The sequence below is a fragment of the Pseudomonas sp. 05N433 genome (assembly GCF_056396925.1).
The window spans coordinates 1-48,238 of record NZ_JBFTML010000040.1 but is presented as its reverse complement, the minus strand read 5'-3'; the positions used below and the strand labels follow the sequence as shown (position 1 = coordinate 48,238).

Below are 48,238 nucleotides of genomic sequence, written 5' to 3'. Positions count from 1 at the left end.
TGGGCGAGCGAATGGCTCCAGCCAAAGCCGAGGCCGCAGTCGATCTCGGCGGCGCTGGTGCGATAGAGTCGGGTGAAGTCGAACGGCAGGATGCCGTCCAGCGCACCGTCGGTGAGGGTCAGCAGTTCTTCGCCGGTGACCATCGACACCGGGCATTGGTTGGTCGCGGTTTTGTCGACTGAGTCGGCGCTGTCGCCGTTGGGGTTTTTCGCCTGATCCGGGGAGTCGTCGTGGTGTTCGTTTTGCTTGAGCGTGGTGTTGCGTTTGGCATCCCAGCGCAGTTGCATCCGGCCTTTTTTCAGGCCCGCCGCAACACCGCGCGCGGCGACCTTTTTGTAGCGATCAACGTACTCCATGAAGTTGTTGATGATCGCAACCATCGACTTCACGAAGCCCATGGCGGCCTGAAAAATCTGTGCGCTGTACTTGGCCAGGCGCACGGTCAGCCAGGCAATGYCAACCCCGACCACACTCAGTACCAAACCAATCAACAGGTCGATGACCAAGCCAACCACGACCTTGGAAATCGCTTCAGCCGAAGACCCGGCCAGTTGCGAAGGTGGCAATGCTTCCAGCCACAAGGTCGCGGTGCGCATCAGCAAGCACAGCGCCGCCTCGTCGCTGGTCAGCAACATGGCCTTTTCCATCTTGTCTGGAGCGGTTACGGCCAGATCGGCAAGTCTGCCGGCGCTTTCACCCAGCTTCTCGGCATAGGCGTTGGGGTCTTTCAGGATATCGGCGAGTTCACCCATGCCATCCCAAACCGCCTGAATCGCCGCCCAACCTCCCGCGAGCACTCCGTTGCCCACCGCCGCCAACGAAGCGGATGCCGATTGCTGCGACCACTGCGGCTTGAACCCTTCCCATTCCTTGCGCAGCCAGCTTTCCAGCTCCTGGGTCAGGCCGTCGTAGGAGGAGAAAAGATCATCGATTTGAGTCGGGGTGACTTCACTATGGACATGAACGCGGTAGAACTTGCCGGGCGTGCCTTTGAACTGCCCCTGACCGTTTTCATCGAGTGTGACAGGTGTACTTTCGCCGCCATCATTGGCAATCACATCGACCTGAATGCTCCCCAACGGAATGTCGTAGACCGATTCGAACTTGCTCTCGATCTGCAGAATTCCACTAGCCGGACACTGCGCAAGACCCGAGATAAAATCATCGTCGCCACTGCTCACCGCAGTCGTGGTATCGCCGAGTTTTATCACCCGCTCCATGTCCAACAGCGAAGGCATGTCCATCGCCCGGCTGACCCTATCCGCGTTCCGGTTCAAGAAGTTGCCAAGCTGCTGGCGATACAAAACCAGTGTGCCTTTGAAACCGTCGAGCTCCTGCTCGATCCGTACGATCTGATCCATCAGTCCAGCTCCGTCATCAGGTAATCCACCAACGCTGATTTCGGCGCTTGAGGCAGGTCTGGCATCTCAAGAAAGCTCGCGACTTTGTGCCGCAACACGCTTTCGGAGAACGCCTCATAAAGATCAGGGCGGTCCTCGCTCAACCACTTCAGCAGGTTGTTGATATTCGTTGTCGCGGACTTGGTGGCGAGGTGGTTGAGCAGCGATTCAGATACTTCCCACCAGGGGAAAACCCTGGCGGTTTTCAGCGCACTACCACCGATATCCAGCGGTTGGCCATTGATCAGGCAACGCCCGATCACCGGCATCAGTTGCGCAGCGTTAACCTCGGCAGATTGCAGAATCGGCAGCACATAGCGCCCATCCCAATAGCGGAAAAACACCGCGTTGCCGTTGGGCATCAGAACGTGTGTGAGGCTGCGCAAATGCTCGACCAACGCCTCTTGAGTGGCGCAAGACACCGCCAGCCAACCCCAATCGCGGGACTCAGTGACGGCGACCCAATCCAGAAACTCACTGTCAGCGGTAACGATTCCGACATAGGGCATCACCGCTTCCCACTCGGCGTAGGCAGTGCCGGCCCAGATCGGGCTCGGCGCTTGTGCAGTGATCGAGCGTTGCCAGGTTTTGAACGGTTCAGCGGCACTGGCGCTGCTGAAAATCGCGAACAGTTGCTCCGACGGTTGCAGTGGCTGGCGCTCCAGCCAGGCGCGAGGCGACAAAACATCAGGCAGCACAGACACCGCCCTTGCAGCGCTCACACTCTTCGCAGAACGGCGCGTCGCTTTGCAGGCTGAGAATCTGCGCGGCACTGAGCAGCGCCGCCGGGGCCGCCGCAAGCTTCAACGGCACATCCGGCAAGTTCGGCGCAGAAGCCATGGCCGCCATCAGAGCACCACCGACCTGCATCGGCACGCTGCTGAAAATCCCGCCGGGGCCGATGTTGATCCACTGCCCGCCCGCCTGAATGGTCGCGCTGGCGCCGCCGTCGATGACCACTTGTTGGCCGGCGCTGACGTGGAATTGCTGACTGGCATTGAGGGCTTGATTGCTCACACGAATGTGCCGGTCGCCGACCACCACCAGGTGATCGTCCAACCGCACTTCGGTCTGGCGCTGGCCATGGGTGATGCGTTTTTCGTCGGCCTTCAACTCATGGCGGGCGGTGCCGGTGACGACGATGCTGCGCTGGTTATCAACCTGCACCTGTTGATCGTTGAGGACGTGCTGAGTCCAGTTGCGCTGGGCGCGTAGGTAGATTTCCTCGGCCCCTTTGCGATCCTCGATGCGCAATTCGTTGTAACCGCCGCCACCGGGACTGCTTTGGCTGCGGAAAATACTGCGGGTCTTGTCCGCCGGCAGATCGAGGGGCACAGGCGTCGCGGCGTTGGGCAGGCAGCCCATCACCAGTGGCTTGTCGGCATCGGCATCGATAAACCCCACCAGCACTTCCATGCCGACGCGCGGAATCATCACGCTGCCGTAACGGTCATGAGCCCAGCCAGTGGCGACGCGAAGCCAACAACTGGAGTGTTCGTTGAGCTGACCGTCACGGTCCCAGGCGAGCTGAACCTTGACCCGACCGTACTCGTCGCAATGGATTTCGCTGTCCGTCGGGCCGGTGATTACGCCGGGTTGATAGCCGAGCATCCGTGGCTTTTCCGGGCCCAGCGGTGGGCGAAAAGAAACGTCCCACGGCGTCGCCAGAAACGTATTGCGATAGCCCTGGAAATCATCCGGGCTGTCGCTGGTGGCTGACTCCTCCAGTACCTGCGGTTGACGGCCGCGGTGTTCTATTTCGGTGATCAACCACAGGTCATTCCACGCCTGACGCGGGTGTTCGGCCAGGTATAGGAAATGCCCGCTGACCAATGCGGATTCGTCGCCACGACCTTCGGCCTGACGGTAATCCGCGTTGTGCCGTTCCAGCGCTCGTTGAGCCAGATGCTTGCCGTGTTCACGATCAGTGAATTGGCCGGGGAAGTGGTAGTCCTCCAGCACCGGTCGCTGCTCGCTGTCGAGGCGGCTCTCGAGTTGCAAACGCGGTTTCTGGAAGTCGTAGTCGCGACGGGTGACTGCGGTGGTCCGGGTTTCCAGCCGTACATTGAAACGCTTGATCGCCGGCGCATCCGCAGCCATCCCGCTGCCCGGCAGGTACAGCGTCGGTTCGGGCAGACGGGGGAAAACCGTCTGATCATCGCCGAACACCAACAGGTGCCCGTCGGGGCTGTGCTGGAAGTGATAGTGAATGCCGACCTCGGCACACAGGCGCTGGATGAACGCCAGATCGCTTTCAGCGTATTGCACGCAGTACTCGCGATCGGGGTAGTCACTGCCGAGCCGGAACTCGAAGGCGTCGCGTTGGATGCCGTGGTCTTTGAGGATTTGCGTGATGATCGTCGGCACACTTTTGTGCTGGAAGATCCGCTGATTGATACGCCGGTCGAGATACGCCAGACGCGGTACGAGACTGATCTGGTAACCCGTCAGACGGTGCCCGGAATCGCTTTGGCCGACGCGAAAGATCTGACCATGAATACCGGAACCTTGCGCATCGAAACTCAGAAACGCCTGACGATGCAGCAGGCTTTCGAGCTCTATGTCGGGTCGCTCGCTGACCAGTTCCAGGTCAAAACGGTAGGGTTGGCTGATGGCTTCCTTGCCCGTGAACTCAAGCACCTTGAGCTCATTCTGGACGCCGTCGAGGGTCAACGTGAAACGCGGTTGATTGGCAGGCGCGAACATCCGATGTGTCTCTGCAGAATGAAGGCGGGCGATTCTGCATGAGCGACAAGGGGTGTTGATGGAGGGATAAGGAAATCAGATTTACCCTGCTTTTTTAGGGATTTTTCCTTCAAAAAACTGGATAAAGCACTACAGACATTCCTGTCAGAAGCACCACCAAACAAATGTGGGAGCGCAAAAAAAACGGCCCGCCTCCAAAAGGAAGCGGGCCGTTTTCATGTTCGGCGAAAGGTCAGAGCATCAGCTCATCCCCCTCACTGGTTCAGGCGGAAATCCTTTTCGGCTGCAGCGAAGCGCGAAAGCATGCCGCTGGTCGGTGCGCCCATTTTGCTGACGATGTAGATCGCCAGGCTGGCGAAGATGAAACCAGGGATGATTTCGTACAGGCCCAGCAGTTCGAAGTGTTTCCAGACGATCACAGTGGTCGCGCCGACCAGGATGCCGGCCAGTGCGCCGTTGCGGGTCATGTTTTTCCAGATCACGGAGATCAGGACAACTGGACCGAACGCAGCACCGAAACCTGCCCAGGCGTAGCTGACCAGGCCCAGTACACGGTTTTGCGGGTTAGCCGCCAGAGCGATAGCGATCAGCGCAACCAGCAGCACCATGGCACGGCCGACCCAGACCAGCTCAACCTGGGAAGCACTTTTACGCAGGAAGGTTTTGTAGAAATCTTCGGTCAGGGCGCTCGAGCACACCAGCAGTTGGCAGCTCAGGGTACTCATCACCGCCGCCAGAATGGCCGACAGCAACACACCGGCAACCCATGGATTGAACAGGATTTTTGCCAGTTCGATGAACACACGCTCGTGGTTTTCGCTCACCGGCAAGGCCAGGGCTGGGTTTGCCGAGAAGTAAGCAATGCCGAAGAAACCTACGGCGACGGTGCCGCCCAGGCACAGGATCATCCAGGTCATGGAGATGCGACGAGCGTTGGCGATCGACTTGACCGAATCCGCCGCCATGAAACGCGCCAGGATGTGCGGCTGGCCGAAGTAGCCAAGACCCCAGCCCATCAGCGAAATCACGCCGATGAAGGTGGTGTTTTTCAGCATGTCGAAGTTGCTTGGGTCTTGCGCTTCAATGGCCAGGAACGTGGTGTCGATGCCGCCAGTGGCCAGCAGCACGATGATCGGCGTCAGCAACAGGGCGAAGATCATCAACGTGGCTTGTACGGTGTCGGTCCAGCTCACTGCCAGGAAACCACCAACGAAGGTGTAGGCAATCGTCGCCGCAGCACCGGCCCACAGCGCGGTCTCGTAGGACATGCCGAAGGTGCTTTCGAACAGACGGGCACCGGCCACGATGCCGGAAGCGCAGTAGATGGTGAAGAACACCAGGATCACGACCGCGGAGATGATCCGCAGCAGGCCGCTTTTATCTTCAAAACGGCTGGAGAAGTAGTCCGGCAGGGTCAGCGCATCGCCGTTGTGCTCGGTCTGCACACGCAGACGGCCGGCGACGAACAGCCAGTTCAGGTAAGCACCGACGATCAGGCCGATGGCGATCCAGCTTTCGGAAAGACCGGACATGTAGATAGCGCCCGGCAGGCCCATCAACAACCAGCCGCTCATGTCGGAAGCACCGGCAGAGAGTGCGGTCACGACGCTGCCCAGGCTACGGCCGCCCAGAATGTAGTCAGAAAGGTTGTTGGTGGAGCGATAGGCCATGAAGCCGATCAGCACCATTGCTGCGATGTAGATCACGAACGTGATCAGGGTTGGATTGCTTACGCTCATTGAGTTACGCCCTGGCATTGTTTTTATGTAGCGGCGGCTGGTGAACCGCTCGCAAACGATGACGTTTGACAGACGATTCGGGGGCCCGCGCATTTATGACTGATGTTTCCCCAGGAAAGCCATCAGCCGGTGCTCCGATTTTTTGACCGGTTGCACCTTGGCCGCGAATGCTATTCAACAATGCAAATAAGGTGCAACCAGTTTCGTTCGAATAAGTTGCACCTAATCGGATTTACCTGAAAACAGTCGGTTTTTGCTCCTTTTTAGGGCGTTTTCCGGATTGCGCTAGAAGTAAAAGCACCAAGCAGGAGCGGTCCGGGTGTACCAGAATTTATTTCCTGACGAGCTGCTTATTATTCCGGCAAAAAAAGGGTTGCACCCGGTTGCACCTCAACCAGCGCACAGCTAATCTTGCCGTCAGCTGATGCCACGCGGTCGTGGCAAACATGAGGATAAAAATATGGCTACCACCACCCTTGGGGTCAAACTTGACGACCCGACCCGCGAACGCCTCAAGGCCGCCGCGACCTCGATTGATCGCACACCGCACTGGCTGATCAAGCAGGCAATTTTCAATTACCTGGAAAAACTCGAGGGTGGTGCAACCCTGTCCGAGCTGAACGGTTTGAACGGCAAGGAAGTTGACGAGGTGGGCGAGGTCCACGTCGATCACGCGCACCAATGCTTCCTGGAATTCGCTGAAAGCATCCTGCCGCAATCGGTGCTGCGCGCCTCGATCACTGCCGCTTACCGTCGCCCGGAACCTGAAGTGGTGCCGATGCTGATCGAACAGGCTCGCCTGCCGGCACCGATGTGCGACGCCACCAACAAGCTCGCTGCCTCGATTGCCGAGAAACTGCGCAATCAGAAGAGCGCCAGCGGCCGTGCCGGGATTGTTCAGGGCCTGTTGCAGGAGTTTTCCCTGTCGTCCCAGGAAGGCGTAGCTTTGATGTGCCTCGCCGAAGCGCTGCTGCGCATCCCGGACAAAGGCACTCGCGATGCCTTGATCCGCGACAAGATCAGCACCGGCAACTGGCAGCCACATCTGGGCAACAGCCCGTCGCTGTTCGTCAACGCCGCCACTTGGGGCCTGTTGCTGACCGGCAAACTGGTCGCCACCCACAATGAAGCCGGACTGACCTCCTCCCTGAGCCGCATCATCGGCAAGAGCGGCGAGCCGATGATCCGCAAGGGCGTCGACATGGCCATGCGCCTGATGGGCGAGCAGTTCGTCACCGGCGAAACCATCGCCGAAGCCCTGGCCAACGCGAGCAAGTTCGAAGCCAAAGGCTTCCGCTATTCCTACGACATGCTGGGTGAAGCCGCCCTCACCGAACATGACGCCCAGAAGTACCTGGCCTCGTACGAACAAGCCATCCATGCGATCGGCAAAGCCTCCCACGGTCGCGGGATTTACGAAGGCCCGGGCATTTCGATCAAGCTGTCCGCCTTGCACCCGCGTTACAGCCGCGCCCAGTACGAGCGCGTGATGGACGAGCTGTACCCGCGCCTGCTGTCGCTGACCCTGCTGGCCAAGCAATACGATATCGGCCTGAACATCGACGCCGAAGAAGCCGACCGCCTCGAGTTGTCGCTGGATCTGCTGGAGCGCCTGTGCTTCGAGCCGCAACTGACCGGCTGGAACGGTATCGGCTTCGTGATCCAGGCTTACCAGAAGCGCTGCCCTTACGTGATCGACTACGTGATCGACCTGGCTCGCCGCAGCCGTCATCGCCTGATGATCCGCCTGGTGAAAGGCGCGTACTGGGACAGCGAAATCAAACGCGCCCAGGTCGAAGGCCTGGAAGGCTATCCGGTGTACACCCGCAAGGTGTACACCGACGTGTCCTACATCGCCTGCGCGCGCAAACTGCTGTCGGTGCCGGAAGTCATCTACCCGCAATTCGCCACGCACAACGCCCACACGCTGTCGGCCATTTACCACATCGCTGGCCAGAACTATTACCCCGGCCAGTACGAGTTCCAGTGCCTGCACGGCATGGGCGAACCACTGTACGAACAGGTTGTAGGCAAAGTGTCCGAAGGCAAGCTGAACCGTCCGTGCCGCGTGTACGCTCCGGTCGGCACCCACGAAACCCTGCTGGCGTATCTGGTGCGTCGTCTGCTGGAAAACGGCGCGAACACCTCGTTCGTTAACCGCATTGCCGACCAGTCGATCTCGATTCAGGAACTGGTGGCCGATCCAGTGGCCAGCATCGAGCAGATGGCGACGCTGGAAGGCGGTTTCGGCCTGCCGCACCCACGCATCCCGCTGCCGCGTGACCTGTACGGTGCCGAGCGCGCCAACTCCAGCGGCATCGACATGGCCAACGAACATCGTTTGGCATCCCTGTCGTGCGCCCTGCTGGCCACCGCGCACAACAACTGGAAAGCCGCGCCGATGCTCGGTTGCGCCTCCAGCACTGAAAGCCCTGCGCCAGTCCTGAACCCTTCCGATCTGCGTGACGTGGTGGGCCATGTGCAGGAAGCCACCGTCGAAGACGTCGACAACGCGATCCAGTGCGCCTTGAATGCTGCGCCGATCTGGCAGGCCACGCCGCCGGCCGAACGCGCCGCGATTCTGGAACGTGCCGCCGATTTGATGGAAGGCGAGATCCAGCCGCTGATGGGCCTGTTGGCTCGCGAAGCCGGCAAGACCTTCGCCAACGCCATCGCCGAAGTGCGTGAAGCGGTGGACTTCCTGCGTTATTACGCGGTGCAGGCGCGCAACGATTTCACCAACGACGCCCACCGCCCGTTGGGCCCAGTGGTGTGCATCAGCCCGTGGAACTTCCCGCTGGCAATCTTCAGCGGCCAAGTCGCTGCCGCACTGGCCGCTGGCAATCCGGTACTGGCCAAGCCTGCCGAACAAACCCCGCTGGTCGCCGCTCAAGCCGTGCGTCTGCTGCTCGAAGCCGGGATTCCGGAAGGCGTGCTGCAACTGCTGCCGGGCCGTGGCGAAACCGTCGGTGCCCGCCTGGTCGGCGACGATCGGGTCAAAGGCGTGATGTTCACCGGCTCCACCGAAGTCGCGCGCCTGCTGCAACGCAACATCGCCGGTCGCCTGGATGCCCAGGGCCGTCCGATCCCGCTGATCGCCGAAACCGGCGGCCAGAACGCGATGATCGTCGACTCCTCGGCACTGACCGAACAAGTCGTCATCGACGTGGTGTCGTCGGCGTTCGACAGCGCCGGTCAACGCTGCTCGGCGCTGCGGGTGCTGTGCTTGCAGGAAGATTCCGCTGATCGTGTCATCGAAATGCTCAAGGGCGCCATGGCGGAATGCCGTCTCGGTAACCCGGAGCGCCTTTCCGTGGACATTGGCCCGGTGATCGACGCCGAAGCCAAGGCCGGCATCGAGAAGCACATCCAGGCCATGCGCGACAAAGGTCGCAACGTGTACCAGGTGGCGATCGCCAACAGCGAAGAAGTCAAACGCGGCACCTTCGTCATGCCGACCCYGATCGAGCTGGAAAGCTTCGACGAGCTGCAACGGGAAATCTTTGGCCCGGTGCTGCACGTGGTGCGCTACAAGCGCAAAGACATCGACCAACTGATCGGCCAGATCAACGCATCCGGCTACGGTCTGACCCTCGGCGTGCACACTCGCATCGACGAAACCATCGCCAAGGTGATCGACAACGTCAACGCCGGTAACGTCTACGTCAACCGCAACATCGTTGGTGCCGTGGTCGGCGTGCAACCGTTCGGCGGCGAAGGCCTGTCGGGTACCGGTCCGAAGGCCGGTGGTCCGCTGTACCTGTACCGCCTGCTGTCGACGCGTCCTACCGATGCGATCGTACAATCCTTCGCTCGCGGCGACGCTATCGCAGCGCCGGACGTGCGTCTGCGTGATGCCATGAGCAAACCGCTGACCGCGCTGCAAGCCTGGGCCGACAGCAACAAGCTCACGGACCTGAGCGCCCTGTGCGTGCAGTTCGCGGCGCAATCGCAAAGCGGGATCACCCGCGTGCTGGCCGGCCCGACCGGCGAGCGCAACAGCTACGCCATCCTGCCGCGCGAACACGTGCTGTGCCTGGCGGACGTCGAAGGCGATCTGCTGACTCAACTGGCGGCGGTATTGGCCGTCGGCGGCTCGGCGGTGTGGCCGGACGCGGAACCGGGCAAGGCCTTGTTCGCACGTCTGCCGAAAGAAGTGCAGGCACGGATCAAGCGGGTGGCCGACTGGACCAAGGACGAAGTGGTGGTTGATGCCGTTCTGCATCATGGCCATTCCGATCAGCTGCGCGCGGTGTGCCAGCAAGTGGCCAAGCGGGCGGGGGCGATTGTCGGGGTTCATGGTTTGTCCCAGGGTGAAACCAACATTGCGCTGGAGCGCCTGGTGATCGAACGGGCGTTGAGCGTAAACACCGCCGCGGCGGGTGGTAATGCCAGCTTGATGACTATCGGTTAAACCGTAATAAAGCCGGGCGCCTGCAATGGGCGTCCGGTTTTTTTGAAGCAAGATCTTTTGCTTCTCCATCACCAAGATCAATCATCCTGTTCAGCCTCTATTCCCACGCCTAGACTCGGTCCATCCCAAATAAAGGTAGGCCGCCATGTCCGRGACGTTGCTCAGTTCCCGCAATCTGGCTTTCGAGCTGTATGAAGTCCTTGATGCCGAGGGCCTGACCCAACGTGAGCGTTTCGCCGAGCACAATCGCGAGACCTTCGATGCCGCCATCGGCACTGCCCGCAATATCGCCGAGAAGTTCTTCGCCCCGCACAACCGCAAGGGCGATGAGAACGAGCCGCGCTATGAGGACGGTCAGGCGATTCTGATTCCGGAAGTGAAACCGGCGGTGGATGCCTTCCTCGAAGCCGGTTTCCTCAACGCCGCGCGCAGTTTCGATGCCGGCGGCATGCAACTTCCTACGCTGCTGTCCCAGGCTTGCTTCGCGCACTTTCAATCGGCCAACTCGGCGTCGACCTCCTACCCGTTCCTGACCATGGGCGCGGCCAACCTGATTGAAAGCTTCGGCACCGATGAGCAGAAGCAGCGTTTTTTGCAACCGATGATCGACGGTCGCTTCTTCGGCACCATGGCGCTGACCGAGCCCCACGCCGGCTCATCACTGTCGGATATTCGTACCCGCGCCGAGCCGGCGTCCGACGGCACCTATCGACTCAAGGGCAACAAGATCTTCATTTCCGGTGGCGATCACCCGCTGTCGGAAAACATCGTGCACATGGTGTTGGCCAAGTTGCCGGACGCTCCGGCCGGGGTGAAGGGGATTTCGCTGTTTATCGTGCCCAAGTTTTTGGTCCACGATGACGGCAGTCTCGGCAAGCGCAACGATGTGCTGCTGGCCGGGCTGTTTCACAAGATGGGCTGGCGCGGCACCACCTCCACCGCATTGAACTTCGGCGATAACGGCGAGTGTGTCGGTTATCTGGTGGGCAAGCCACACCATGGCTTGAGCTACATGTTCCAGATGATGAACGAGGCGCGGATCGGCGTCGGCATGGGCGCGGTGATGCTGGGTTACGCCGGGTATCTGTATTCCCTGGAATACGCCCGCGAGCGTCCGCAAGGTCGGGTACCGGACAGCAAGGATCCGACCACCGCACCGGTTGCGATCATTCAGCACGCCGACGTCAAACGCATGCTGCTGACCCAGAAAGCCTACGTCGAAGGCGCATTCGACCTCGGTTTGTATGCGGCGCGGCTGTTCGACGACACCACGACGCTTGAAAGCGAAGCCGAGCGCAAACAGGCCCACGAGCTATTGGATCTGCTGACGCCGATCGTCAAATCCTGGCCGTCGGAGTTTTGCCTGAAGGCCAACGAACTGGCGATCCAGATTCTCGGCGGTCACGGCTACACCCGCGAGTATCCGGTGGAGCAGTATTACCGCGACAACCGCCTGAACCCGATCCATGAAGGCACCCACGGCATTCAGTCCCTGGACTTGCTGGGGCGCAAACTGGCGCAGAACGGTGGCGCGGGGCTCAAGCAACTGATCCGCCTGATCGCCGACACCGCTGAGCGGGCGCAGGCGCATGAGTCGCTGACTCCATTGCGTGAACCGCTGGAAAAACTGGTGGCTCGCCTGCAAACCGTGACCATCGGCCTGCTGACTGATCTGGCCCAGGGCAAGGTCAACAGCGGCCTGGCGAACTCGGCGCTGTACCTGAAAGTGTTCGGTCATACGGTGATCGGCTGGCGCTGGCTGGAACAGGCGATTCGTGCCGAGGAAGGGTTCGCCAAGGGTAATGCGGTGGATGTGAGCTTCTATAAAGGCAAGCTACAGGCGGCGCGGTATTTCCTGACGTGGGAAGTGCCGGGTTGCCACCATGAACTGGCGATTCTTGAGGCGCGGGATGATGTGTGTCTGAGCATGCAGGATGAGTGGTTCTGACCCGCTGACACCGATCGTTCCCACGCTCTGCGTCACGGCCGCGGAAGGGACGCGGAGCGTCCCGGGCTGCATTCCCACGCAGAGCGTGGGAATGATCAGTTAGCTCAACTTGAACCCACCCATCTGCCGCGCCAAATCATCGGCCAGACGCTGCAACGTCTGACAGTCTTCACGACAAGCCCTGACCTCCCCCGCCGTGGCCCGTGCCAAATCGGAAATCCCCTGCACGTTGCGGTTGATCTCTTCCGTCACCGCCGATTGCTCTTCAGTCGCTGTGGCCACCTGATGGTTCATGTCGCTGATGTGCTCGACCTGCCCGGTAATCGCCGTCAACGACGCCCCGGTGCGCTGGCTTGACTCAACCCCCGTGCCGGTCGCCGCTTGCCCGGCGTGCATTGAAGACACTGCATGCTCCGCACCCTGCTTGAGGCTGCCGATCATCTGCTGGATCTCGTCGGTGGACGACTGAGTCCTCCGCGCCAGGGTCCGCACTTCATCGGCCACCACCGCAAACCCGCGCCCCATATCCCCGGCCCGAGCCGCTTCAATGGCCGCGTTGAGTGCCAGCAAATTGGTCTGCTCGGAAATCCCGCGAATCACCGCCAACACTTGATCGATGGACGCCACCTGCTGGGCCAACTCACCCACCGCTGCGGCGGCGACGCCAATTTCGTCAGACATACTTTCGATGTGCCGGATCGACCCGCCCACCACTTCCCGCGCCTGCAGCGCTTCATCCCGCGCGGTTTGCGAAGCGACCGCCGCATTGCCGGCGTTCTGGGCGATTTCCTGCACGGTCAGCCCCATCTCATGAACGGCGGTGGCAACCATGTCGGTCATTTCCTGCTGACGTCCGGAACGTTCAGCGGTGTTGTCCACCACCCGCGCCACCTGGCCGACCGCCGTGCGTAAACGTTCACTGGTGGCCAGCACTTCGCCGATCATCTCGCGCTGACTTTCCAGGAACCGATTAAAGCCGCGAGCCAGGTCACCCAGCTCATCGGCGCGGCTGGAATCTAACCGGTGGGTCAAATCTCCACCAGCGCTACCGATGGCAACCAACGCCGCTGTTACCTGACGAATCGGTCGCACCAATCCACGAGCCAGCAACACCACCAATAAAAGACAAACCAACGCCACCGCCAGACCAATGCCGCCGCTCATCCACATCGCCCGGCGAGCCTCGGCGTAGATCTGCGACTGCGGCACTTCGGCCACCAGGGTCCAGCCCAGATCACGCAGCGGCAGGCTCAAGGCCAGAAACTCTTCGCCATCGCGGGCAAAACTGCTGCTGCCAGACGCGGTGGAGGTCATCACCGCTTGCGCCGCCGAGGCGCCGATCTGTTCGACCAGCGTACGTTTGCCGCTGAACTGCGCCTCGGGATGAACCTGGATCAAACCGTCGGAGCGCACGAGATAGACCTTGCCGCGCTCACCAAAGTTGAAGTTGTGGATCAGCTCCGACAGTTCTTTCATGCTCAGGCCCAGCCCGGCCACGCCCACGACTTTGCCGGCCTGCTCGACTTTGAGGTCGATGAACAGCGCCAACTCACCGGTGGCGGTGTCATGGTCGATATTGAGGGTGCGCGGTTGATTACTGTCGAGGAACGAATAGAACCAGGCGTCATTGGGATTGGAGCGGCTGAGCGTACGGTCCAGGCCCTTTTCGGTGAAGTAATGGTTTGAAGCGGTGCCGATGATCAACGCGGTAAAGGCTTTGTGCTCGGTCCGGATGCCTTCCAGGTAACTGACGAAGGCCGCGGTCTGGGCAGTGTTTTCGCCTCCGGCCAACCAGTCGCGCACCATGCTGTTACTGGCGATGTCCTTGGCGGCGGTGAGGGGTTGGACGAGGATGCGTTCAATGTCGTTGCGCATCGCTTCGATGCTCGACGGCAACGCCTGCTCGACCAGATAGCGCTGGGCGAGGCGGTTGACCACGAGGGTATAAATGCCAACCACGATCAGAATACTGACCAGCAGGGCAGTGCCCATGCTCAGGATCAACTGCCATTGAATACTGCGTCGCCAGAACTGCATGGAGCACCCCCAAAGAATAAAGGGCTGAAACACTGCAACAGCCATGCCGATTGTATACAACCAAATCGACAATTTATTCTTTGGTTGTGCGCAAAGCCGCTCAGGCCTGGTTGATCGTCTTGGCGATCACTTCAACCGTGGCGCTGACTTGCTCTTGGTAACGGTCGAGTTCCTGCTGGTGACGCTTTTGCATTTCGATCTGCTGCGAGCACAGATTCATCGCCGCCAGCACCAGCAAGCTGTCACCGATCAGTGCCGGGTATTTCTTTTTGGTCTCGGCCAGAGCGGCCTTCAACATTAAGGCGGCGTCCAGCAGGGTCTGCTCTTCCCCGGCCGGAGCCTTGATTGAATAGTCTTCACCCAGAATCGAGACGACTTTTACCCCTGCGGCGCCGTAACTCATGCGCTGACAGGGCCGGCGCTGACGCGCTCAACCAAGGCCTGAATGCGTGCAACGGTGGCGCCTTGTTTCTCTTCCTGTTCCATCAGGCTCAGTTGCAAGCTTTCGTTTTCATCCTTGACCTGGGCCAGCTCCGCACTCAGGGATTGATTGGTGCCGAGCAGCGCCTGGTTCTGTTGCACCAGGTCGCTGACCAGTTGTTCCAATTGGCTTAGGGTTGCTTCTAACATTTTGATTTCCGGGCATTTTCAAAGGGCGCGTACGATAAAGAAAAGTCACTGTGGAAGCCAGGGGTATGCAGGCGCAAGACCTTGATTTTCCTGGCGGTCGACCTTCCTCGCGAACTTTAAAGACTGTGATTGGCGGTTCTGGTTCCTGCACTTCGTCGTCGCGGCCCTTCTGCGACAAATACGCGCAGCGACTCAAGACTTTAGTCGTATGACCGATAAGTCATCCATACAACAGTCTCAGCCTCGCACGGAGGCGCTTTTTTCGGTGAACACCATGTCCCTAAGAAATATGAATATCGCACCGCGGGCGTTCCTCGGTTTCACCCTGATTGGCGCCATGATGCTGATCCTGGGTGTGTTCGCCCTGAACCAGATGAGCAAGATTCGCGGCGCCGCCGAGGAGATCACCTCAAACAGCGTACCGAGCATTAAAAGCCTCGACGAATTCACCCAGCTGACCCTGCGCCTGCGTGTGCTGGCCTATCGTCTGCTCGTGAATCGTGAGCCGGACGTCCAGCAGAAAACCATCGAGCTGCTGGAAACCCGAAACCAGCAGATCCGAGCGGCTCAGGTCGGCTACGAAAAACTGATCGCCAGCCCGCAGGAGCGTGCAGCCTATGATCAGTATGTGCAGTTGCTGGGGCAGTACCGCCAGATCGAAGACCGGATGAAAAGTCTGTCGCGCAACAATCAAGTCGACGAACAGCGCACGCTGGTCAACACCGATTTGCTGAACAACTCTGAAGCCATGAACACCGTGCTCAATCGCTTGCTGGAGATCAACACCCAGCAGACCATCGACACCAACCAGCAAGCCGCCGACCAGTACTCCTCGGCGTTCAACCTGGTGGTGACCCTGTTGGTCATCGCCACTGGCCTGACTCTGCTGTTCGCCTGGCTGCTGACCAACAGCATCACCAAGCCGATCGCCAATGCCCTGAGCGCCGCCGAAGAAATCGCCGAAGGCAACCTGACGCGCCCGATCACGGTTGACGGTGCAGACGAAGCCGGTCGTCTATTGGCCGCCATGGAGAAGATGCAGGACAAACTGCGCGACACCCTGCAACGGATTTCCGGTTCAGCCACGCAACTGGCATCCGCCGCGGAAGAGCTCAACAGTGTCACCGACGAAAGCGCCCGCGGCCTGACCCAGCAGAACAACGAAATCGAACAGGCCGCCACCGCCGTCAACGAAATGACCAGCGCCGTGGAAGAAGTCGCGCGCAATGCCGTGAGCACTTCCGAAGCCTCGAAAAACGCCACCACTTCGGCGGGCGACGGTCGTGACCTGGTACAGGAGACCGTCAGCGCCATCGAACGCATGAGCGCCGATGTGCAGAGCACCGCCACCCTGATCGGCGATCTGGCCAACGAGTCGCGAGACATCGGCAAAGTGCTGGACGTGATTCGCGGCCTGGCCGACCAGACCAACCTGCTGGCGTTGAACGCCGCCATCGAAGCGGCCCGTGCCGGTGAAGCCGGTCGTGGTTTTGCGGTGGTTGCCGACGAAGTACGTGCCCTGGCCCACCGCACCCAGCAGTCGACCAGCGAAATCGAACGCATGATCGGCAGCATCCAGAGCGGCACCGAACACGCCGTGGACTCGATGCGCAACAGCACCGAGCGCGCCGAGTCGACCTTGAACATCGCGCGCGGTGCCGGCCTGTCGCTGGACACCATCAACAGCGCCATCGTCGAAATCAACGAGCGCAACCTGGTGATCGCCAGCGCGGCCGAAGAGCAGGCGCAAGTGGCCCGTGAAGTGGACCGCAATCTGGTGAACATTCGTGACCTGTCGGTGCAATCGGCCACCGGTGCCAACCAGACGAGTGCGGCCAGCAACGAACTGTCGCGCCTGGCGCTGGACCTGAACAACATGGTTGGGCGGTTTAGCCTGTAACGGCTCCCCTCTGTGGCGAGGGGGCTTGCCCCCGTTCGGCTGCGAAGCAGTCGCAATTGACCCACGCGTTGAACCTGGCGCACCGCAGCGCCGGCTTTGGGGTCGCTGCGCGAACCAACGGGGGCAAGCCCCCTCGCCACAGGGGATGATCGCCGTCAAAAGCTTTTTGACAGCATCACATTTCAACAGGTTAGAATCGCTGGCACGCGGACTGCATGGTCAGTTTGCGCCCGCCTTTACGCTTCCGGAGTACTGCCCTTGAATGCGACGACCATCAACAGCCTGTTCTTGATCGGCGCGTTGCTGGTAGGTGTGAGCATTCTGGTGAGCTCACTTTCATCGCGCCTCGGGATCCCGATTCTGGTGATCATCCTCGCGGTGGGCATGTCGGCCGGTGTCGACGGCGCCGGCATTATTTTCGATAACTACCCCACGGCTTATCTGGTCGGTAACCTCGCCCTGGCAGTGATCCTGCTCGACGGCGGCTTGCGCACCCGGGTGGCGAGTTTTCGCGTGGCGTTATGGCCGGCGCTGTCGCTGGCCACAGTCGGGGTGTTGATCACCACCGGGCTGACCGGGATGGCGGCGGCGTGGTTGTTCGACCTGAACCTGATTCAAGGCCTGCTGATCGGCGCCATCGTCGGCTCCACCGATGCCGCGGCCGTGTTCTCGCTGCTCGGCGGCAAAGGCCTGAACGAACGGGTGACCGCGAGCCTGGAGATCGAATCCGGCAGCAACGACCCGATGGCAGTATTTCTCACCGTCACCCTGATCGACATGCTCGCCAGCGGCCAGACCGGCCTGCACTGGAGCCTGCTCGGGCATTTGCTGCGTGAGTTCGGTATTGGCGGCGTCATCGGCCTCGGCGGTGGCTGGCTGATGTTGCAACTGGTCAACCGCATCCACCTGGCCACCGGCCTTTATCCAATTCTGGTAATTGCCGGCGGCCTGGTGGTGTTCGCCCTGACCAACGCCCTGCACGGCAGCGGCTTTTTGGCGGTGTACCTGTGCGGCCTGGTGATCGGCAACCGCCCGGTACGCAGCCGTCACGGTATTTTGCATATGCTCGACGGCATGGCCTGGCTGGCCCAGATCGGCATGTTCCTGGTGCTGGGGCTGCTGGTCACGCCCCATGACCTGCTGCCGATCGCTTTGCCGGCGCTGGGCCTGGCGCTGTGGATGATTCTGTTTGCCCGTCCGCTGTCGGTGCTGGCTGGCCTGCTGCCTTTCAAGGCGTTCCATGGACGCGAGAAGGCATTCATTTCCTGGGTTGGCCTGCGCGGCGCCGTACCGATCATTCTGGCGGTGTTCCCGCTGATGGCGGGACTGCCCAATGCTCAACTGTATTTCAATCTGGCGTTCTTTATCGTGCTGGTGTCGCTGTTGGTGCAGGGCACAAGCCTGCCGTGGGTCGCCAAACTTTTGAAAGTGACCGTCCCGCCAGAGCCCCTGCCGATCTCCCGATCGGCGCTGGAAGTGCATGTCACCAGCGAGTGGGAACTGTTCGTGTATCGCCTCGGTGCCGAGAAATGGTGCATCGGCTCACCCCTTCGCGAGCTGAAAATGCCCGAAGGCACACGTATCGCAGCCCTGTTTCGTGGCCAGCAACTGCTCCATCCGTCGGGTAGTACGGTGCTCGAAGTCGATGATTTGCTCTGCGTGATCGGCCATGAACACAACCTTCCGGCCCTCGGAAAACTCTTCAGCCAGGCACCGCAACGGGGGCTGGATTTGCGCTTCTTCGGCGACTTCGTACTCGAAGGAGACGCCCAGCTGGGCGCGGTTGCGGCCCTGTACGGATTGAAAGTCGAGGGCATCGATCCGAACATGTCCCTGGGCCACTTCATTGCCCAGAAAGTGGGCGGCGCTCCAGTCGTCGGTGACCAGGTGGAGTGGAACAACACCCTCTGGACCGTCGCGGTCATGGAAGGGAACAAGATTGGGAAAGTGGGCGTCAGATTCCCCGAAGGAAGTCGCCCCGGCCCCGGCCTGTTCCTCTAAACTCCACACTTCGTCTCGTTTTCGATCGGTCTCTATGTCAACTCTGCGTACCTTTTTCATCATGGCCCTGCTGGGCTTGAGTCTTTCCATCAACACGCTGCAAGCCGCCGAGCCGCCGTCCAGCGAAGCCGTGCAAGCGAGCCTGGACAAGATCGCCGACCGCAAACTGCCGGAGGCCGATCAAAAAGCCCTGCAAGCGGTCCTGCAGAGCACGCTCACCCAGCTCAACAACCGGCGTGATTACGACCAGAAACTGATCGATCTCAAGCAGCAGTTGACCAACGCTCCCAGGCAGAACATCGAGAACCAGCGCGAGCTGACCCGCCTCAAGGCCACCAAAGTGGTGCCGGTGGGGCAACGCTATACCAAAGAGACGATCCAGCAGCTTGAGCAACTGCTGACCGAACGCTCCACTCAACAAAGCGACCTGCAGAAAGCCCTGGCCGAAGCGAACAGCCTGATCATTACCGCCCAGACCCGCCCCGAGCGCGCCCAGGCTGAGATCTCTGCCAGCCAGACGCGCATCCAGCAGATCAACAACATCCTCAAACTTGGCAAGGACAGCGGCAAGACCCTGACCGCCGAGCAACGCGATCAGCTCAACGCCGAACTCGCGGCACTGAACGCCTTGATCCCGTTGCGTCGCCAGGAACTGGCCGGCAACAGCCTGTTGCAGGACCTGGGCAACAGCCAGCACGACTTGCTGTCAGAAAAGTCCGATCGCCTGGATCAGGAGATCCAGGACCTGCAAACCCTGATCAACCAGAAACGCCTGGCCCAGTCACAAGAGACCGTGACCCAGCAGTCCATCGAGGCGCAGAAGGCCGGCGGCAGTAGCCTGCTGGCCACCGAAAGCGCGGCCAACCTGAAGCTCTCCGACTACCTGCTCAAAAGCACCGACCGCCTCAACGAAGTCACTCAACAGAACCTGCAGACCAAGCAGCAACTGGACAGCGTGACCCAGAGCGACTCGGCGCTGGACGAACAGATCAACGTGCTCAAGGGCAGCCTGCTGCTCTCCAAGATTCTCTACAAACAGAAACAGGCCCTGCCGCGTCTAAGGCTCGACCGCGACCTGGCCGACCAGATTGCCGACATTCGCCTGTATCAGTTCGAAGTCAGCCAGCAACGGGAACTGCTCAGCAACCCGATCACCTACGTCGATAACCTGCTGGCGACTCAACCACCCGAGCAAGTCACCCCGCAACTGCGCAAGAGCCTGCTGGACCTGGCCAACACCCGCGCGGACCTGTTGGAGCGCTTGAATCGCGAACTGAGCGCGGTGCTCAACGAATCCATCACGCTGCAACTCAATCAGAAACAACTGCTCAGCACCGCACAAAGTCTGCGGGCTACGCTGGACGAGCAGATGTTCTGGATTCCCAGCAACAAACCGCTGGATCTTGAGTGGATGCACAGCGTGCCGGAACGCCTGCAACGCCAGGTCACTACCCTGCCGTGGGCTTCGAGCCTGAGCGAATTGACCGATGGTCTGACGCAACGACCGCTGCTGTTCCTGCCACTGGCCCTGCTGATCGGCGCGCTGCTGTGGCGCCGTAAAAATCTCTATTCCCGCCTGAACAAAGTTCACCAGGACATCGGCCATTTCAAACGCGACAGCCAGTGGCACACCCCGCAAGCGATTCTGATCAACATCCTGCTGGCGATGCCGGTTTCCCTGGGCCTGGCCTTGTGCGGCCTGGCCTTGCAGATCGACGCCCGCGGCCAGAACGCCAACATGGGCGCAGCGCTGTTGCAGATGGCCCAGGCCTGGCTGGTGTTCTACACCGCCTACCGCATCCTCGCGCCGGGTGGCGTGGCCGAACTGCATTTCCGTTGGGAAAAGCCCCAGGTCGAATTCCTTCAAGGCTGGATTCGCCGGCTCGGGCTGGTGGTGATGGCTCTGGTGACCGTGGTGGCGGTCGCCGAACTGCAACCGGCGGCGCTGGCCGATGACGTGCTCGGCATGCCGGTGGTACTGACCTGCTACGCCTTGATGGCCTGGCTGCTCAGCCGGCTGTTGGTCAGCAGCCCGACCCACGAAAACGCCTCGCTGTTCCGCAAGGCCGTGGGAGTCATGTTCACCGTTCTGCCGATCGCGTTGTTCGTCGCCGTGTGCTTCGGCTACTACTACACCGCGCTGAAACTCAGCGACCGGTTGATCAACACCCTGTACCTGCTGATGTTCTGGCTGGTGATCGAAGCCACCTTCGTGCGCGGCCTCAGCGTTGCGGCACGCCGCCTGGCCTATCAGCGCGCCCTGGCCAAACGCCAGGCCGCGAAAGAGGCCGGCGACGGCGAAGCGGTGATCGAAGAGCCGACCCTGGACATCGAGAAGGTCAACGAGCAGTCCCTGCGACTGATCCGCCTGGCCCTGCTCGGCGGTTTCATCGCGGCGCTGTACTGGGTCTGGTCGGACCTGATCTCGGTGTTCTCGTACCTGGACAACATCACCCTCTACGAATACACCAGCGGCACCGGCGCCAACATGAGCATGGTGCCGATCAGCATCGGCGACATGCTTGGCGCGCTGATCATCATCGGCATCACCTTCGCGCTGGCGCGCAACTTGCCGGGTCTGCTGGAAGTGTTTGTGCTGTCCAAGCTCAACCTGGCCCAGGGCAGTTCCTACGCCACGACCACGTTGCTGTCCTATGTGATCGCCGGTGTCGGTTTCGTCTCTACCCTGTCCACGCTCGGCGTGAGCTGGGACAAGTTGCAATGGCTGGTGGCAGCGCTGTCGGTAGGTCTCGGTTTCGGGATGCAGGAAATCTTCGCCAACTTCATCTCCGGCATCATGATCCTGTTCGAACGCCCGGTGCGGATCRGCGACACCATCACCATCGGCAACCTGTCGGGCACGGTGAGCAAGATCCGCATCCGTGCCACGACCATCACCGACTTCGATCGCAAGGACATCATCGTCCCGAACAAGACGTTCATCACCGGGCAACTGATCAACTGGTCGCTGACCGACACCATCACCCGGGTGACCCTCAAGCTCGGCGTCGACTACGGCTCGGATCTGGACCTGGTGAAAGAACTGTTGCTCAAGGCAGCCCGCAATAACCCGCGCGTGCTGAAGGACCCGGAACCCCAGGTGTACTTCCTGAATTTCGGCGAAAGCACCCTCGACCACGAGTTGCGCATGCATGTGCGTGACCTCGGCGACCGTAACCCGGTGCTCGATGAGGTCAACCGCTTCATCAATCGCGAGTTCAAGAAGCAGCACATCAACATCTCGTTCCGGCAGATGGAGGTCTATCTCAAGAACCTTCAGGGCCAGGAATACAAAATGGTCCCGGTTGAGCCGGAAACCAAAACCGTTGTTCCGGAACCCACCAGCAAACCGCGGCAAGAGCCACCGCCTGTCGAACTCGACTAAGCGCGCTATCCCTAGCAGAATGCTCGGACATTCTGCTGGAGATGGCCGTTGAAAGCCCTCGACGAACTGACCTTCGACAATCGCTTCGCCCGCCTGGGCGATGCGTTCTCAACCCACGTACTGCCTGAGCCCATTGCGGCTCCGCGACTGGTGGTCGCCAGCCCCGCCGCCATGGCGCTGCTGGACCTGGACCCGGCCGAGGCCGAAACACCAGTATTCGCCGAGCTGTTCGGCGGCCACAAGCTGTGGGCTGAAGCCGAGCCGCGGGCGATGGTCTACTCCGGACATCAATTCGGCTCCTATAACCCGCAGTTGGGCGACGGTCGCGGCCTGTTGCTGGGCGAGGTCTATAACGAAGCCGGCGAGCATTGGGACCTGCACCTCAAGGGTGCCGGTCAGACGCCTTACTCACGCATGGGCGATGGACGGGCAGTGCTGCGCTCCTCGATCCGCGAGTTCCTTGCCTCCGAAGCCCTGCATGCCCTGAACATTCCCACCACGCGCGCACTCTGCGTGATCGGCTCCGACACGCCGGTCTGGCGCGAGAAACAGGAGCGCGCGGCCATGGTCCTGCGCCTGTCGCCGAGCCATGTGCGTTTCGGGCACTTCGAATTTTTCTACTACACCAAGCGCCCCGAGCAGCAGAAAGAACTCGGTGAGCACGTGCTGGCCATGCACTTCCCGCACTGCCTGGAGCAGCCGGAGCCGTACCTGGCGATGTTCCGCGAAATTGTCGAGCGTAATGCCGAACTGATCGCCAAATGGCAGGCCTATGGGTTCTGCCACGGCGTGATGAACACCGACAACATGTCGATCCTCGGCATCACCTTCGACTTCGGCCCGTTCGCCTTCCTCGACGACTTCGACGCCCACTTCATCTGCAACCACTCCGATGACCAGGGCCGCTACTCCTTCAGCAACCAGGTACCGATTGGCCAGTGGAACCTCAGCGCCCTCGCCCAGGCCCTGACACCGTTCATCAGCGTCGAAGCCCTGCGCGAAACCCTCGGCCTGTACCTGCCACTGTTCCAGGCCCACTACCTGGACCTGATGCGCCGCCGCCTCGGCCTTACCACCGCCGAAGACGACGACCAGAAACTGCTGGAGCAGCTGCTGCAACTGATGCAGAACAGCGGCGTCGATTACAGCCTGTTCTTCCGCCGCCTGGGCGATGAGGCACCGGAGCTGGCTGTCGCCCGGTTGCGCGATGACTTTGTCGACATCAAGGGTTTCGATGCGTGGGGCGAGCTCTACGCCGCCCGGGTTGCCCGTGAAGGCGTGACTGATCAGGAGCAGCGCCGCAAACGAATGCATGCGGTCAATCCGCTGTACATCCTGCGCAATTATCTGGCGCAAAAAGCCATCGATGCGGCGGAAAGCGGCGACTATTCAGAAGTTCGTCGCTTGCACGCGGTATTGAGCAATCCGTTCGAGGAGCAGCCTGGAATGGAGAGCTACGCCGAGCGGCCACCGGAATGGGGCAAACATCTGGAGATCAGTTGTTCGTCGTGAGGCTTGTCAGATAAAGGTCTCTACGGACACACCAAAGCGCTCGGCCAACCAGCGAACCTGCCGCAGGTTGAGCTGGCGCTTGCCGCTTAAGATCTCCGAGACTACCGATTGCGTGCCCACACCGGGCAGCTCGCTCTGGCTCAGGCCGTGTTCGCGCATCATATAGCCAAGAACCTCTGCACCAGAGGCTTCGCGCATGGGGTGATGGTTGCGATCCCACTCCGCAATCCAGTCACCGATGATGTCCACCAAGCTCATCAACGGATGCGACTCATCATCGCCGGTCATCTCAAGCAATTCATCGAGTGCCCGCGCCAACATGTCATAGTCGTCTTCGTTTTTCGGTTTTCGAAGCAATGGCGAGACGAACTCCCAATGCTCAGCAGCTTTTTTGATTAGGACACTCATACCCTTCCCTCCTTCCATTTACCGCGGTCATATTCGCTATGATCCAGCACATGCTTGATATAAAGCTTTTGAGACCGATACCTGACAAAAGCGATAAGCCGCAATTTGTTGCCACCGATGTCGAACACATGAAACTCGCCGACTTTGTCGGTTGCGGGAAAAATAGACTTCATCGCCGCGAAGTCTCCCGGGCTACTCCCTTTGGCGAGTCGATACCACTGCTCCAATGCATTGGCTGCCCGCGGCCACTTTTCCTTGGCCTCACGAATTGGTTTTTCAGTAAACACATGCATGCAACATCCTTATCGCATTCTGCTATGGGAGTTAAACACAGATCAAAAATATCGCAAGTTGCGATAGCTCTCGGCAGACCAACGGTCTCGCTCAGTACGATTCAGCCTAGTTTCATCGCCAGACGCTGCACGATTGAAAATATGAGCAAACGTCTCCACATAGGAGTGATCGGCTTCTTAACAGGACCTCCTTCATGACCGACCCACTCCTCATCCCCTGCCCCCACTGCAACGGCCTGAACCGCATCCCCGCCGAACGCCTCAACGATCATCCAAAGTGCGGCCGCTGCAAGGCCGAGGTCCTGCTGAGCAAGCCGTTCGAACTGAAACAAGGCGATTACGCCAGTCAGATCAAGGGTGACCTGCCGTTGCTGGTGGATGTGTGGGCTGATTGGTGCGGGCCGTGCAAATCGTTTGCGCCGGTGTTCGAGCAAGCGGCGGGGCAATTGGCGGGCAAGTGTCGGTTGGCCAAGCTGGACAGCGAGGCGAATCAACAGTTGTCGGCGCAGCTGGGGATTCGCTCGATCCCGAGCCTGATTCTGTTCAAGAACGGCCGGGAAGTGGCTCGCCAAAGCGGGGCCTTCCCGTTACCGCAGTTGATGAGCTGGTTGCGCAGTCAGGGGATCTGATTGCCTTTCAGGCATTTTCCAGCAGGTTGTGCAGTTCGACGAATTGCTGGGTCAGCTTGTGCCGCGGGTCGAGGTGGATCAGCGGCGTGTTGGCCTGATGGGATTCGCGCATGCGCACCGAACTTGCCAGGTACACCGGCAGTACCGGCAGCCCTTCGGCGATCAGTTCGTCGAGAATTTGCTGCGGCAGACTGGCGCGGGCCTGGAACTGGTTGACGACAATGCCTTCGACTTCCAGCCCTTCATTGTGGTCGTCCTTCAACTCTTCGATTTCCGCCAACAGCCCATACAGCGCCTGGCGCGAGAAGCTGTCGCAGTCAAAGGGAATCAGCACGCGATCAGCGGCGATCAACGCCGAGACGGCATAGAAATTCAGCGCTGGCGGGGTGTCGAGGTAGATCCGGTCGTAATCACCGTCCAGCTCCTCGAGCAATTTGCGCAGCTTGTTGATCTTGTGTTTGGCCTCGAGCTTGGGCTGCAAGTCTGCCAGCTCGGCGGTGGCAGTGATGACGTGAAGGTTGTCGAACGGAGTTTCGTAGATGTCGACCTGACCTTTCTTCGAGAACGGCCCGGAGGACAGGGTCTGCTTGAAGAAGTCGGCGATACCCATTGGGATATCCTCACCGGTGAGCCCCGTCAGGTATTGAGTGGAGTTGGCCTGGRCATCGAGATCCACCAATAACGTGCGATAGCCTTCGCTGGCGCTGACCGCCGCCAGATTGCAGGCAATGCTTGATTTGCCCACGCCACCTTTCTGATTGAACACCACGCGCCGCATGTCTAAACCTCCGTGTATCAAAGAATGACCGAGTGTAGTAGTCCACATCGCTGCTTAGCTACCTCGCCAGCATCTAGACTACACAGTCATAGGCAAATCTCTGGCCGGAACAGCTGCCAACTCGTCCATTGATAGCCGACAGTGCCGACAGACATGTCCGCCGCATTGTGGATAATGGCCAAACGACAGCTTTTCGCGAACCAGACGGTACATTTCGTTGCGCAAAATGTAACCAGCATTTGCTACACGCCCGCAGCACCGGGATAATGCGCGCCACTCGGCGTTAAGCGCCACGTCAGGTCAGCCGCGGTTCTTGCGACTCACCGCGTTAAAGGAAGCCCGCAGGGGCGGGATGAATGTCTGTGATCAACTTCAACATCGCCCAATGGCGCGCTTGGGCCCCTGGGCTTGAAAGCGTGGATGATTGGCAGGCCTGGAGCCGACAACCGGTCGTGCTCGAGCCCAGCGATGCCGCCCCGGATGTGTCGTTTCTGCCGGCCATGCAGCGTCGGCGACTCAGCCGTCTGGCGCGGATGGCGTTCAGTGTCGGCTGGCCCTTGGCCGAAGGTCATCCGGATTTACCGTTGGTCTTTATTTCTCGCCACGGCGAAACCCCGCGCACCTTCGAAATTCTCAGCGATCTGGCGACCGACCAACCGTTGTCGCCCACCCAGTTCAGCCTGTCGGTGCACAACGCGGTCATCGGCCTGTGGTCGATCATGCGTGGCGAAACCAGCGAAATGACCGCCCTCGCCGCCGCCGGCGATGGCCTTGAACACGGCATGCTAGAGGCCGCGGCGCTGCTTGAGGAAGGCGCGCCCGCGGTACTGCTGATCGTCACCGAAGAGCAACCTCCCGCCGCCTACTCGGCCTGGATCGATGATGTGCCTTTCCCTTATGCGGTCGGCCTGTTGATCACCCCCGGTAATCAGTGGCAACTGTCGCTGAACAGCGACCCGCACACGTTGTCCAAAGCCCGCTGGCCCCATGCTCTGAATCTGTTGCGTACGCTGCTCGGCCAGCAAACAACCTGCCAACATGCCTGGAAAAATCGTGTATGGACCTGGCAACGCAACCCGTAACCGATAAAAACCGCGACGCCTACTACTGGCGCCTGCTGGCCACCGCCGCAAGCTTTACCCTGTTCGGGTTGAGCAGCCTGTGCCTGCGACTGGTGGTGTTCCCGCTGTTGAACTGCCTGCCAGGAGACGCTCAGGTCCATCGTCAACGCGCGCGACATACGGTCAGCCGGTGTTTCTGGTTTTTCATTCGGTTCATGGCGCGCAGTGGCGTGCTGACCTATGACATTCAGGGGGCAGAAAAGCTCGGGCGCCCAGGCCAAATGATCGTGGCCAACCACCCCTCGCTGATCGATGTGGTGTTTTTGATCGGCCTGGTGCGCCACGCCAACTGCGTGGTCAAGAAAAGCCTCTGGGAAAACCCGTTCACTCGCGGTCCGCTACGCTGTACCGAATACATCAGCAACGATGGCAGCATGGACATGCTCGACGCCGCTGCCGACGCGCTGAAAAGCGGTCAGACCCTGATCATCTTTCCCGAGGGCACCCGGACCCGACCTGGCCAACCGCCGGCCTTTCATCGGGGGGGCGCGGCAATCGCGCTGCGCGGTGCGAGAATCCTCACCCCGGTGATTATCAAGGTCAACCCGACCACATTGACCAAGGCCGAACCCTGGTATCGGATCCCCAAACGCCGCGTGCACTTCAGTTTTCGCGTCGGGGCCGATATAGACCCACAGGCCTTCGCTACGCAAGGCCCTGCCCCCCAGGCCTCGCGCAAGCTCAACGACTATTTGCACTCTTACTTTATCAAGGAGCTCGCCGAAGATGAGCGATCAGAACACCGTTAGCCTGATGCAGGAAATCAAAGAGCTGATCATCGAAGCCCTGGGCCTCGAAGACATCAGCGTCGACGACATCGGCGACAACCAGACGCTGTTCGGCGAAGGCCTGGGCCTGGACTCGGTAGACGCGCTGGAACTCGGCCTGGCGATCCAGAAAAAGTACGGTATCAAAATCGATGCCGACGCCAAGGACACCCGTAATCACTTCAGCAACGTGGCGAGCCTTGCGGCGTTCGTCACTGCAAAACAGGCAGCTTGAGACCGGACCATGCAAACTCGTGACGATATTTTCAACACCCTGCGCGATGCTCTGGTCGAACTCTTCGAGCTGGACCCCGAGCGCATCAGCCTGGAATCCAACCTGTACCAGGATCTGGAAATCGACAGCATCGATGCGGTCGACCTGATCGATCACATCAAACGCCAGACCGGCAAGAAAATCGCCGCCGAAGAATTCAAATCGGTGCGTACCGTCAGCGACGTGGTCGAGGCGGTTTACCGTCTGGTTCAGCCCGCCGCATGAGCCGACTGATTGGCCTTGGCCTGCTGCTCGCAGGCCTGCTGTACCCCTTTGCGGTGTATTTCGGCATGGAGCATTTTGCCCCGTGGCAGTTCGGTCTGCTGCTGGGCAGCCTGTGGCTGGCGCGAGCGCTGACCGGCGAACGACGCCCCGGCAGCCTGTGGATGTCCACGGTCGCCATCGCCTTCTGCCTGCTGCTGGCAGCGTTCGACAGCCCGATGCTGCTGCGCTGGTACCCGGTGCTGATCAGCGCGTTCATGCTGGTGCTGTTCGGTCTTAGCCTGAAATACGGCCCGCCGATGGTCGAACGCCTGGCCCGCCTGCGAGAACCGGATTTACCGCCCAGGGCCATTCGCTACACCCGCCAGGTGACCATTGCCTGGAGCGTGTTTTTTCTCTGCAACGGTTTGTGCGCCGCCGCCCTGACCCTTTGGGCGCCGCTGAGCTGGTGGATGTTGTACACCGGCCTGATCTCCTATGGATTGATCGGCCTGATGTTTGCCATTGAATGGCTGATACGACAACGGGTACGAGGCCACCCATGAATTGGATAAAACTTGAGCAACTGCTGCTCAAGGCTCAGCCGGAGCGTGCCGTGACGGCCGAGCCGGCGTTGAATCACGCGCAATTGTGCGACCGGGCCCTGAGCCTGGCTGCCGGCCTGCAAGCCCAGGATGTGCAGCGCATCGCCGTGCACCTTGAAGACGCCGCCGACCTGGCCATTGCCCTGCTCGGTGCCTGGCGTGCCGGGATCAGCGTACTGCTGCCCGCCGACCTGCAAGCGCAGACGCGCCAGCGCTGGTCGACCGAGGTCGATCTGTGGCTGACCGATCAGACCGACGATGCGCACCTGAGCGATTATCGGCATCCGCCGCTACCAGCCCACCCGCTGGACCTGGATCGTTGTCAGCTGAGCCTGTGCACCTCAGGCTCCAGTGGCGAACCCAAGCGCATCGACAAAACCCTGCGCCAACTGGCCAATGAAGTCGAAGCGCTGGAGCACTTGTGGGGCGCAGATCTGGGCGAAGCCTGCATCATCGGCAGCGTCGCCACCCAGCACATCTACGGCTTGCTGTTTCGGGTACTGTGGCCGCTGTGCGCCGGGCGTTCGTTCGTGCGCAAGCAACTGGCTTTCCCGGAAGACTTGCAACGCGCCAGCCGCGAACACCCGGCCTTCGCCTGGGTCGCCAGCCCGGCATTGCTCAAGCGCATGGGCGACAACCTCGACTGGCCAGCGCTGAGCGCAGTGCGCCGAGTGTTCTCCTCCGGTGGCGCGTTACCCGCCGAAGCCTCGCAAAGCCTTTACGAACGCCTGCAACAATGGCCGACCGAGATCCTCGGCAGCTCGGAAACCGGCGGCATCGCCTGGCGTCAAGGCCAGGATCTCTGGCAGCCCTTCAACGGTGTGGAGCTGAGCCAGGACAGCGATGGCGCCCTGCTTATCGCATCGCCATACCTGCCGGCAGGTCATATCGAACACACCGCCGATGCCGCGCGCATCGCAGCCGACGGCCGTTTCGAGCTGTTGGGGCGGCTGGACCGGATCGTCAAACTGGAAGAAAAACGTATCTCGCTACCCATGCTCGAACACGCGCTGATGGCGCACGCCTGGGTCGCCGAAGCGCGCCTGGGAGTGGTTCAGGAAAACCGCGCCTCATTGGGGGCGCTGCTGGTGCTCAGCGAGCGAGGTATGCACGCGTTGCGCAATCAGGGACGACGCAGCCTCACACAAGCGTTGCGTCAGCATCTGAGCCAGCACTGTGAAACGCTGGCCCTGCCACGACGCTGGCGCCTGTTGCGGCAGTTGCCGCTGAACGCGCAGGGCAAACTGCCCCAGGCTGAGGTTGAAGCCTTGCTGCTGGCGTCCCGCCCAAAGGCGCCGCAAGTGCTGGAGCAGGTCGAAGCCGATGGTGAGTGGAGCCTGCAACTGGCCGTCCCACCGGACCTGGCGTATTTCAGCGGACACTTTCCCCGGGCCCCGGTATTGCCCGGCGTGGTGCAAGTGGAGTGGGCAATGAGCCTGGGCCAGCAATTGATGGACCTGCCGGCAAAATTCGCCGGCATGGAAGTGCTGAAATTCCAGCAACTGGTGCGCCCTGGCGATGAAATCCAGTTGCACCTGCGCTTCGACCCGGTGCGCGGCAAATTGTATTTCGCCTATCGCAACGAAACCGCCACCTGCTCCAGCGGGCGGATTTTGCTGGAGGCTGCCAGCGATGCATAACCCCTGCGCCATAATCCCGGTCTACAACCACGAAACCGCCATCACTGCCGTGGTCGATGCGCTGCTTGCCTGTGACCTGCCATGCATTCTGGTGGACGATGCCAGTAGCCCCGCCTGCGCCAAGGTACTCGACCAACTGGCGCAGCGCGACAGGGTTTATCTGATCCGGCTCACCATCAATCAGGGCAAGGGCGGCGCAGTGATGACCGGTCTGCGGGAGGCTTCGCGCCTGGGCTTCAGCCATGCCTTGCAGGTGGACGCCGACGGCCAGCACGACCTGCAAGATGTCAAAGTCTTCATCGAATACTCACGCAACCATCCCGAGGCGGTGATCTGCGGCTATCCGCAATACGACGCCAGCGTGCCGAAAGGTCGTTTGTACGCGCGCTACCTGACTCACGTCATGGTCTGGATCAACACCCTGTCACTGCAGATTCGCGACTCGATGTGCGGCTTCCGTGTCTATCCGTTACCGCCAACCCTGGCACTGATCGACTCGGCCAGGATCGGCAAGCGCATGGACTTCGACTCCGACATCCTGGTGCGCCTGGCCTGGCGCAATCTGCCGATGCAGTGGCTGAAAACCAGGGTCCATTACCCTCTGGATGGCGTTTCACATTTCCGGCTGTTCTACGACAACGTACTGATTACGAGCATGCACACCCGGCTGTTCTTCGGCATGTTGCTGCGAGCACCGGTGATCCTCTGGCGACGGTGGCGGGCATGAACGGCAACGCAGACAAACAGCACTGGGCCGACCGCCAGGAGCGTGGCAGTTTCTGGCTGATGAAGTTCACCGCATTCTGCGCAAAGGTCCTGGGCCGACGCCTGCTGAGCCCGCTGCTCTACGGCATCGTGCTGTACTTTTTCCTGTTCGGACGCAGCGCCCGCCAAAGCGCCTGGCAATACCAGCAGCGGCTCGCCGACTGGAGCGGGCGCAGCGAATTGCGTCCGACTCATTGGCGGGTGTTCGGCCAGTTCATGGCCTTCGCCGATTCCATGCTCGACAAACTCGACGTGTGGAACGGCAAGCTGAGCATCGAGCAGATCGAAATCATCGACCCGGCGCTGCTGCGCAATAAACTGCGCGGCACACGCGGGCAGATGCTGGTGGGCACACACCTGGGCAATCTCGAGGTTTGCCGGGCACTGGCCGAGATCGGCGAGAAAGTCACCATGAACGTGCTGGTGCACACCAAGCACGCCGAGCAGTTCAACCGCCTGCTGGGCGAAGCCGGGGCAACCAATCTGCGGCTGATCCAGGTCAGCGAGCTCGACCCGGTGATCATGCTGCAACTGCATGAGCGCCTGGAGCGCGGCGAGTGGCTGGCAATTGCCGGCGACCGTGTGCCGCTGCATGGCGGGCGCAGCGTGACGGTGGATTTTCTCGGTCACCAGGCAGCGTTCCCGCAAGGCCCGTGGCTGCTGGCCGGTTTGCTGAAATGCCCGGTCAATCTGCTGCTGTGCCTGAAGAAACCCACGGGCGACTATCGACTGACCCTCGAACCGTTCACCGAGGCGGTGGTGTGGAAACGCAGCGAGCGCGAACAGGTCATTCATCAGTGGGCTTCGCGCTATGCCGAACGCCTGGGTCACTATTGCCTCGAAGCGCCCCAACAATGGTTCAACTTTTACCCTTTCTGGAAGACCGATGACGACGCCAACGCTTGAGCCGGTAACCTTCGGCGAACTCCCTTTGTGCATCGAAGACGTGCTGGCCCTGGCCAACCGTCAGGTGCCGACGCAGTTGCAGGGCAACCCCGAGTTTCGCCAGCGCATTGCCAAGGGTCCGCAGTTCCTTGACTCCCTGCTGGACAAGGAAGGCGTGATCTATGGCGTGACCACCGGTTATGGCGATTCCTGTGTGGTGGCGGTGCCGCTGCACCACGTCGAAGCCCTGCCTCGTCATCTGTACACATTCCACGGCTGCGGCCTGGGCAAACTGCTCGATGCCCAGGCCACCCGTGCGGTGCTGGCGGCACGTTTACAGTCGCTGTGCCAGGGCGTGTCCGGAGTACGCGTGGAGTTGCTGGAGCGCCTGCAAGCGTTCCTCGAACACGACATCCTGCCGCTGATTCCGGAAGAAGGTTCCGTGGGCGCCAGCGGTGATCTGACGCCGCTGTCCTACGTCGCCGCGACCTTGTCCGGCGAGCGCGAAGTGATGTTCCGCGGCGAACGCCGGCAAGCGGCTGATGTGCACAAGGAACTGGGTTGGCAACCGCTGGTATTGCGCCCCAAGGAAGCCCTGGCGCTGATGAACGGCACCGCCGTGATGACCGGCCTTGCGTGCCTGGCTTACGCCCGTGCCGATTACCTGCTGCAACTGGCCACACGCATCACCGCGCTGAACGTGGTCGCTTTGCAGGGCAACCCGGAGCACTTCGACGAGCGCCTGTTCGCCGCCAAACCCCATCCAGGGCAGATGCAAGTTGCCGCGTGGCTGCGCAAGGATCTGGCGATCGACGCGCCGACCGCGCCGCTGCATCGCCTGCAAGACCGTTACTCCCTGCGTTGCGCGCCACACGTGCTCGGTGTACTGGCCGACAGCCTGAACTGGCTGCGCTCGTTCATCGAGATCGAACTCAACAGCGCCAACGACAACCCGATCATCGACGCCGAAGCCGAACGCGTGCTGCACGGCGGGCACTTCTACGGCGGCCACATTGCGTTCGCCATGGACAGCCTGAAAAACCTGGTGGCCAACGTCGCCGACTTGCTCGACCGTCAACTCGCGCTGCTGGTGGACGAACGCTACAACCATGGCTTGCCGAGCAACCTGTCCGGCGCCACCGCCGACCGTGCGATGCTCAATCACGGCTTCAAGGCCGTGCAGATCGGCACCAGCGCCTGGACCGCCGAAGCCCTGAAAAACACCATGCCGGCCAGCGTCTTCTCGCGCTCCACCGAGTGCCACAACCAGGACAAAGTCAGCATGGGCACCATCGCTGCCCGCGACGCCATCCGCGTGCTGGAGCTGACCGAACAGGTTGCCGCCGCCACGCTGCTGGCCGCCAATCAAGGCGTGTGGCTGCGCGGCCAGGCTGAAGACGCGCGTCCACTGCCACCGGCCCTGGCCGCGATGCACGAGGAATTGGCCAAGGACTTCCCGCCGGTCATCGAAGACCGTGCCCTGGAAGGCGAATTGCGCCTGTGCCTGCAACGCATCGCCGAGCAACACTGGAGGCTGCATGCGTAGCAAGGGAGTGCTTCACACCGATACGGAAATCCTCGTCCCGTTCTTTGACGTCGACACCATGAACGTGGTCTGGCACGGCCATTACGTCAAATACCTGGAAGTCGCCCGCTGTGCGCTGCTGGACAGGATCGGCCACAACTACGACGCCATGGTTGCGTCGGGTTACGCCTGGCCGGTGATCGACTTGCAGTTGCGCTATGTGCGCGGCGCCGTGTTCGGCCAGAAGCTGAATGTGCGCGCCAGCCTGGTGGAATGGGAGAACCGACTGAAGATCAATTACCTGATCAGCGATCTCGCAACCGGCGAACGTCTGACCCGCGCTGTTTCAGTGCAGGTTGCCGTCGACATGAGCAGCCGCGAAATGCAGTTGGCTTCGCCCAAGGTGTTTACCGACGCGGTTGAAAGGGTGCTGCCATGAATTTGCGATTCCTTTGTAGCAGCTGGCGAAGCCTGCGTTCGACTGCGCAGCAGTCGCCACCGGATATGCCTGAACGACGGCTTCGCCGCCGGACGCAGCCTCGCAGGCTCGGCAGCTGCTACGGGATTGGTGTGAGCTTGATATTTATGCTGGGCTTTTCTTCGTTGGCCCAGGCCTTCGATCTCCAGCAACTGAGCGATCAACTGGCCAAACCCGATGTGATCCACGGCAACTTCATCCAGGAAAAACACCTGCGCGCCCTGCCCCAGCCACTGACCAGCAAGGGCACCTTCGTTCTGGCGAAAAATCACGGCCTGCTCTGGCTGCTGAAAACGCCGCTGCAACAGGATTACCGCATCAGCGACAAGGGCATTGCCCGGCGGGATGCCAGCGGCTGGCAAATGCTGCCGAGCAAGAGTGCCGGCGCCGAACAGAACCGTTTGTTCCTCGCCGTGCTGCAAGGCGACAGCAGTGGCCTGCAACGGGATTTCGAGCTGTCGCTGAGTGGCGATGCGCAGAACTGGAAACTGACCCTGACCCCGCGTTCGATGCTGCTCAAACAGGTGTTCAATCAGATCAACATTGACGGCGGCGAACTGGTACACAACATCGAACTGCTCGAAACCCAGGGTGACCGAACCCTGTTGCGCATGCAGGACAGCACCAGCGCCCAACCTTTGAGCGATGCGGAGCAACATGACTTTGCCGAGTGAACGGATGCTGCCGCGGCTGTTCCTGGTCCTGCTGCTGGCGGTACTCGCACTCGCCGGTTGGCAGTGGCGCGACGGCACTCCGCTGTCGGCCAACCTGATGGAACTGGTGCCAGGCACCGCGCCGGACGCGCTGGAGCTGCGCGCCGAACAACGCATGCAAGAACCGTTGAACCGGGAAATGCTGGTACTGGTCGGCCATAAAGACCGTCAGCAAGCCATCGCCATGGCGCAAAAACTCGGTGAGCAGTGGCAGGCCAGCGGCGTGTTCGAAAAGGTCCAGTGGAACCTGCAAGCCGACTTGCCTGCGCTGCGCACGCAATTGCTGCAAGGCCGACTGGCGATGCTGTCCGCGGCCGACCGTCAGCAACTCATCGAGCATCCCGACGCCTTTATCCAGCAACGGGTACAAGCCCTGTTCGACCCCTTCACCGGGTTCAGCCTGGTGCCGAGCCAGGATGACTGGCTCGGCCTGACCGGGCGCATCCAGAACAGCCAGCCACAGCGCGGTTCGGTGCAGTTGGACATCGGCAGCGGCGTGCTGGTCGCCGATGCCGACGGCAAGAGCTGGGTGATGCTGCGGGCGCGAACCGTCGGCAACGCATTCGACATGAACCTGCCGCTGCAAGTGGCTGACCTGCTCCAGCACAGTCGCGAAGAAGCCGCCCAGGCGGATGTGCAACTGCTCGCTGCCAGCGGCCTGCTGTATGCCGCCAGCGGTCAACGGCAAGCCGCGCGCGAGATCACCTGGGTCGGTGGCGGCGCCACGATGGGGATTTTGTTGCTGCTGTTGCTGGCCTTCCGGCGTTGGCGGGTGGTGCTGGCGTTCGTCCCGGTGCTGGTGGGCATGCTGTTCGGCGCGGTGGCCTGCGTGGCACTGTTCGGTCAGATGCATGTGATGACGCTGGTGCTGGGCTCAAGCCTGATCGGCGTGGCGGTGGATTACCCACTGCATTACCTGTCGAAAAGCTGGAGCCTGAAACCCTGGCACAGTTGGCCTGCGTTGCGCCTGACCCTGCCAGGGCTGACGCTGAGCCTGATCACCAGTTGCATCGGCTACCTGGCCCTGGCCTGGACGCCGTTCCCGGCCCTGACCCAGATTGCCGTGTTCTCCGCCGCTGGCCTGCTCGGCGCTTATCTGTCAGCGGTGTGCCTGCTGCCGGCGCTGCTCAAGGGCGCGCAACTGCGTCCGGCGCAATGGCCGATGCGCATTGCCGAGTCTTTGCTGGCGCTGCGTGAATCGCTGCTCAAATACGTACGCACGCCGGTGTTGCTGGCGCTGTTGATCGCGTTCTGTGTTGGCGGTCTGTTGCAGTTGCAAACAAAAAACGACATTCGCCAATGGGTCGGCGCACCGCAGCAACTGACGGACGAAGCCCAGACCATTGCGCGCATCACCGGCTATCAACCCACCAGCCAGTTTTTCCTGGTGCGCGCGGCCAATCAGCAGGAGTTGCTCGAACGCCAGACGGCACTGAGCGAGCGCCTGGATCAGTTGGTCAACCTGGAAAAACTCCAGGGCTACCTGTCGCTCAACCAGTTGGTCAGCCCGCCGAGCGAACAGCGCAAAGTGCGTGATGCTCTGGGCAAGCTGCCGCAGTTCTGGCAACCGTTGCTCGAGCTTGGCGTGCCTGCCGACGCGCTGCAAGCCGAGTTGGTGAAGCTACAGGCGCTGCCCACCGAAGATATCGATGCGGCCCTGGCCGGCCCATTGGCCGAGCCCTACCGCACCCTGTGGCTGGGGCCGACCGATAACGGCGTGGCCGCGATGGTCAGCCTGCAAGGTTTGAACAATCCGGCGTTGTTGCGGGTCCAGGCGCTGGACTTGCCGGGTGTGCAACTGGTCGACCGCCTCGGCGACCTGAACAAGGTATTTGCCGCAACTCAAATCAGCGCCGCTGAATTGAAACTCGCCTCCTGCGTATTGATCGTGCTGGTGCTGATTCTGCCATTCGGTCTCGGTGGCGCACTGCGAATTGTCTCCCTGCCACTACTGGCGGCCCTGTGCAGCCTGGCAAGCCTCGGCTGGCTCGGGCAGCCGCTGACGCTGTTCAGCCTGTTCGGCCTGCTGCTGGTGACAGCCATCAGCGTCGACTACGCGATCCTCATGCGCGAGCAGATCGGCGGCGCCGCCGCGAGCCTGTTGGGCACCATGCTGGCAGCCGCAACCACATGGCTATCGTTTGGCCTGCTGGCGGTGTCCAGCACACCGGCGGTGAGCAACTTCGGCCTATCGGTGAGCCTCGGCCTGGCGTACAGCTTCATCCTGGCGCCGTGGGCCGGACGCCAAGTCCACACCGCCCCGGTTGCGGAGCCAGCAGCATGATGGTCGCGGCGTTCTGGGTCATGGCCCTGGTGTTGTTCGCCATGGCCACCCACGTCGGTCGACGTTTCGGTCTGATTCCGATCGTCAGCCAGTTGTTGCTGGCAACCTTCGGCCTGCCGCTGCTGATGTATTTCTGGATCGAACCAGGCTGGCATCTCAGCGGTGCCGACCTGATCTCGCCGGGTTGGCTGAAGAACCTCTACAGCCTGAGCTTTGCCTTGCTGCTGGGGCACATCCTCAGCGACGTGATCGACCTGCGACTGGATCGCCAGAGCCTGAAAATCGCCCTGCCGAGTTTCTGCATTCCCTTTGCCTGCGGGCTGGCGACAGCGGTCTGGTTACTGCCGCCACAGCCGTGGATCAGCTCGCTGGCGGTCGGTCTGTTGTTCGCCATCACCGCGATTCCGGTGTTGTACCTGTACCTGCGACACATCAACTACCCGCCCGCCGCCACCCGACGCCTGGTGCAGACCGCGATCCTGATCGACCTGACTTGCTGGACCCTGTTCGCGTTCGCCCAAGGCAGCCTGCACCTGAGCAGCCTCTTGCTGCCGCTGGCAGGCGCCTGTCTGCCGTTATTGCTGCGACTGCTCGGGTTGCGCCAGCCGTTGCTGCACAGCGGCTGCTTCTTCGCGCTGCTGGTGGTCGCCGAGCACTTCAAGCTCAATGCGCTGATTTTCGGCATCGGTTACCTGCTGTGCATGGCCGTGCTCAAGGTGTCGCTGGTACTGCCATTGCCAACGGCGTGGATGAGTCGTTTGCAGACCTGGATCGCCATCCCGTTGATCCTCACGTTCGGCATCGTGCAGATCAACGTGCACAGCGCCCTCGACAATCTCGGTGGGGTGCAACTGGCCGCGCTCCTGTTGTTGCCGATCGCCAGCAAATTGTTGGGCAACTGGCTGGGCCTCGGCTGGGCCGGCGTCTCGTTTGAAGGTGCCAGCCGCTGGCGGGAAAGCCTTTTACTGAATATCCGCGGCTTGAGCGAGATCGTCTTTCTCAACCTGCTGCTGCAACAACAACTCATCAGCCCCGAGCTGTATTTCGCGCTGATGTTGATGGGCCTGGTCGCAACCCTGCTGCCGGCACTCGCCGGCATGCACCGAATCCCTTTGAACATCGCCGCCCCGGCAAGGAGCACCCGTGCCAACAGTTGAAATGGAACGTCGTCAGGTGGTGGTGATCGGTGCCGGCCCCTCGGGCGCCATCGCCGCCGCGCTGCTCAAGCGCAAAGGCCATGATGTGCTGATGATCGAACGCCAGCATTTCCCGCGGTTTTCCATCGGTGAAAGCCTGCTGTCCCACTGCCTGGATTTCGTCGAAGAAGCCGGCATGCTCGACGCGGTCAATGCGGCCGGTTTCCAATTGAAGAACGGTGCGGCATTCGCCTGGGGCGATCAGTACAGCACCTTCGATTTCGGTGAGACGTTCAGCAACGGCAAGCCGACGACCTTCCAGGTTCAGCGCGCCGACTTTGACAAACTGCTGGCCGATCAGGCTGAACTGCAGGGAGTCGACGTCCGTTACGGCGAAGCCATCGTCAGCGTTGATTTCAGCTTGGCGAAACCGCAGCTCGATGTGCTTCGCGAAGATGGCAGCCAATACCGCGTCGAGGCCGATTTCGTGCTCGATGCCAGCGGCTACGGTCGCGTACTGCCACGCTTGCTGGACCTTGAGGCACCGTCGAACTTTCCGGTGCGTCAGGCGGTGTTCACCCACGTCGAAGACTGTATCGACAGCCCGGCTTTCGAACGGGAAAAAATCCTCATTACCACCCATCCGACCCAGCGCGACATCTGGTTCTGGACCATCCCGTTCAGCAACGGTCGCTGCTCGGTGGGCGTCGTGGCAGCCGCCGAACACTTCGCAGGCCGCACCGAGAATCTGGACGACTGCCTGCGCGGCTTTATCGCTGAAACGCCAAGCCTGGCCGGGGTGCTGAACAATGCGGTGTGGGATACCCCCGCGCGGACCATCGGCGGTTATTCGGCCAACGTCAAAACCCTGCATGGCCCTGGCTTCGTCTTGTTGGGCAATGCCGCGGAATTTCTCGACCCGGTGTTCTCCTCCGGCGTGACCATCGCCATGCGTTCGGCGAGCATGGCCGCCGGGGTGCTGCACCGCCAACTGCAAGGTGAAAGCGTCGACTGGCAGACCGAATTCGCCGAACCGCTCAAGCGCGGCGTCGACACCTTCCGTTGCTACGTCGAAGGCTGGTACGCAGGGACTTTTCAGGATGTGATTTTCTATCAGGGCGGTACAGAAGATATTCGCCGCATGATCAGCTCGATCCTCGCGGGTTATGCCTGGGATGAACGCAACCCGTTCGTCAGCGAAGCCAAACGTCGACTGCGGATGATCTCAGACCTGTGCGCCAGGGAAGCGACATGAGTTATTTGAGCGACAACTACGTCGAAGAAACCCGTTTCGGCTTCTGGTTCCTGCGCAGCCACACCTGGCAGCACCATGTATTGCGAGTGGCGATCAATGACTTGCGCAGCCTGTTCAGCACACCGTTGCCCAGCAATCCGGTCTTGCTGGACGCCGGGTGCGGCCAGGGCAAATCGTTCCAGTACCTGCGCCAGACCTTCGCGCCCAAGCATCTGATCGGACTGGATGCCGACCCTCACAGCCTGAACCTGAGCGGCGAAGAAGCGGCCCGCCAGGGCATGGAGGTAGAGCTGATCGGCAGTGACTGCGCGAGCATTAAAGTGCCGGACGCCAGTGTCGATCTGCTGTTCTGCCACCAGACCTTCCATCATCTTGTCGAGCAGGATCAGGCCCTGGCCGAGTTCTATCGGGTGCTCAAGCCGGGCGGTTATCTGCTGTTCGCCGAGTCCACCGAGGCTTACATTGATACGTGGGTGATTCGCTGGTTGTTCCGCCACCCGATGCACGTGCAAAAGAGTGCCGCCGGCTACCTGGAGATGATTCGTCGGCAGGGTTTTGAATTTAGCCCGAAAAACGTGTCTTACCCTTACTTGTGGTGGAGTCGCGCCAAGGATTTCGGCCTGCTTGAACGCTTCGGCTTGCGCCAGCCAAAACCCTTTGGCCAACGGGAAGAAACCCTGGTCAATGTGGTCGCGCGCAAGCCCCTTGAAGAGAGTGTCTGATGATCCGTTTGCTGCTTCTGGGTTGTGTCCTGCTGCTGAGCGCCTGCGCCAGCCAGACGCCGCTGCCCGAGCGAACCCCGAACCTGGCGTTGCCACTGCAACTGCATATCGAACGGCAGATGGCCGAGCAGCGTCAGGACTGGCTCCTGGTGATCCAGCGTGAAGGCCCGGGCATTCGCTGGTCGATGATGGACCCGTTGGGGATTCCCGTGGCACGACAGAAACTGATCGATGGCCAATGGCAAGCCGACGGTCTGCTACCACCCAATCCGGAAGCCCGGGAGCTGTTCGCCGCCCTGTTGTTTGCATTGACCCCCGAAGGCGAGTTGCACGGCAACTATCCCGCCGCCCGGCAGCATGACGGGCAACGGTCATTGTCAGCGCGCTGGAACATCCGCTATTCACAACCAAGTCTTTCGCAACCACCGAGCTTTGAATTGAACGTGTCCCAAGGCCCGCACTATCGCGTCACCCCGTTAGGCGAAAACACGCCATGACCGCTTACCTGAATGCCCTCGGGGTAATCTGCGCCCTCGGCCGCGACAAGCAGGAAGTCGCCCGCAACCTGTTTGCCGGCGATTGCTCGGGCATACGCAACGAGGCCGGCTGGGTCGCGGAGCGCTCGTTGCCCGTGGCGGCGGTGCGTGGTGAGCTGGCACCGATTCCGGTTGAGCTGGCTCATCAAAGCAGTCGCAACAATCAATTGCTGCTGGAGGCCGCGCTGCAAATTCGCCAAGACATCGAGCAGGCGATCCAGACCTACGGCCGCGACCGTATCGGCGTCATTCTGGGCACCAGCACCTCAGGCATCGACGAAGCCAGCCGCGGCCTGGCCCATTACATCCGCGAACATCACTTCCCGGCCGATTATGACTATCAGCAGCAAGAGCTCGGCGCTCCGGCGACGTTTCTCGCCGACTGGCTGCAATTGAGCGGCCCGGCCTATGTGATCTCCACCGCCTGCACCTCCAGCGCCCGCGCGCTGATGAGTGCCCAACGACTGCTCGACCTGGGCATGTGCGACGCCGTGTTGTGCGGTGGTGTCGACAGCTTGTGCAAGCTGACCCTCAACGGTTTCTCGGCCCTGGAAGCGGTGTCCGAGCAGCGCTGCAACCCGTTTTCGGCGAACCGCAACGGCATCAATATCGGCGAAGCCGCGGTGCTGTTCCTGATGAGCAAAACCGCCGGCAGCAGCCAACCGATTGCTTTGCTCGGCAGTGGCGCCAGCTCCGATGCACACCATATTTCCGCGCCGGAACCCACCGGCCGTGGCGCCCGGCAAGCCATGCACAAAGCCTTGAGCCGCGCAGGCCTGCAACCCCAACAGATCAGCTATCTGAACCTGCACGGCACCGCCACCCAACACAATGACGCAATGGAAAGCCTGGCTGTGACGGCGCTGTTTCCACAAGGCGTGCCCTGCTCGTCGACCAAACCGATGACCGGCCATACCCTCGGCGCCGCTGGTGCCCTGGAAGCGGCGTTCTGCTGGTTGAGCCTGAGCGCGGATAACCACGAGCATGCCCTGCCGCCCCATGTCTGGGACGAGCAGCCCGACCCCGAGTTGCCGGCGTTGCATTGGGTGACCCCGACCGACCACCTGACGTCCATTGCACCCCGCTACCTGATGAGTAATTCCTTTGCCTTTGGTGGCAATAACGTCAGCCTGATTATCGGAGACGCCTCATGATTACCTGGCCGCTCGCCGAATTGCTGCCCCATGCCGGCGACATGATCCTCATCGATCAGATCCTGTCGTTCGACGACGAGCAGATCTATACCCGACTCACCGTCAAACCCGGCGGCCTGTTCAATCGCCCCGACGGCAGTCTGCCGGCCTGGGTCGGCATCGAGCTGATGGCCCAGAGCGTCGCCGCTTATGCCGGCTGCCATGCGCGCCAGAAAGGCAATGCGGTGGAACTGGGCTTCCTGCTCGGCAGCCGCAAATTCGAATGCAACGTGGAACACTTCCCCGCCGGCACCGAGCTGACTATCCACGGGATACGCTCGCTGGAAGACGATAACGGCATGGGCGTATTCGAATGCCACATCACCGCCCCCGGCATCCACGCGACCGCTCGGTTGAACGTGTTCCGCCCGCCTCAAGCCGCTCAATATCTGCATGAATCCCAAGGAGTCGAGTGATGACTGAATCCGTACTGGTCACCGGCTCCAGCCGTGGTATTGGCCGCGCCATCGCATTGCGTCTGGCCCGAGCGGGGCATGACATCGTGCTGCACTGCCGCAGCGGCTTGGCGGACGCCGAAGCCGTCAAAGCCGAAGTGGAAACCTTGGGCCGCAACGCGCGCATCCTGCAATTCGACGTCAGCAACCGCGCCAGCTGCAAAGCGATCCTTGAAGCCGATGTCGAAGCCCATGGCGCCTATTACGGCGTGGTGCTCAACGCCGGCCTGACCCGCGACGGTGCTTTTCCGGCCCTGAGCGAGGAGGATTGGGATGTGGTGATGCGCACCAACCTCGACGGTTTCTACAACGTGCTGCACCCGGTGATGATGCCGATGATCCGTCGTCGCGCCGCCGGGCGGATTGTCTGCATTACTTCGGTGTCCGGGCTGATCGGCAATCGCGGGCAGGTCAATTACAGCGCGTCCAAGGCCGGTCTGATCGGCGCGGCCAAGGCATTGGCGATTGAGCTGGGCAAGCGCAAAATCACGGTTAACTGTGTCGCACCCGGCCTGATCGACACGGCGATGCTCGATGAAAACGTGCCGGTGGAAGAACTGATGAAAATGATCCCCGCACAACGCATGGGCACCCCGGAAGAGGTGGCCAGCGCAGTGAATTTCCTGATGTCGGCGGAAGCTTCGTACATCACCCGGCAGGTTCTGGCCGTCAACGGAGGCCTGTGCTGATGAAGCGCGTCGTCGTCACCGGCATGGCCGGCATCACCTCACTGGGCAGCGACTGGGACACCATCGCCGCCAACTTTGCCGCCAACCGCAGCGGCATTCGTCGCATGCACGAGTGGGATCGCTTTACCGAACTCAATACCCGCCTGGCCGGGCCGATAGACGACTTCGAGGTGCCCGGCCACTGGACGCGCAAGCAACTGCGCAGCATGGGCCGGGTATCGCGGCTGGCAGTCGGCGCTGCAGAACAGGCCCTGGCGGACGCCGGGCTGCTGGGTGATGAGTCGATCAAAGACGGGCGCATGGGCGTGTCCTGCGGCTCGTCCACCGGCAGCACCGACGAGATCAAGGCGTTCGGCAAAATGTTGCTCAATTCGGTGGCCGAAGGCCTGAACGCCAACTCCTACGTGCGGATGATGCCGCACACCACGGCAGCGAATATCAGCATCTTCTTCGGCCTCACCGGCCGACTGATCCCGACCTCCAGTGCCTGCACCAGCGGTAGCCAGGGCATCGGTTACGCCTACGAGTCGATCAAGTTCGGCCGCCTGCCGCTGATGCTCGCCGGCGGCGCCGAAGAGCTGTGCCCGACCGAGGCCATGGTGTTCGATGCGCTCTACGCCACCAGCCTGAAAAACGATGCCCCGCAAACCAGCCCGCGCCCTTACGACAGCGGCCGCGATGGCCTGGTCATCGGTGAGGGCGGCGGCATGCTGGTACTCGAAGAGCTCGAACACGCCCTGGCGCGTGGCGCCCGCATCCACGCCGAGATCGTCGGTTTCGGCAGCAACGCCGATGGCCAGCATGCCACCCGCCCCGAGCTGATCACCATGCGCCGGGCCATGGAGCTGGCTTTGGAAGACGCCGGGCTCGACCCAAGCGCCATCGGCTATGTAAATGGTCACGGCACCGCTACAGAGCAGGGCGACATTGCCGAAACACTGGCGACCAACAGTTTGTTCGGCGAACACATGCCGATCAGCTCGCAGAAGAGCTTCCTCGGCCACACCCTGGGAGCCTGCGGCGCGCTGGAGTCCTGGTTCAGCATCGAAATGATGAACCGCGACCTGTACGTGCACACCTTCAACCTCGATGAGGTCGATCCGCAGTGCGGCAAGCTCGATTACCTGCGCGGCGAATTCCGGCAGATGAGCAACCAGTATGTGATGAACAACAACTTCGCTTTTGGTGGGGTCAACACCTCGTTGATCTTCCGCCGCTGGTCGTAAACGAGCCACGCAGGGGCGATCATTACCGGGGTTGCGCTGAAAGGGGATTTGGCGAAGGTTCAGTAACGCCAGAATCGACAAAGGGCGCCTTTCGGCGCCCTTTCACAAACAGGTCGGCTTGTCATCGCCCGGTACCTGCCTGGCTCTGCGATGGCTGGTTACCCAGGATCCTCAGAGTCTCACAAGCCCCTTTCGGGAACGCGGGCAGTATTGCTTGAAACTTAACGGGAGACAACGGGTGGCGACTCGCCCAACTGTGCCACCTCTGATGGCATCACAGGCCAAGAGCGTTGCGTACCGCGGCTTTGATTGCGTAAAACTCAGATAAATCACTAGGACGGATCCATTACTTGAAGTGTCCTGAGTGCGGTGATTTGCTCGCTTTCACTTCCCTTCAACCTTACGCGTCAACAACTCCACAAACGCCTTGGCCATCGGCGACTTCTGATCCTTGCGCTGCACCAGCCACACCGCCGAAATCGCCTCCGGATCGAGCAACGGCCGATACACCACACCATCGATACGCATCCGCTGATAAGACGCCGGCAACACCGATACCCCCAAACCCGCCGCCACCAGCCCGATGATGGTCATCGCCTCGCCCGCCTCCTGGGCAAAGTGCGGGCTGAAGCCGGCGTCCCGCGCCAGGCTGAGCAATTGTGCGTACAGACCGCTGCCATAGCTGCGCGGGAAAAATACGAACGGCTCGAGGGCCAGAGCGGACAGGAACAGACCTTCTTCGCTGCCATCCACCAGCGGATGCTTGGAGCTGAGCACCGCCACCAATGGCTCACGCATCAGTTCCACCACGCTGAGGGAGTCCGGCAAGCCCAACGGGCGCATGATGCCGACCTCGATCGACTCGTCCACCAGCGCATCGGCCACTTGGGTGCTGCTCATTTCCCGCAGGTTCAGGTGCACCGCCGGGAAGCGCTGGCGAAATGAGAAAATCGCCTGGGGAATGGTCGAGTTGAACGGCGCCGACGAGGTGAAGCCGATCTTCAGTTCACCCAATTCACCAAGTTGTGCCCGCCGAGCCACATCCGCCGCTTTGTCGACCTGAGCCAGCGCCAGCCGCGCCTCTTCCAGAAACAGCCGACCGGCCTCACTCAGCTCGACCCGACGATTGGTCCGCTCGAACAGACGCGCCCCCACTTCCTGTTCCAGCGCCTGAATCTGCTGGCTCAGCGGCGGCTGCGAGATGCCCAGCACTTGGGCGGCGCGGCCGAAATGCAGTTCTTCGGCGACGGCAATGAAGTAGCGCAGGTGACGCAATTCCATGAAAACTCCATTAGGTCGTTAAACCTATCAAACAGGTCGAACAATATATTGGATAGAAACATTAGCCAGCTATATGATTTTTTCATTGCCTGACCGGCTGCGTCCTCCGAGGTCCGAAGTGAAAACTGCTGTCGCCCCACTCGCCCATGAAATCCCGCCCGCCGCGCTGAATGATGTCGTCGCTGAACATAACGAGATCTACATCGAGAAAGGCACACCGATGTTTATGCGCACGGTGCTGGCGCTGTTCTCCGGAGGCTTCGCGACCTTTGCCCTGCTCTACTGCGTACAGCCGATGATGCCGCTGCTGTCCCGCGAGTTTTCCATCAATGCGGCCCAGAGCAGCCTGATCCTGTCGGTCGCCACCGGCCTTCTCGCCATCGGCTTGCTGATCACCGGCCCCATCTCCGATCGCATCGGGCGTAAACCGGTGATGGTCGCCGCACTGTTCGCCGCCGCACTGTGCACCATGGCCAGTGCCATGATGCCGAGCTGGCAAGGCGTGCTGGTGATGCGGGCGCTGGTCGGGCTGTCGTTGAGCGGTCTGGCGGCGGTGGCGATGACTTACCTGAGCGAAGAGATCCACCCGCAGCACATTGGCCTGGCCATGGGCTTGTACATCGGTGGCAATGCCATCGGCGGCATGTGTGGACGCTTGATCGTCGGGGTGCTGATCGACTTCGTCAGCTGGCACACGGCAATGCTGGTCATCGGCGGCCTGGCGCTGATTGCCGCCGCGGTGTTCTGGAAAATCCTCCCCGAATCGCGCAACTTCCGCGCCCGCTCGCTGCACCCGCGTAGCCTGCTCGACGGCTTCACCATGCACTTTCGCGACGCCGGCCTGCCGCTGCTGTTTGTCGAAGCGTTCGTGCTGATGGGCGCGTTCGTTACCCTGTTCAACTACATCGGCTATCGCCTGCTGGCCGAGCCGTATCACATGGACCAGGCCTTCGTCGGGCTACTCTCGGTGGTGTACCTGTCGGGCATCTACAGCTCGGCGAAAATCGGCGCCCTGGCCGACCAGCTCGGCCGGCGCAAAGTGCTCTGGGCAACCATTGTGGTGATGCTCGCGGGCCTTGCGTTGACGATGTTTACGCCCCTGCCAGTAGTGATCTTCGGCATGCTGGTCTTCACCTTCGGCTTCTTCGGCGCGCATTCGGTGGCCAGCAGCTGGATCGGTCGTCGCGCGACCAAGGCCAAGGGGCAGGCGACGTCGTTGTACCTGTTCAGCTATTACGCCGGGTCGAGTATCGCGGGGACGGCGGGCGGTATGGCCTGGCATCTGGGTGGCTGGAACGGGATCGGGCTGTTCATCAGCGGATTGCTAGTGATTGCGCTGTTGGTGGCGTTGAAATTGGCGAAGTTGCCGCCGTTGGAGAATTTGAAAGCTTAAGGCTGCGATCTTTTTGATTTTGATGCAAAAACGCCCGGCAAATGCCGGGCGTTTTTTATCGGGCGACGATCACTCGTGATACTGCGCCGACAGCTCATGCACCGCGCGCAAGAAAGCGCCTGCGTGCTCCGGATCGACTTCCGGGGTAATGCCATGGCCGAGGTTGAACACGTGGCCGCTGCCCTTGCCGTAGCTGGCGAGAATCCGGCCGACTTCGGCGCGGATGGCTTCTGGCTTGGCGTAAAGCACGGTCGGGTCCATGTTGCCTTGCAGGGCGACTTTGTTGCCGACGCGTTGACGGGCCTCACCGATGTCGCAAGTCCAGTCCAGGCCCAGCGCATCAGCGCCGGCGTCGGCGATGCTTTCCAGCCACAGGCCGCCATTCTTGGTGAACAGGATGACCGGCACTTTGCGGCCTTCATGTTCGCGGATCAGGCCGCTGACGATTTTGCGCATGTAGGCCAGGGAGAATTCCTGGTACGCCGCCGCCGAGAGATTTCCGCCCCAGGTGTCGAAGATCTGCACTGCTTGTGCGCCGGCCAGGATCTGGCCATTGAGGTACGAGGTGACCGACTGCGCAAGCTTGTCCAGCAGCAGGTGCATGGCTTGCGGGTTGTCGTAGAGCATGGCCTTGGTCTTGCGGAAGTCTTTCGACGAACCGCCTTCAACCATGTAGGTGGCCAGGGTCCATGGGCTGCCGGAAAAACCGATCAGCGGCACACGGCCGTTCAGTTCGCGGCGGATGGTGCTGACTGCGTCCATGACGTAGCCGAGGTCTTTCTGTGGATCAGGAATCGGCAAGGCTTCGATGTCAGCCAGGGTGCTGACGACTTTCTTGAAGCGTGGACCTTCACCGGTCTCGAAGTACAGGCCCTGGCCCATGGCATCGGGGATGGTCAGGATGTCGGAGAAGAGGATCGCCGCGTCCAGTTGCGGATAGCGGTCGAGCGGTTGCATCGTGACTTCGCAAGCGAACGCCGGGTTCATGCACAGGCTCATGAAGTCACCGGCCTTGGCACGGCTGGCGCGGTATTCCGGCAGGTAGCGACCGGCCTGACGCATCATCCACACTGGGGTGACGTCTACGGGTTGCTTGAGCAGGGCGCGAAGGAAACGGTCGTTCTTCAGGGCAGTCATGTCGGCATCCGGAAAAAAAGTGCGGGCATTTTCTCAGAGCGCGACGCAAAAGGCACGGCAAGAGCCGATCCTTTTGTCTATCGGGTCAATTTGTCGCGGTGAAATGCAGACTTTGCAGCACCACAAAACACTGTAGGAGCCGGCTTGCTGGCGATTCAGACGACGCGGTGTATCAGG

At 61.1% G+C, this 48,238-nt stretch carries 40 protein-coding genes and 2 pseudogenes; 29 read left to right on the top strand and 13 right to left on the bottom strand.

The genetic code is table 11. The annotated features are described in order from the left end of the window. The 4 genes from AC1DIS_RS20545 to putP all read right to left on the bottom strand — a co-directional run. Nucleotides 1-1,361, bottom strand: a 1,361-nt coding sequence (locus AC1DIS_RS20545; protein ID WP_477781050.1) for a DUF6531 domain-containing protein, incomplete at its 3' end; no start/stop codon positions are given. Then, nucleotides 1,361-2,098: a DUF4123 domain-containing protein gene (locus tag AC1DIS_RS20540; protein WP_477744151.1), complete on the bottom strand. Its 738-nt coding sequence runs from the start codon at nt 2,096-2,098 to the stop codon at nt 1,361-1,363. The genes AC1DIS_RS20545 and AC1DIS_RS20540, both read right to left, overlap by 1 nt. Next, nucleotides 2,088-4,106, bottom strand: coding sequence for a type VI secretion system Vgr family protein (locus AC1DIS_RS20535; RefSeq protein ID WP_477744150.1), 2,019 nt, complete (start codon nt 4,104-4,106; stop codon nt 2,088-2,090). Before AC1DIS_RS20535 ends, AC1DIS_RS20540 begins: the two co-directional genes overlap by 11 nt. 254 nt (nt 4,107-4,360) lie before the next feature. Further along, entirely contained in the window at nt 4,361-5,845 is a 1,485-nt protein-coding gene (gene putP / locus AC1DIS_RS20530; RefSeq protein WP_018928573.1) for a sodium/proline symporter PutP, read from the bottom strand. Between the two features lie 460 nt (nt 5,846-6,305). Here putP and putA point away from each other — a divergent pair, with 460 nt between their 5' ends. Further along, complete coding sequence (putA, locus tag AC1DIS_RS20525) at nt 6,306-10,259, top strand: trifunctional transcriptional regulator/proline dehydrogenase/L-glutamate gamma-semialdehyde dehydrogenase (protein ID WP_477781049.1); 3,954 nt, start codon at nt 6,306-6,308, stop codon at nt 10,257-10,259. 145 nt (nt 10,260-10,404) lie between these two features. Next, nucleotides 10,405-12,207: an acyl-CoA dehydrogenase gene (locus AC1DIS_RS20520; protein WP_477781048.1), complete on the top strand. Its 1,803-nt coding sequence runs from the start codon at nt 10,405-10,407 to the stop codon at nt 12,205-12,207. A 99-nt stretch (nt 12,208-12,306) separates the two neighbouring features. Here the strand turns inward: AC1DIS_RS20520 and AC1DIS_RS20515 are convergent, their stop codons facing one another. The 4 genes and pseudogenes from AC1DIS_RS20515 to AC1DIS_RS20500 all read right to left on the bottom strand — a co-directional run bounded on the left by AC1DIS_RS20515 (nt 12,307) and on the right by AC1DIS_RS20500 (nt 14,874). Next, nucleotides 12,307-13,038 (bottom strand): methyl-accepting chemotaxis protein, encoded by a 732-nt coding sequence (locus tag AC1DIS_RS20515; RefSeq protein ID WP_477745552.1) that lies wholly within the window; start codon nt 13,036-13,038, stop codon nt 12,307-12,309. Nucleotides 13,039-13,170: 132 nt separating this feature from the next. Beyond that, nucleotides 13,171-14,199: pseudogene (locus AC1DIS_RS20510) on the bottom strand (HAMP domain-containing protein); the annotation flags it as partial. A 145-nt stretch (nt 14,200-14,344) separates the two neighbouring features. Beyond that, on the bottom strand, nt 14,345-14,647 hold the full coding sequence (locus AC1DIS_RS20505; protein ID WP_477748836.1) for a cell division protein ZapA: 303 nt from the start codon (nt 14,645-14,647) through the stop codon (nt 14,345-14,347). Next, nucleotides 14,644-14,874 (bottom strand): hypothetical protein, encoded by a 231-nt coding sequence (locus tag AC1DIS_RS20500; protein WP_018928577.1) that lies wholly within the window; start codon nt 14,872-14,874, stop codon nt 14,644-14,646. Before AC1DIS_RS20500 ends, AC1DIS_RS20505 begins: the two co-directional genes overlap by 4 nt. Nucleotides 14,875-15,082: 208 nt before the next feature. Here AC1DIS_RS20500 and AC1DIS_RS20495 point away from each other — a divergent pair. The 5 genes and pseudogenes from AC1DIS_RS20495 to selO all read left to right on the top strand — a co-directional run. After that, a pseudogene (locus tag AC1DIS_RS20495) lies at nt 15,083-15,919 on the top strand (MCP four helix bundle domain-containing protein); the annotation flags it as partial. Continuing rightward, the gene (locus AC1DIS_RS20490; protein WP_370695248.1) at nt 15,902-16,774 is read left to right on the top strand and encodes a methyl-accepting chemotaxis protein; all 873 of its coding nucleotides are present in this window, start codon (nt 15,902-15,904) and stop codon (nt 16,772-16,774) included. The pseudogene AC1DIS_RS20495 and the gene AC1DIS_RS20490, both read left to right, overlap by 18 nt. A 258-nt stretch (nt 16,775-17,032) precedes the next feature. Continuing rightward, entirely contained in the window at nt 17,033-18,775 is a 1,743-nt protein-coding gene (locus tag AC1DIS_RS20485) for a potassium/proton antiporter (protein ID WP_477744146.1), read from the top strand. A gap of 34 nt (nt 18,776-18,809) precedes the next feature. Next, the gene (gene mscK, locus AC1DIS_RS20480) at nt 18,810-22,160 is read left to right on the top strand and encodes a mechanosensitive channel MscK (RefSeq protein WP_477781047.1); all 3,351 of its coding nucleotides are present in this window, start codon (nt 18,810-18,812) and stop codon (nt 22,158-22,160) included. Between the two features lie 48 nt (nt 22,161-22,208). Further along, nucleotides 22,209-23,672 carry a protein adenylyltransferase SelO gene (gene selO / locus AC1DIS_RS20475; RefSeq protein ID WP_477748835.1) on the top strand — a complete coding sequence of 488 codons (1,464 nt, stop codon included), beginning with the start codon at nt 22,209-22,211 and terminating at the stop codon, nt 23,670-23,672. A 6-nt stretch (nt 23,673-23,678) separates the two neighbouring features. Here the strand turns inward: selO and AC1DIS_RS20470 are convergent, their stop codons facing one another. Then, nucleotides 23,679-24,080 (bottom strand): helix-turn-helix domain-containing protein, encoded by a 402-nt coding sequence (locus AC1DIS_RS20470; RefSeq protein WP_018928582.1) that lies wholly within the window; start codon nt 24,078-24,080, stop codon nt 23,679-23,681. Beyond that, nucleotides 24,077-24,373: a type II toxin-antitoxin system HigB family toxin gene (locus AC1DIS_RS20465; RefSeq protein ID WP_018928583.1), complete on the bottom strand. Its 297-nt coding sequence runs from the start codon at nt 24,371-24,373 to the stop codon at nt 24,077-24,079. The genes AC1DIS_RS20470 and AC1DIS_RS20465 overlap by 4 nt, the downstream gene beginning before the upstream one ends. A 194-nt stretch (nt 24,374-24,567) precedes the next feature. Here AC1DIS_RS20465 and trxC point away from each other — a divergent pair, with 194 nt between their 5' ends. Then, nucleotides 24,568-25,002, top strand: coding sequence for a thioredoxin TrxC (gene trxC / locus AC1DIS_RS20460; protein WP_077432334.1), 435 nt, complete (start codon nt 24,568-24,570; stop codon nt 25,000-25,002). Between the two features lie 7 nt (nt 25,003-25,009). Here the strand turns inward: trxC and AC1DIS_RS20455 are convergent, their stop codons facing one another. Continuing rightward, a complete protein-coding gene (locus AC1DIS_RS20455) occupies nt 25,010-25,780 on the bottom strand; it encodes a ParA family protein (protein WP_477781046.1) in 771 nt (256 codons plus the stop codon). Nucleotides 25,781-26,136: 356 nt separating this feature from the next. Here AC1DIS_RS20455 and AC1DIS_RS20450 point away from each other — a divergent pair, with 356 nt between their 5' ends. The 20 genes from AC1DIS_RS20450 to AC1DIS_RS20355 all read left to right on the top strand — a co-directional run bounded on the left by AC1DIS_RS20450 (nt 26,137) and on the right by AC1DIS_RS20355 (nt 44,250). Continuing rightward, on the top strand, nt 26,137-26,862 hold the full coding sequence (locus AC1DIS_RS20450) for a beta-ketoacyl synthase chain length factor (RefSeq protein WP_064615949.1): 726 nt from the start codon (nt 26,137-26,139) through the stop codon (nt 26,860-26,862). Continuing rightward, nucleotides 26,838-27,650 (top strand): lysophospholipid acyltransferase family protein, encoded by an 813-nt coding sequence (locus tag AC1DIS_RS20445; protein WP_018928587.1) that lies wholly within the window; start codon nt 26,838-26,840, stop codon nt 27,648-27,650. Before AC1DIS_RS20450 ends, AC1DIS_RS20445 begins: the two co-directional genes overlap by 25 nt. Further along, nucleotides 27,628-27,903, top strand: coding sequence for a phosphopantetheine-binding protein (locus tag AC1DIS_RS20440; protein WP_018928588.1), 276 nt, complete (start codon nt 27,628-27,630; stop codon nt 27,901-27,903). The genes AC1DIS_RS20445 and AC1DIS_RS20440 overlap by 23 nt, the downstream gene beginning before the upstream one ends. Before the next feature lie 9 nt (nt 27,904-27,912). Next, nucleotides 27,913-28,167: an acyl carrier protein gene (locus tag AC1DIS_RS20435; RefSeq protein WP_007936741.1), complete on the top strand. Its 255-nt coding sequence runs from the start codon at nt 27,913-27,915 to the stop codon at nt 28,165-28,167. Further along, the gene (locus AC1DIS_RS20430; RefSeq protein WP_477744144.1) at nt 28,164-28,709 is read left to right on the top strand and encodes a COG4648 family protein; all 546 of its coding nucleotides are present in this window, start codon (nt 28,164-28,166) and stop codon (nt 28,707-28,709) included. The genes AC1DIS_RS20435 and AC1DIS_RS20430 overlap by 4 nt, the downstream gene beginning before the upstream one ends. Continuing rightward, nucleotides 28,706-30,388, top strand: coding sequence for an ApeI family dehydratase (locus tag AC1DIS_RS20425; protein WP_477748615.1), 1,683 nt, complete (start codon nt 28,706-28,708; stop codon nt 30,386-30,388). The genes AC1DIS_RS20430 and AC1DIS_RS20425 overlap by 4 nt, the downstream gene beginning before the upstream one ends. Continuing rightward, nucleotides 30,381-31,115, top strand: a complete 735-nt coding sequence (locus AC1DIS_RS20420) for a glycosyltransferase family 2 protein (RefSeq protein ID WP_018928591.1) — start codon at nt 30,381-30,383, stop codon at nt 31,113-31,115. Before AC1DIS_RS20425 ends, AC1DIS_RS20420 begins: the two co-directional genes overlap by 8 nt. Then, nucleotides 31,112-32,059, top strand: coding sequence for an LpxL/LpxP family acyltransferase (locus AC1DIS_RS20415; RefSeq protein WP_428635911.1), 948 nt, complete (start codon nt 31,112-31,114; stop codon nt 32,057-32,059). The genes AC1DIS_RS20420 and AC1DIS_RS20415 overlap by 4 nt, the downstream gene beginning before the upstream one ends. After that, complete coding sequence (locus AC1DIS_RS20410) at nt 32,040-33,584, top strand: HAL/PAL/TAL family ammonia-lyase (RefSeq protein WP_018928593.1); 1,545 nt, start codon at nt 32,040-32,042, stop codon at nt 33,582-33,584. The genes AC1DIS_RS20415 and AC1DIS_RS20410 overlap by 20 nt, the downstream gene beginning before the upstream one ends. Beyond that, nucleotides 33,577-34,002 carry an acyl-CoA thioesterase gene (locus AC1DIS_RS20405; protein WP_018928594.1) on the top strand — a complete coding sequence of 142 codons (426 nt, stop codon included), beginning with the start codon at nt 33,577-33,579 and terminating at the stop codon, nt 34,000-34,002. The genes AC1DIS_RS20410 and AC1DIS_RS20405 overlap by 8 nt, the downstream gene beginning before the upstream one ends. A 146-nt stretch (nt 34,003-34,148) precedes the next feature. Beyond that, nucleotides 34,149-34,715: an outer membrane lipoprotein carrier protein LolA gene (locus AC1DIS_RS20400; RefSeq protein WP_111453914.1), complete on the top strand. Its 567-nt coding sequence runs from the start codon at nt 34,149-34,151 to the stop codon at nt 34,713-34,715. Continuing rightward, on the top strand, nt 34,699-37,038 hold the full coding sequence (locus AC1DIS_RS20395) for an MMPL family transporter (protein ID WP_018928596.1): 2,340 nt from the start codon (nt 34,699-34,701) through the stop codon (nt 37,036-37,038). The genes AC1DIS_RS20400 and AC1DIS_RS20395 overlap by 17 nt, the downstream gene beginning before the upstream one ends. After that, on the top strand, nt 37,035-38,195 hold the full coding sequence (locus AC1DIS_RS20390; RefSeq protein WP_064615941.1) for a cation:proton antiporter: 1,161 nt from the start codon (nt 37,035-37,037) through the stop codon (nt 38,193-38,195). Before AC1DIS_RS20395 ends, AC1DIS_RS20390 begins: the two co-directional genes overlap by 4 nt. Further along, entirely contained in the window at nt 38,182-39,429 is a 1,248-nt protein-coding gene (locus AC1DIS_RS20385) for an NAD(P)/FAD-dependent oxidoreductase (protein ID WP_064615939.1), read from the top strand. Before AC1DIS_RS20390 ends, AC1DIS_RS20385 begins: the two co-directional genes overlap by 14 nt. Beyond that, entirely contained in the window at nt 39,426-40,151 is a 726-nt protein-coding gene (locus tag AC1DIS_RS20380; RefSeq protein ID WP_064615937.1) for a class I SAM-dependent methyltransferase, read from the top strand. The genes AC1DIS_RS20385 and AC1DIS_RS20380 overlap by 4 nt, the downstream gene beginning before the upstream one ends. Next, complete coding sequence (locus AC1DIS_RS20375) at nt 40,151-40,648, top strand: DUF3261 domain-containing protein (protein WP_019581872.1); 498 nt, start codon at nt 40,151-40,153, stop codon at nt 40,646-40,648. The genes AC1DIS_RS20380 and AC1DIS_RS20375 overlap by 1 nt, the downstream gene beginning before the upstream one ends. Next, complete coding sequence (locus AC1DIS_RS20370; protein WP_477744142.1) at nt 40,645-41,841, top strand: beta-ketoacyl-[acyl-carrier-protein] synthase family protein; 1,197 nt, start codon at nt 40,645-40,647, stop codon at nt 41,839-41,841. The genes AC1DIS_RS20375 and AC1DIS_RS20370 overlap by 4 nt, the downstream gene beginning before the upstream one ends. Further along, nucleotides 41,838-42,296 carry a hotdog family protein gene (locus AC1DIS_RS20365; RefSeq protein ID WP_018928602.1) on the top strand — a complete coding sequence of 153 codons (459 nt, stop codon included), beginning with the start codon at nt 41,838-41,840 and terminating at the stop codon, nt 42,294-42,296. Before AC1DIS_RS20370 ends, AC1DIS_RS20365 begins: the two co-directional genes overlap by 4 nt. Then, nucleotides 42,296-43,024, top strand: coding sequence for a 3-oxoacyl-ACP reductase FabG (gene fabG, locus AC1DIS_RS20360; RefSeq protein ID WP_018928603.1), 729 nt, complete (start codon nt 42,296-42,298; stop codon nt 43,022-43,024). Before AC1DIS_RS20365 ends, fabG begins: the two co-directional genes overlap by 1 nt. Continuing rightward, nucleotides 43,024-44,250 carry a beta-ketoacyl-ACP synthase gene (locus AC1DIS_RS20355; protein ID WP_018928604.1) on the top strand — a complete coding sequence of 409 codons (1,227 nt, stop codon included), beginning with the start codon at nt 43,024-43,026 and terminating at the stop codon, nt 44,248-44,250. Before fabG ends, AC1DIS_RS20355 begins: the two co-directional genes overlap by 1 nt. Before the next feature lie 384 nt (nt 44,251-44,634). Here AC1DIS_RS20355 and AC1DIS_RS20350 read toward each other — a convergent pair whose 3' ends face one another. Further along, on the bottom strand, nt 44,635-45,531 hold the full coding sequence (locus AC1DIS_RS20350) for a LysR family transcriptional regulator (RefSeq protein ID WP_019650776.1): 897 nt from the start codon (nt 45,529-45,531) through the stop codon (nt 44,635-44,637). A gap of 118 nt (nt 45,532-45,649) precedes the next feature. Between AC1DIS_RS20350 and AC1DIS_RS20345 the strand changes: the two genes are divergently transcribed. After that, nucleotides 45,650-46,924, top strand: a complete 1,275-nt coding sequence (locus tag AC1DIS_RS20345; RefSeq protein ID WP_018928608.1) for an MFS transporter — start codon at nt 45,650-45,652, stop codon at nt 46,922-46,924. 69 nt (nt 46,925-46,993) lie between these two features. On the opposite strand, the gene hemE is transcribed toward AC1DIS_RS20345, so the two are convergent. Further along, the gene (gene hemE, locus AC1DIS_RS20340) at nt 46,994-48,061 is read right to left on the bottom strand and encodes a uroporphyrinogen decarboxylase (RefSeq protein WP_018928609.1); all 1,068 of its coding nucleotides are present in this window, start codon (nt 48,059-48,061) and stop codon (nt 46,994-46,996) included. Nucleotides 48,062-48,238: the final 177 nt, after the last annotated feature.

Excerpts from the sequence above, each read along its gene's own strand:
- fabG (WP_018928603.1), top strand. The coding sequence starts at position 42,296 with ATGACTGAATCCGTACTGGTCACCGGCTCCAGCCGTGGTATTGGCCGC.
- AC1DIS_RS20350 (WP_019650776.1), bottom strand. The coding sequence starts at position 45,531 with ATGGAATTGCGTCACCTGCGCTACTTCATTGCCGTCGCCGAAGAACTG.
- AC1DIS_RS20405 (WP_018928594.1), top strand. The coding sequence starts at position 33,577 with ATGCGTAGCAAGGGAGTGCTTCACACCGATACGGAAATCCTCGTCCCG.
- AC1DIS_RS20390 (WP_064615941.1), top strand. The coding sequence starts at position 37,035 with ATGATGGTCGCGGCGTTCTGGGTCATGGCCCTGGTGTTGTTCGCCATG.
- putP (WP_018928573.1), bottom strand. The coding sequence starts at position 5,845 with ATGAGCGTAAGCAATCCAACCCTGATCACGTTCGTGATCTACATCGCA.
- AC1DIS_RS20535 (WP_477744150.1), bottom strand. The coding sequence starts at position 4,106 with ATGTTCGCGCCTGCCAATCAACCGCGTTTCACGTTGACCCTCGACGGC.
- AC1DIS_RS20450 (WP_064615949.1), top strand. The coding sequence starts at position 26,137 with ATGTCTGTGATCAACTTCAACATCGCCCAATGGCGCGCTTGGGCCCCT.
- AC1DIS_RS20505 (WP_477748836.1), bottom strand. The coding sequence starts at position 14,647 with ATGAGTTACGGCGCCGCAGGGGTAAAAGTCGTCTCGATTCTGGGTGAA.
- AC1DIS_RS20410 (WP_018928593.1), top strand. The coding sequence starts at position 32,040 with ATGACGACGCCAACGCTTGAGCCGGTAACCTTCGGCGAACTCCCTTTG.
- AC1DIS_RS20445 (WP_018928587.1), top strand. The coding sequence starts at position 26,838 with ATGGACCTGGCAACGCAACCCGTAACCGATAAAAACCGCGACGCCTAC.
- AC1DIS_RS20500 (WP_018928577.1), bottom strand. The coding sequence starts at position 14,874 with ATGTTAGAAGCAACCCTAAGCCAATTGGAACAACTGGTCAGCGACCTG.
- AC1DIS_RS20435 (WP_007936741.1), top strand. The coding sequence starts at position 27,913 with ATGCAAACTCGTGACGATATTTTCAACACCCTGCGCGATGCTCTGGTC.
- AC1DIS_RS20355 (WP_018928604.1), top strand. The coding sequence starts at position 43,024 with ATGAAGCGCGTCGTCGTCACCGGCATGGCCGGCATCACCTCACTGGGC.
- AC1DIS_RS20365 (WP_018928602.1), top strand. The coding sequence starts at position 41,838 with ATGATTACCTGGCCGCTCGCCGAATTGCTGCCCCATGCCGGCGACATG.
- AC1DIS_RS20430 (WP_477744144.1), top strand. The coding sequence starts at position 28,164 with ATGAGCCGACTGATTGGCCTTGGCCTGCTGCTCGCAGGCCTGCTGTAC.
- AC1DIS_RS20415 (WP_428635911.1), top strand. The coding sequence starts at position 31,112 with ATGAACGGCAACGCAGACAAACAGCACTGGGCCGACCGCCAGGAGCGT.
- AC1DIS_RS20395 (WP_018928596.1), top strand. The coding sequence starts at position 34,699 with ATGACTTTGCCGAGTGAACGGATGCTGCCGCGGCTGTTCCTGGTCCTG.
- AC1DIS_RS20515 (WP_477745552.1), bottom strand. The coding sequence starts at position 13,038 with ATGGTTGCCACCGCCGTTCATGAGATGGGGCTGACCGTGCAGGAAATC.
- AC1DIS_RS20470 (WP_018928582.1), bottom strand. The coding sequence starts at position 24,080 with ATGAGTGTCCTAATCAAAAAAGCTGCTGAGCATTGGGAGTTCGTCTCG.
- AC1DIS_RS20440 (WP_018928588.1), top strand. The coding sequence starts at position 27,628 with ATGAGCGATCAGAACACCGTTAGCCTGATGCAGGAAATCAAAGAGCTG.
- AC1DIS_RS20465 (WP_018928583.1), bottom strand. The coding sequence starts at position 24,373 with ATGCATGTGTTTACTGAAAAACCAATTCGTGAGGCCAAGGAAAAGTGG.
- AC1DIS_RS20490 (WP_370695248.1), top strand. The coding sequence starts at position 15,902 with ATGGAGAAGATGCAGGACAAACTGCGCGACACCCTGCAACGGATTTCC.
- hemE (WP_018928609.1), bottom strand. The coding sequence starts at position 48,061 with ATGACTGCCCTGAAGAACGACCGTTTCCTTCGCGCCCTGCTCAAGCAA.
- AC1DIS_RS20420 (WP_018928591.1), top strand. The coding sequence starts at position 30,381 with ATGCATAACCCCTGCGCCATAATCCCGGTCTACAACCACGAAACCGCC.
- AC1DIS_RS20370 (WP_477744142.1), top strand. The coding sequence starts at position 40,645 with ATGACCGCTTACCTGAATGCCCTCGGGGTAATCTGCGCCCTCGGCCGC.
- AC1DIS_RS20375 (WP_019581872.1), top strand. The coding sequence starts at position 40,151 with ATGATCCGTTTGCTGCTTCTGGGTTGTGTCCTGCTGCTGAGCGCCTGC.
- AC1DIS_RS20425 (WP_477748615.1), top strand. The coding sequence starts at position 28,706 with ATGAATTGGATAAAACTTGAGCAACTGCTGCTCAAGGCTCAGCCGGAG.
- AC1DIS_RS20400 (WP_111453914.1), top strand. The coding sequence starts at position 34,149 with ATGCTGGGCTTTTCTTCGTTGGCCCAGGCCTTCGATCTCCAGCAACTG.
- trxC (WP_077432334.1), top strand. The coding sequence starts at position 24,568 with ATGACCGACCCACTCCTCATCCCCTGCCCCCACTGCAACGGCCTGAAC.
- AC1DIS_RS20380 (WP_064615937.1), top strand. The coding sequence starts at position 39,426 with ATGAGTTATTTGAGCGACAACTACGTCGAAGAAACCCGTTTCGGCTTC.